This is a genomic window from Desulfovibrionales bacterium, assembly GCA_028715605.1.
GTDB lineage: Bacteria > Desulfobacterota > QYQD01 > QYQD01 > QYQD01 > QYQD01.
On the sequence record JAQURM010000005.1, the window covers coordinates 1 to 57,671 of the forward strand.

Genomic DNA, 57,671 nt, shown 5'->3' on the forward strand with positions numbered 1-57,671 from the left:
GCAAATACTCTTCACATCCGATACAAAAATAGCTCAGGCTGCCCTGTATGACAATTCAAGTTGATACTTTCCTCCACCGAAAAGATAACTTAAAATAGGGACTAAACTGTTACCACTAAACTGTTACGCTCTTCGACGGTCATCCCCGCGAAAGCTCACCAGCGCCGCCGGGGTATTGGATTAAAGCGCCGATGCTTCCCGGCGTCTGGTTGGCGTTCAACTCGTTGGTTCCTTTGGAAGCTGCGCGCCATGCCACACTGCAACAATCCAAACAGTGTCGGCTTTGATTTTATAAAAAAATCGATATGGCGAAATAATCACCTCCCGGTATGGAAGTTCTGGAAACTCCGGTATAATTCTTCCGGATTCGGGAAAATCCTCAAGCCTTCGCAAGATTCTTTCGGTCCTATCTCGAAAACTGGTCGCAGCTGAAGGTTTATCACGCCGAATATATGAGAGGGCAGAAAGAAATTGTGTCCGGGCAGAAGGGGTAAAGCGGACCTTCACGAGGGTTCCTTGGTTAAGAGTGAATCAGCTTCAGCAAGTACAGTGTCCAGATCGTATCCTTCACCTATTTCTATTTCCCTATCTCCCTTGGCTAAAAGGCGCAGAATCTCTTTTTCATTTTCAGATTTCTCATACGCATCGACACTGATTATTACCGCAGCTGCCCGCCCCCGCTGCGTAATGACTAACGGCTCTTTTTTGTTTCGTAATTGTTTCAGAATCTTGGCGGCATCTTGCCTCAAATCGCTAACTGGAATGATGTTTAATAGATTACCCATGACGTACCTCCTTTTGTATTTTTAAACGTACCACCAATTGCTGGATAAGGCAAGATTTGTTTTGAATGCCATGGGTACGCCAACAGGCCGGATGAGGAGCACCCCGTAGGGCTGTCTGCTCGAGCGGATTGTTCCCGAGCGCGAATCAGCGCGCGAGGGAACAATTTTATTCCGCGAGAGCACAGCTCGGCTGGGCCGTTCTTGCCAAAATTCTACGGTCTATCTTTCTGATAGCCTTGAATATGTTCTTTCACTTGCTCGACAATAAACTGATAAATCGTCTGCAATTGGGTCATATTGTCTTGCGTCACAAAGGTTGTCAAGGTGTAATTTCCACCTTCTTCAAAGACCTGGAACTTTCGTAATGCCTCACGAAGTGCTCCAGCTTTTTCGTCGTCTATCCAATCAGGATGAAGATAGACTTGAAATTTATTTGGAGGATATCCATACACAAAACTTGCCACTTTATTCCGTTTTGGGGAATAGGTTCGAATTGAAAATCCGATGATCCCCCAATATACCGTGAAGTCTTGTTGTTGAGCGGTATCAAGGACGTTCTGAAAAAACTCTCGTATGTCAGGAGGACAGGCTTCTAAAAATGCTTCTTGTGTGGTATGCTGTGTTCGTGAAGAAGAGATGTCTTTGGTACTTCGTGCACTTTCTGTCAGTCCAATCACTCGGGGAACCAAGGCTTTTTGACCGTGTGTATCTTCCCGCTGAAATTGTTTAATCTCCACCGCCAGGACTTCGACATGCATCATTTCCTCATTCAGAAATTCGATGAGTCGCCGGAGTTCTTTGGGCGTACTATCGGCAACAAAAATTAGGCGGACTTTATGTTCCCGGAGATTTGTTTCGACGGTTTTCCAATAGTGCTCAATATCTGTATCTGCCCGGTCATTGCCGAGTAACTCGAGAATTTTTTCGTCTAACACCACGCCTTGAGCCTGGGCGGTTTCTGTCGCGGCTTGTCGGATGCGTTCCATACTCCAATACTCAATCCCATTTGCCGCATAATCTAACATTTGCGCCACGACTTCACGACGAATCCGTGTATCCGATGACCGTTTACACTCCACAAATGTTGGGATGCCATCTTGATCAAGAAACAGATGATCAAGACTCCATCGCCCGACTTCACTCTCATCTCCAGGGATTCCCATTTCACGAGCAACCAGTATCCATCGTCGTGGATTTTCTGGAACAATCTGATCTCCCGGTAAGAGATCGGGATATTTCTCTAGTAATCCCTGAAGCATATCCTCCGTGATATATTCGGCTTCTTCAAGAGCAATCAGGCGATCTTTTTCATCGCCAACAAGAAAAATCTTCGATTTATACATTCTGCTGATCCTTACTTCTATACGAATTGATTTGCATTACCGTGATAGAGGACGGCTAACTTATATATTATATCGACTCGACTTTTTTTGTCTGAGCTGAATATGACAAGTATCGTATAGAAATCTGCTAAAAAACGCAACAGTCCCGTAGGGTGGGCATTGCCCACCGTCTTTGTCGTCCTTCATTCTCCACCGACGTCGATTGGAATCTCCACCGGTGTCGCACCCCAATCCGGCGGGTACATCCCTTTCTTAACATGCTGTTATCAAAAAAAACAGGCTGTACCCGGGGGGGGTACAGCCTGTTAAATTGGTTGCTATAACGCCTTGCTAATGCTGACTGGAGCGGTCAGCAGTCAGCTATCAGCGTTCAGCTTAAGATGCTGTTTGTCTTGATTTTTTGCTGAGAGCTGATGGCTGAAAGCGTGAAGTTCGCCTCGGCGAATCTGCCTATGGCACGACCGGAAACGGTAGTTTCCGGCCTACGGTCGGCCTAGGGCCGGATGAGCATTAATTACTATTCAGAAGTTTCGGCCTTCACTTCTTCCGCAGTCTCCTTCTTCTTTACAATCTTTTTCTTTTCAGTTTTTTCCGGTTTTACAGATTTGGTCTTGGTGGAAGCGACTCGTTTCCTGGTCGTGGTCTTTCCCTTACCCTTCTTGCCCCGGGACTTCTCTCCCTCAGCAGCGCCTGTAACCAGCTCTATAAAAGATATCGGAGCTGCGTCTCCATGTCTCATGCCTATCTTTGTTATGCGCGTATATCCGCCCGGCCGGTCAACAAAATGTTTGCGCAAGTCCTCAAAGAGTTTTTTTACAATCCCATTATCACGGATGACTGCCAGGGCCTGCCTCCTGGCATGAATATCCCCGCGCTTAGCCAGAGTAATCATCTTCTCGGCCACGCACCTTAGCACTTTAGCCTTAGCATCGGTGGTCTTTATCTTTTCATGCATAAACAAAGAGGTGACCATATTCCGTAACATGGCCTCACGATGGGCCGTAGTGCGGCTTAACCTTATTCCTGCCTTCCTGTGTCGCATTATCCCTGTTCTCCTCTTCTCTTTTCAATCTCAGATGGCGGAGGGGGCCAATTTTCTAATTTCGTTCCCAGGTACAAACCCATCTCAGTCAATATCTCTTTGATCTCGTTAAGAGACTTGCGGCCAAAATTCTTTGTCTTGAGCATTTCTGCCTCGGTCTTTTGTATCAAATCCCCTATCAGGTGGATATCCGCATTCTTTAAACAATTAGCGGAGCGAACCGATAATTCTAATTCATCTACGCTACGGTAAATATTTTCGTTGATAGCGGTCTTCTCCTCTTTAAGCTCCTCCCTCGGCTCAACTTCCGGCTCTTCCGCAAAATTGATAAACGCGGAAAACTGCTCCTTTAATATCTTTGCCGCATAAGCCACCGCATCCTCGGGGATGACACTCCCATCTGTCCAGACTTCCAGGTTCAATTTATCATAGTCGGTGATCTGTCCGACTCTGGCATGAGTTACTACGTAATTGACCTTCCTTATGGGTGTAAATATGGCATCTATAGGTATGACCCCGATGGCCTGCCCCTCTTCTTTATTCTTCTCCGCCGGCACATAACCCTTACCCCATTTAACTACCATCTCCATACGCAGAGCGCCACCGCCGGTTAGAGTGGCTATCGGTACATCAGGGGTTAAGACCTCTGCCGTGCCATCGGTGATAATATCACCTGCCGTGACTACGCCTTTCTTTTTTGCCTCGATACGAACAGTCTTAGGCGTATCAGCATGGAGTTTGAAGCGAATATTTTTCAAGTTCAGGATGATGTCCGCGACATCCTCCATTACGCCTGGAATGGTTGAGAATTCATGAGAAACACCGTCTATCTTAATGGAAACTATGGCTGCGCCCTGCAGCGAGGAGATCAAAACCCGGCGTAAGGCATTGCCCAGGGTAATGCCAAACCCGCGTTCCAACGGTTCGCAGACAAACTTACCGTAGGCATTGGTATGAGTGTCTGTCGCGATTTCCACCTTCTTGGGTTTTATCAACTCCCGCCAGTTTCGTACAGACAAGTTGGTAAATTCTTTAGGCATATCCGCCACTTCCTTTTTTACTTCGAGTATAATTCTACAATAAGCTGTTCTTGCATAGGCATGGTCAGGTCTTCACGCACCGGATAGGCCTTAACCGTGCCCCTGAAGTTATCTTTATCCAATTCCAGCCATTGAGGAACGCCCCGCCTTACTACGGCCTCAATGGCCTCATTTATGACCAAAACAGACCGGCTTTTTTCTTTAATCTCTATAACATCCCCTACCTTCACCAGATAAGAAGGAATGTTAACTTTTTTACCGTTAACCAGAAAATGATCGTGTCTTACCAGGTGTCGGGCCTGTCTGCGCGCGCTGGCAAACCCTAACCGATAAACTGCATTATCTAAACGGCGCTCCAATAAAACCAGCAGATTCGTACCGGTCACGCCTTTCTGCCAGTCGGCCTTCTCAAAACATGTACGGAACTGTCTTTCCAACAGGCCATACATCCTTTTGACTTTCTGCTTCTCACGTAATTGCAGACCATAATTGGAAACCTTTACCCTGGCCTGCCCATGTTGCCCGGGGACATAACTACGTCGTTCGAAGGCACATTTATCCGAATAGCACCGGTCACCTTTCAAAAAAAGTTTTGAACCTTCCCGCCGACACAAACGACAGGCAGGACCTGTGTATTTACCCAAGTTAAGACCTCCTCTATATTCCTTATATTTTTTTCAAACCGGGCATGCGCAGTTTTACACCCTTCTTCTCTTGGGAGGACGGCATCCATTATGAGGAATGGGGGTAACGTCACGAATAAAGCTGATGTTAAAACCTGCCACCTGCAGTGCCCGCAAAGCCGCCTCACGGCCGGCCCCCGGCCCTTTGACATAGACCTCGATGTGCCGCATCCCGTATTCCATAGCCTTTTTAGCCGCATCACTGGCCGCCGTCTGTGCAGCGAAAGGAGTCCCCTTGCGAGAGCCCTTAAACCCCTGGCACCCGGCGCTGGACCACGACACCACATTGCCGATTTTGTCCGTAATGGTGATGATAGTATTATTAAAAGTTGATTGGATATGAGCGATACCTTCAGGGATATCCTTTTTTTCCTTCTTCTTTCGTCCCGACCTCTTTACTTGAGCCATTCTCCCTCCTTATAAAATCTATCCCTTCTTGCGGCTGAGCATAGATCGCCTCGGCCCTTTTCGGGTACGGGCATTCGTACGCGTCCGTTGCCCTCTAAGCGGCAAAGACTTTCTATGCCGCAATCCACGGTAACAACCCAGATCCATCAATCTCTTTATGTCCATAGAGATATCACGGCGTAGGTCGCCTTCTACTTTATAATCCGCATCGATAATCTTTCTGATCTTGTTAATATCGTCGTCAGTTAAATTATCGCTCTTCTTGTTCCAGTCAATACCTGCTTTAGTCAGGATATCCTGGGCCGTCTTACGGCCGATGCCGTACATATAGGTTAAGGCGATCTCCAGTCGCTTCCCGCCCGGTAAATCAACTCCTGAAATCCTAGCCAATCGATGCCTCCTTTAAACAGGCTATCCCTGTTTTTGTTTATGCTTTGGATTCTCACAAATCACCCGAACTACACCCCGCCTTCGAATGATTACGCACTTACTACAGATTTTCTTAACAGATGGGTTAACCTTCATAATTATCTTACCTTCCCCTATAAATAATACGGCCCCGGGTCAAATCATACGGCGACAGCTCTACCCGCACCTTGTCTCCCGGCAATATCTTGATAAAATGCATCCTCATTTTTCCTGATATATGCGCCAGTATCCTGTGACCGTTTTCCAGCTCAACCCGGAACATAGCATTGGGCAGTGTTTCCACAACCTTCCCTTCTACTTCAATGGCCTCTTCTTTAGGCATAATAAAATATCCCCTAATTTAATCTATCAAGCCGGCTCAAAATACGGGGGCCATCTTCAGTAATAGCCACACAATGCTCAAAATGAGCAGACAAACTCCCATCTTTGGTCACTGCCGTCCACCCATCGCTCAAAATAGTCACTTCATAACTGCCCGCATTAATCATTGGTTCAATCGCCAGGACCATTCCCGTTTGAAGCCTTATCCCCTGCCCGGGCTGGCCATAATTAGGCACTTCCGGCGGCTCATGGAGAGCGGTTCCGATGCCATGCCCAACAAATTGCCTGACCACCGAGAACCCTCTGCTTTCCGCATGTTTCTGGATAGCATGGGAAATATCATACAGCCGGTTTGTGACCTTGGCTTCCTGTATCCCCAGGTAAAGGGCCTCTTCCGTAGTCCTGATCAGCGACTCGGCCTCGGCTGAGACCTTACCCACTGGAACAGTTATAGCCGCGTCGCCGTAATAACCATCGTAAACCGCGCCAAAGTCTAAGCTTACGATATCTCCTTCTTTAAGTATGCGTGTCGCAGCGGGTAGCCCGTGAACTACTTCATTATTTACCGAGACGCAGAGGCTAAAGGGATAACCTCTATATCCCAGGAAGGCAGGCTCTGCCTTCCTGGCACACACCATCTGCCTGGCCGACTCATCCAATTCTATGGTGGCGATTCCAGGTCTTATCTTCTCCCGCAAGGCCTCCAGGACTTCGGCAACGATAACGCTGCTTATCCTCATTTTTTCATTTTCCCATGGAGACTTTAAGATTATCTTTTGTCGGGATTTCCTTGAGATCAATTCAACTGCCCAATATGCTCACTATCTTATTAAAGATATCGTCGATACTGCCTATCCCTGGGATAGATTTTAATATGCCCTTTTTCTGGTAATAATTAATAAGGGGCTTTGTCTGGGCGTCATAGACCTCCAGCCTGGACATTACCGTGCTCTCGGTATCATCGTCCCGCTGATAGAGTTCGCCCCCGCACTTATCACACACGTCTTTGTTAAGCGAAGGTTTAAAAATAGCATGATACATAGCTCCGCACTTGCGACAGGTGCGTCGCCCGGTCAGTCTCTTTACAAGTTCCTTGTTATCTACCTCTATACTAACAACATTGTCAATCTTGGACCCCATCCCGGCCAGAGCCTTGTCCAGGGCCTCAGCCTGCGCCACTGTGCGGGGAAAACCATCCAGGATATATCCTTTTTTACAATCATCCCGCTTTAATCTTTCCTCTACCAATCCAATAACAATTTTATCAGGCACCAGTTGGCCTTTGTCCATATACTCTTTGGCCTTCATACCCAGTGGTGTCTTGTCTTTCAATGCCGCGCGAAACATATCGCCGGTAGATATCTGCGGAACAGCATATTTCTCAATCAGCATTTTGGCCTGCGTTCCTTTGCCGGCCCCCGGTGGTCCCAAAAATATAATATTCATGGCCTCTCTCTTTTATCAGCAACGTTATATAATTTATTGTAACAAGTTAGCGCTCTTAAAAATGCGCTAAATCTCATTGCAAAATAGAAAATGCAACATGGAAAATGTAAAATTTCGGACAAAAACCGTCAACATTTTGAATTTTGCACTTTGAATCTTGCATTTTAATTTCCTACCTGCGCCCTTTAACTCGTCCTGATTTCAAAAATCCTTCGTAATGTCTGGCTACCATATGCGTCTCCATCTGGGCTATGGTGTCCATAGCCACGCCTACCACAATCAGTAAGGCCGTCCCCCCGAAATAAAACGGCACATTAAACTGGGCTATAAGTATAGAGGGAAGGACACAGACAGTCGACACATAAAAGGCCCCGATAAGAGTTACTCTGGAAAGCACGCGGTCGATAAATTCAGACGTCTTCTTGCCTGGCCGGATACCAGGTATATATCCTCCGTGCTTTTTCATATTCTCGGCCACATCAACCGGGTTAAAGACAACAGCCGTGTAAAAATAGCAAAAGAAAATAATAAAGCCGACATAAAGGATCTCATGGGAAATACTCCCTGGCGACAGAAGTTGAGACACTTTTTGTACCCAGGGGATATTGATAAAATTAGCTATAGTAGCCGGAAACATAATTATGGATGAGGCAAAAATAGGTGGAATAACACCCGCCGTATTTATTTTTAACGGCAAATGCGTGCTCTGACCGCCGTACATTTTCCGTCCCACCACCCGCTTTGCATATTGCACCGGGATCCTGCGCTGGCCACGCTCCATAAATATGATAACTCCCACTACTGCTACCATCAAAGCAATTAAGAATAGTACAGATACAGCGCCGAGAGCGCCGGTCCCCATAAGGCGGAAGGTATTGATAATTGCCGAAGGCAGCCTGGCTACAATACCCGCAAATATGATCAGAGATATGCCATTACCGATACCCCTCTCTGTAATCTTCTCCCCCAACCACATAATGAAGGCCGTACCGGAGGTCAACGTAATAACCGCCATTAACCGAAATCCCCATCCCGGAGAAATCACCACGGCCTCACCGGCCGGCCCGGTCATACTTTCCAGACCTATGCTGATCCCAAGTCCTTGTATAATGCTTAAGACTACCGTCCCGTAGCGCGTATATTGGGTTATCTTTTTCCGGCCGGCCTCTCCCTCTTTGGAAAGCCTTTCCAGATGCGGGATAACCACTGTTAACAATTGTAAGATAATCGAAGCGCTGATATAGGGCATAATACCCAGGGCAAAGATTGAAAACTTTTCCAGCGCTCCACCGGAGAACATGTCAAAGAGGCCAAAGAGCGTCCCCTGCTTTGCCGCAAAAAAGGCAGCCAGCGCCTCGGTATTAATACCCGGAGTAGGTATCTGTGCCCCAATCCGGAAAACGGCCAGCATCATCAGCGTAAAAAATATACGCTTCCTGAGTTCTGCGATTCCCGCTATATTTTGAAAACCGCCCAGCACTTAACCTATAACCTCAATCGCTCCACCTGCCGATTCAATCTTCTGACGGGCGATCTCGCTAATCCTATGGGCGCAAACAGTGAAAGGCCTTTGCACCTCGCCCATGCCCAATACCTTTACCAGTGCATCCCGATTTTTTATCAGTCCTGCCTTTTTCATCTCTTCCAGGCCGATTACGCTGATATCCCCGCACCTGGCCAGGTCACGAAGGTTAATGATAGTAAAATCTTTTCGGAAAATATTCCTAAAGCCTCGTTTGGGCAAGCGCCGCTGAAGAGGCATCTGCCCGCCTTCAAATCCGGGAGAAACACCTCCCCCCGATCGCGCTTTCTGTCCCTTTGCGCCCCGACAGGCCGTCTTCCCGTGGCCGGAACCCTCTCCACGCCCGACACGTTTTCTCTTTCTCTTTGAGCCGGAGGAGGGCTTAAGCTCATGTAAAGTCGTCATCATCTACTCCTGTACCTCAACTAAATGGATAACCTTACGGATCATTCCTCGAATCTCCGGTGTGTCCTTGCGCACCACCGTCTTGCCGGTTCTGGTCAAACCAAGCCCGTGTAACACCAAACGCTGAGACCCGGGCCGCCCGATAGCGCTCTTCTTTAAGGTTATTTTAATAGCCTTGTCCATCTTCCCTTCCTGCACAAAAATTTATCTAGGCTGTAATTCCTTCAATCGCCTTGCCCCGGCGTTTAGCTACGCTTTCAGGATTACGCAATAAGCTCAACCCGTTTAAGGTAGCCTTAACCACATTATGCGGGTTATTCGATCCCAAACACTTTGTCAGTATATTTTGTATCCCGGCGACCTCGACTACCGCTCTTACCGCGCCGCCGGCAATGACCCCGGTCCCCTCTGACGCCGGCATCAGCACGACACGGCCTGCGCCATATTCCCCGGTAATCTCATGGGGGATGGTCTTGTTTAACAAAGGCACTAATATCATATTTTTTTTGGCCTTCTCCACGGCCTTGCTTATAGCCACCGGCACTTCCTTAGCCTTGCCGAGACCGTAGCCGACCCTGCCCTGTCCATCGCCAACCACAACAATGGCCGCAAAGCCAAACCGCCTTCCGCCCTTGACCACTTTGGCGACACGGTTTATATGGACCACTTTGTCTATTAATTTAAACTGAGATTCCAATCCCGATTCTTTGTCTAACAACGATGCCCCTCCCCTTTAAAAATCCAGCCCGCCTTCTCTGGCTCCATTCGACAGGGCCTTGACTCTACCATGATAAAGAAACCCGCAACGGTCAAACACTACCTTTTTGATACCCTTGGCTAATGCCTTGGCCGCAATCAACTTCCCTACTTCCAGGGCCACATTCACTTTCCCTTCAAGTTTATCCTTTTTTTCACGGATCTCCTTGCTGAGCGTGGAAGCAGATACCAGTGATATGCCCATCTCATCATTTATAATCTGGGCATATATATGCTTAGCGGTGCGGAACACGGTCAACCGAGGTCTTTCACTGGTACCGGCGATCTTCGCACGTATCCTCTTTTTTCTCTTTAATCTCATCTCTTGTTTTAAGTTACATACTGCCATAGAAACACCTTCCGGGGTGAACTTAATTCGCTCCGCTCACAATTGGGGGTAATGGAACGATGGGAAAACGGAAAAATGGGATTAAAAATGGCCTCTTTTACACCATTCCAACATTCCATCTTTCCTTGTCTCGGGCTTGAATCCAGGCCAGCAAAGCCCCACTATTTCCATCAGTTATACAAATTTCAAACGCTCAGTTACTTCTTGCCGGTCTTCCCGGCTTTTTTGCGGATAACCTCATCCGCATAACGGATGCCTTTGCCTTTGTAAGGCTCCGGCGGCCTTAGCCGCCTGATACGGTCGCAAATCAGACCCAGAAGCTCTTTATCTATGCCTTCCAGGGTTAATCTGGTCTGTTTCTCAACCTTGGCCGATATATTCTCGGGCAAGGCAAAATTAACCGGATGAGAATAACCCAGATTAAATACGAGATGATTTCCCTGCAACTCTACCCGGTATCCCACCCCTATAAGATCCATAACTTTACTAAATCCGGCGCTTACGCCCGTGACCATATTAGCCACCAGGGCGCGGGTCAACCCGCCCAAGGCATTTGTGGCCGGGGAGTCATCTCTTTTCTTTATTAAAATCTGTCCATCTTCAACCGCTATATTTACAACCGGATTAATAGGCCTGCTTAGACTGCCCCTGCGGCCGCGCACCGTAATTATGTCATCCGCCAGTTCTACATGGACATCTTTGGGTATAGGAATTGGCTTCTTGCCAATCCGCGACATCGACATCTCTAACCTCCACTCGTCTTGTTACGCCTCATTATAAAAATTCTCTTTACCATACCTGGCACAACAGCTCTCCGCCAACGGCATTTTTACGGGCTTCCTCGCCGGTCATAATCCCCTTGGATGTGGAAAGAATAGCAATGCCCATGCCGCGCATTACCTTGGGGATATCTTCCTGCCGGACATAAACCCGCCGGCTGGCCTTGCTTATCCTCTTTAGCGAATTAAAGATGCTCTTGTTGCTCTCATCATATTTCAGATAGATACGCAGTACGGTATGTCCCTTATCCTTAACGATCTTGTAATTTTTGATAAAGCCTTCTTCTTTTAACACCCGTGCCACATTAGCCTTCATATTAGAAAACGGGATGTCCACCTTTTCAAATCGCGCTTTTCCCCCGTTTCTTATCCGGGTAAGCAGGTCACTCAAGGAATCAGTCATGCACATATTAATGACACCTCTTATATTTTTATCCGGCGGCCAAAGTCTTACCAGCTAGACTTAATTACCCCGGGTATCTCACCCTTTCCAGCCATATTGCGGAAGCATATACGGCAGATACCAAACCGCCTTATAAAAGCCCTCGGTCGTCCACAGAGTGGACAGCGATTGTAGCTCCGCGCACTAAACTTCTGAGGGCTTTTTGCCTTTTCAATCAAAGACTTTTTGGCCAAGATATTCCTCCTTATCTAGCTTCTGAATGGCATACCCAGCAGTTTCAATAAATATCTGCCCTCGGCATCAGTCTGGGCTGAAGTAACAATGGTCACATTAAGACCTCTTATTTTTTCAACCTTATTATAGTCGATCTCCGGGAATATAATCTGCTCCTTGATGCCCAAGGTGTAATTCCCTCTACCGTCAAAAGACCCTTCAGATACCCCTCTGAAGTCTCGCACCCGGGGCAGGGCCACATGCACCAGCTTTGCGAGAAAATCATACATGCGGTCTCCGCGTAAGGTCACCATGCAACCAATGGACATTCCCTCGCGCAGCTTAAAAGAAGCTATTGACTTCCTGGCCTTGGTTATCACCGGTCGCTGTCCGGCGATTAGAGTCAACTCTTCTGTCGCCGATTCCAGTGCTTTTGCATTTTGAATAGCCTCCCCCAAGCCCATGTTAAGCATAATCTTAACCAGTTTAGGAAGCTGCATAGTATTCTTGTAACCAAACTCCTTCATCAGGAGAGGCACACATTCCTTATGATAAAACTCCTTCATCGAAGCCATGCCAAAGCCTCCAGCATCATACCGCTTTTATCCTTTATTATTTTCAATAGGTTCACCGCATTTACGGCAGATACGCACCTTCTTCCCGTCTTCAAGGGTTTTAAAGCCAACCCGTACGGGGTCTGTACATTTTGGACAAACCAACATCAGGTTCGATATGTGTACCGGGGCCTCTTTCTCTATAATGCCACCCTCTTTTGAAAGCGGCCCGGGGCGCGTATGTCTCTTCGCTACATTAACCTTCTCTACCAGTGCCCGATATTTCTTGGGGATAATCCTTAATACCTTGCCTATCTTACCCTTATCCTTGCCGACCATGACCATTACCCGGTCATCCTTCTTTATATAAGTCTTTAGGCTATCCATCCCTAAAGTACCTCCGGAGCCAAAGAAATAATCTTCATGAATTTTTTTGCCCGTAGTTCTCGGGCCACCGGCCCAAAGATACGCGTGCCGACAGGCTCCCCCTGGGCATTAATAAGCACTGCCGAATTATCATCAAAGCGGATATAACTTCCATCCGGACGTCCTAATTCTTTAGTCGTCCGTACGACTACGGCCCGCATCACATCCCCCTTTTTTACCTTAGAATTGGGCAGGGCCTCTTTAACAGAAACAATGATTAGGTCACCCACGCGGGCATATCGTCGTCGTGTGCCGCCCAACACCCGGATGCAACCCACAAGTTTTGCTCCTGAGTTGTCAGCCACATTCAATCTGGTTTCTGTCTGTATCATTGCCTTATTCCCCTTATTGTCCTCAAGTGGGCTATTATTAGTCCGGGAGATATAGCTAATTAGCCTTAAACTGCCCGCTCAATAACCTGTCTTACCCCCCACCTTTTATCACGGCTCAACGGGCGACATTCCTCAATCATTACCTTATCGCCCACTTTACAGGCATTAGCTTCATCGTGAGCCTTATACCTGGCCCGCCTGCGGACATATTTTTTATAGACAGGATGTTTAACCAGCCGTTCTACCTGCACAACTATCGTCTTGTCCATTTTATCGCTGACTACGATACCAATTTGTGTTTTACGATGTCCAGCTTCTTTCATCTTCTCGTCACCTTCAAAACCAAAAGCTAAAACTTTTTATTTTTCACGTATAACTGTCTCAACCCGGGCAATATCACACTTTAATAAACGAAACCTGGCCGTATTTTCCAATTGCTGGGTCGAATGCTGAAATTTAATCCTGAACAACTCTTCCCTGAGGTCCTTAATCTTCGTCTGTAGTTCATCCGGACTTAAGGCACGGAGGTCTTTTGCTTTCATGATAATTCACTCCTTGATACAACCTGTGTAGGCAGAGGCAATTTATACGCAGCCAGTCTTAGGGCTTCCATAGCCACTGCCTTGCTGACTCCCTCCATCTCATAGAGAATGCGTCCCGGCTTAATCACGGCCACCCATCCCTCCGGAGCCCCTTTACCTTTACCCATACGTGTCTCCGCGGGCTTTTTAGTGACCGGCTTATCAGGAAATATCCTTATCCATACCTTGCCGCCGCGCTTAACATGCCGGGTGATAGCGATTCGCGCCGCCTCGATCTGTTGAGAAGTCAGCCGGCCGCAAGTTACCGCCTGGAGCCCATAATCACCAAAAGCCAGAGCGCTCCCTCTATAGGCTGCCCCCTTCATACGCCCTTTCTGCTGCTTGCGATATTTAACTTTTTTGGGACTAAGCATATTATTCCTCTTAGGTTAAGTCTTCTTACGCAGTGCCCGCTTCCGGAAACACTTCGCCCTTAAACATCCACACTTTGACCCCGATGATCCCGTATGTGGTCTTGGCTTCAGCAAAACCATAGTCTATATCGGCGCGTAGGGTATGCAACGGCACCCGCCCTTCCCGGTACCACTCCCGCCTGGCCATCTCTGCGCCGCCGAGCCGACCGGCGCAAGCTATCCGTACGCCCTTAGCGCCCAGCCTTAGAGACGTAAAAACCGCCTTTTTCATGGCCCGGCGAAACGAAACCCGCCGCTCCAGTTGCAAAGCCACACTTTCTGCTACCAGTTGAGCATCCAGTTCCGGTTTCCGCACTTCGTGAATATCTAAAATAACCGGCCGCTTAATCTGCTTCTCTATCTCCTGTTTAAGCTTATCTATCTCAGCGCCCTTTTTACCAATGACGATGCTGGGCCGGGCGGTATGAATCTTCACCTTTAACTTATCGGCGGCCCGCTCGATCAAAAGCTTGGAAATCCCGGCATGATAAAGCTTCTTCTTTATGAAGTCCCGAATCTTTCTATCTTCATAAACAAAGGCTGCAAAATCTTTTTTAGCAAACCATCGTGAATCCCAGGTTCTTATATAACCAAGCCTAAAACTAATCGGATTTACCTTCTGCCCCAAGTTATCCTCCTGCCTTATCTCCTAATTTTCATCCAGAACTACGGTTATATGACTCGTACGTTTGATTATGCGATTAGCCTTTCCCATGGACCTAGGCCGCCAACGTTTTAGCCTGGGGCCTTCATCAACGAATATCTTCTTAATATAAAGTGTGTCCACGTCTATTTTAGGATTCTGCGCGGCATTCGCCAAGGCCGAATAGATAACCTTACTCACCAGCCGCGCAGCCTTTTTCGGTACAAACTTCAAGAGATTCAAGGCCTCATTTACCTTCTTACCGCTTACCGGCCTGGTCACCGTTCTGGCCTTTATTGCAGAAATGCGCACATGCTTTGCTATTGCTTTAGACTCCATAGCTCCTTACACTCCCCAGTCCAAAATCACCCGCTGCGTATATGATCTGTCCGTTAACTCTATAAAAACAACCCCTACAAGCTACTTCTTTCCCTTAACCTTGGTCTTACGATCGCCAGAATGGGCATGAAAAGTACGCGTGGGCGAAAATTCTCCGAGTTTATGGCCTACCATATTCTCGGAGACAAAAACCGGTATAAACTTCTTACCATTGTGCACTGCAAATGTAATACCGACCATATCCGGTATGACAGTTGACCGCCGTGACCAAGTCTTAATGACCTTTTTCCCTTGAGATTGACGGGCCTCATCCAGCTTCTTCATTAAATGTCCATCTACAAAGGGACCTTTCTTAACTGATCTTGCCACCCTGCTCCCCCCTCGAAATTACATGACCATCAAACTCGTGCCTGAACCACGTATTAATAGATTGATAATACCTAAGAACGCCTTTTAATTATAAGTTTATCACTGCTCTTTCGCCGGCGGGTCTTATAGCCCTTGGTAGGATAGCCCCATGGCGTACAGGGATGCCTGCCTCCGGAAGACTTTCCTTCACCCCCACCCATAGGATGGTCGACCGGGTTCATAGCCACACCGCGCACATGAGGTCTTTTTCCCATCCATCTCGCACGGCCAGCCTTACCCAAAGAGACGCTTTCATGTTCCAGATTACCGACTTGACCCACAGTAGCCATGCAGGCCACATGAACCTGCCGCACCTCACCCGAAGGCAACTTAATCTGACTATATTTCCCCTCTTTAGCCATGAGCTGGCCATAGGATCCGGCACTCCGTATAATCTGTCCACCCCTGCCGGGCCGTAGTTCCAGGTTATGCAGCAGTGTACCCATAGGCATCTTACCAATCGGCAGGGCATTGCCTGGCTTAATGTCCGCATTTTCACCGGACACCACCGTATCCCCTACCGCCAGGCCGACTGGAGCTAAAATGTAGCGTTTTTCTCCATCTGCGTAATGGAGGAGGGCAATGCGCGCCGAACGGTTAGGGTCGTACTCAATGCTCGCCACCCTTGCTGAAACATCACGCTTGTCACGTTTGAAATCAATCAATCTATATTTTCTCTTATGTCCCCCGCCGTTATGTCGCGCCGTCATCCGGCCCACATTATTGCGGCCGCCGCTCTTATTTATAGGAACCAGAAGGCTCTTTTCCGCCTCAACCGCCGACAGGCCCTCGCCCACAATAGCAGTTTGCGTCCTTCTACCCGGTGATGTAGGTTTATAACTCTTGATTGGCATACCCATCCCTCATTACTAAAACTCTATCTAAACGCCTTCGAAAAATTCTATGCGTTCTCCAGGCCTTAAAGTCACGACGGCCTTCTTCCAGTCGGAACTATATCCCATATTACGGCCAACCCGTCTCTGTTTGCCGGGGTTAACCTGGGTGCGTACAGCTGCCACCTTGGCCTTGAAAATACGCTCGACGGCCTCTTTTATCTCTATTTTATTGGCCTGCCGGTCCACAACAAAACAAACCTGATTGGCGTTTTCTTTCTGCCAGGTGCTCTTCTCCGTGAGGCATGGGCCTTTTATTATTTGATATATATCCTTCATGACAAGAGAAACTCCTCGATCTTTGGGATACAATCCCTGTGCAAAATCAGATTATTATGTATCAAGATATCATGCACATTAATATCCGTGTACGGCAAGACATCTACATAAGGTATATTGCGGGCTGATTTTTCCAGGTTTTCCTGTCGCTCGTTCATTACAATCAAGACATTTTTTACACCGAGATTATTCATGGTCTGGATAATTTTTTTTGTCTTGATCTCATCTAAAGTAAAATCATCCACAATCAACATCTGGCTATCTCTCAACTTGGCGCTTAAGGCCATACGTAGCGCCAGTTTTCTGACCTTGCGCGTCACCTTATAGCTATAGTCACGCGGTGTTGGGCCAAAAACCGCTCCTCCGCGTCTCCACACAGGCGAGGTATTACTACCACTCCGCGCCCGTCCCGTGCCCTTCTGACGCCAGGGCTTGCTCCCGCCACCGCTGACCTCACTCCGGCTCTTAGTTGAAGCTGTACCTGCACGGCGCTTGGCCAGTTGCATAGTCACAACCTCATGCAGCACATCTTCTCGAACCGGAACACTAAAGACATCATCGTTCAGAGTAATCTCTGAAACTTTCTCTTTTTGCATGTTATAGACATCTAGGACTGGCATTATAACATCCCTCAATAAGCCATACTTATCTTAAAGGCACTTATGTATCAACAGCAGGCCATTTTTGCTTCCTGGCACAGACCCCTTGAGCACCAGCACATTTTCATCCGGCCGCACATCTAAAATGGTCAGGTTTTTCACTGTAACCCGGCTATTACCCATGTGGCCGGGCATCTTTTTCCCCTTAATGACGCGCGACGGGAAAGAACTGGCCCCAATAGAACCCACGACACGGTGGGACATGGAGCCATGCGTATCCTTGCCCCCATGGAAGCCATGCCGCTTTATAACGCCGGCAAAACCGCACCCCTTACTAATCCCCGCCACATCTATTTTTTCGCCAACCTCAAAGTTTTCTACCGTGACCTCCTGCCCTAATTCATAGGACTCGAGTTCCTCGTCATCAATAGAAAACTCACGCAAGTAACGGTAACATCCCTTATCTGCTTTTTTAAAATGGCCGGCCTCTGGTTTAGTCACACGACTTTCCTTCTGAGGCATAAAACCCAACTGGACAGCATTGTAGCCATCCTTCTCTCTGGTTTTCTTCTGGATAATAGTACAAGGCCCTGCCTCTACCACCGTTACCGGAATGGAATGTCCCTCTTCCGAAAAAATACGGGCCGTTCCCAGCTTACGCGCTAGCATTCCCCTGATCATCTCTTCATCCTATAGCCTTCAGATTTTAAACGAAAAATCTTCTAGAGTTTTATCTCGACATCGACCCCGGCCGAAAGTTCCAGTTTCATAAGGGCGTCGATGGTTTGTTGCGTCGGCTCCAAAATATCCAGAAGCCTTTTATGTGTCCGAATTTCGAACTGCTCTCTGGACTTTTTATCCACGTGGGGAGAGCGCAAGACACAATACTTGTTAATTACCGTAGGTAGAGGAATCGGCCCCGCCACCTTCCCCCCGGCACGCCTCACTGTTTCCACAATCTCAGCCGTAGACTGATCCAACAGGTTATGATCATAACCCTTCAAACGGATACGAATTTTATGGTTTTGAATCATATTTCTTTCCCATCCTGATGCCAGGAAATTATTTTATTCCATTATTTCGCTGATGACGCCTGCCCCAACGGTGCGTCCACCCTCTCGAATAGCAAACCTGAGCTCCTTCTCCATCGCTATCGGTGTAATTAAATCCACCTCCATCGATACATTGTCCCCAGGCATCACCATCTCCACTCCATCCGGCAGCTTCACTATCCCGGTGACATCCGTCGTCCGAAAATAAAACTGCGGCCTGTACCCGTTGAAAAACGGCGTATGCCGCCCTCCCTCTTCCTTCGTCAATATGTACGACTCCGCCTTAAACTTCGTGTGCGGCGTTATGCTCCCAGGCTTCGCTACCACCTGGCCTCGCTCTACCTCATCACGCTTCGTACCCCTAAGCAGCACCCCTATATTGTCCCCGGCCTGCCCCTGATCCAATATCTTACGAAACATCTCCACACCGGTACATACCGTCTTCGTCGTCGGACGTATCCCTACTATCTCCACCTCTTCTCCTACCTTGACCATCCCTCGCTCTACCCGGCCCGTCACCACCGTGCCACGACCGGATATGCTGAAGACATCTTCCACCGGCATCAAAAATGGCTTGTCTATATCCCGCACCGGATTCGGTATATAACTGTCCACCGCATCCATTAACTTCCATATCGGCCCACAATTCACACAATCCTTCTTGCCGCAACTGCACTCCAAAGCCTTCAAGGCGCTCCCAGGCACTATCGGTATATCATCCCCAGGAAACTCATACTTCGACAACAGCTCCCTCAACTCCAGCTCCACTAACTCGATCAGCTCAGGATCGTCCACCATGTCCACCTTGTTCAAAAATACCACCATGCTCGGCACTCCCACCTGACGCGCCAACAATATATGCTCCCGTGTCTGCGGCATCGGACCGTCATCCGCACCCACTACCAATATCGCACCGTCCATCTGCGCCGCTCCCGTTATCATATTCTTTATATAGTCGGCATGTCCGGGACAGTCCACATGCGCATAATGCCGCTTATCCGTCTCATACTCCACATGCGCCGTCGCTATCGTTATTCCCCTCTCCCTCTCCTCCGGCGCCTTGTCTATCTGATCAAACGGTATATGCTCCGCAAATCCCGCCTTCGATAACACCGACGTTATCGCACTCGTTAACGTCGTCTTACCATGATCTATATGCCCTATCGTCCCTATGTTTACATGCGGCTTCTTACGCTCAAATTTCTTCTTCCCCATCTCAAAATCCTCCTTAAATTTAACGCCAGGTAAAAATTATCCCCCCGTAATCAACCCTACATCGCAGATGCCTTTCGCATAATCTCTTCGCCCAAGGAAACGGGGACCGGCGCATAGTGTGAAAATTGCATGGTAAACGTAGCCCGGCCCTGGGTTTTTGAACGCAGATCCGTGGCATAACCAAACATTTGCTCCAACGGAACCCTGGCCGAGGCGATCTGGATGCTCGGTCTGGCCTCCAGACCGACTAATTTACCCCTTCTTCCGTTAATGTCGCCGATTACTTCACCGATAAATTCCTCCGGGGTAACCACATCCAAAGACATAATAGGTTCCAGCAGTACCGGCTCCGCCTTTCTGGCGGCCTCTTTGAAACCCATGGAAGCAGCGATGCTAAAAGCCATCTCTGAAGAATCAACCTCATGATATGAACCATCTATCAGAGTTACTCTAATGTCGGTCATCGGGTAACCAGCCGATACGCCGACCTCTGCCGCTCCCCTTATTCCCTTTTCCACAGCCGATATATACTCTCTGGGCACCACGCCACCTTTAATGGCATCTACAAATTCAATGCCCTTACCCGGCTCAAGCGGCTCTATATCCAACCAGACATGGCCATATTGTCCACGCCCGCCGCTCTGTCTAACAAATTTTCCTTCGGCCCGGGCCTTTCTTTTAATCGTCTCTTTATAGGCTACGTGAGGCTGCCCCACCTTGGCATCAACCTTGAATTCTCTGACTAAGCGATCAACAATAATTTCCAGATGCAACTCGCCCATCCCGGAGATGATAGTCTGCCCGGTCTCCTCATCCGTTCGAACCTTAAATGAAGGGTCTTCCATGGCGATCTTCGCTAATGACAGGCCCAGCTTGTCCTGATCCGCTTTAGACTTGGGTTCAATGGCCACCGATATCACCGGTAGAGGGATATCCATGGCCTCCAACTGTATTGGCGACCCTTCGTCACAAAGGGTATCTCCGGTAGAAACATCCCGCAAGCCGACAACAGCCGCAATATCCCCGGCAAAAACTTCCTTAATTTCTTCCCGCTTGTTGGCATGCATCTTGACCAGCCGGCCGACTCTTTCTTTTTTCCTCTTCGTAGCGTTGTACACACTACCACCAGAGGTCAGTGAACCGGAATATACGCGCAGGAAGGTCAAGTTGCCAATAAAGGGATCGGTCATGATCTTGAAGGCCAGCGCGGCAAAAGGCGCATCATCTGTTGCTGGCCGATCTTCTTCTGCGCCTTTATCATTCAGGCCCTTGACCGGTAGTACATCCGTTGGGGCCGGCAGGTAATCAACAACGGCGTCCAAAAGCAGCTGGACGCCCTTATTCTTGAAGGCAGAACCGCATAGTATCGGCACAGCCCTCAAGGATAGGGTTGCCTTTCGCAGGCTAAGGCGAATATCTTCCGGGGAGATAGCCTCTCCGCCCAAATATTTCTCCATAAACCCATCATCTACATCCGCCAATTCCTCTAGCAACTGTTCCCTATAGGCCAAAACCTCTTCTTCCAGCCCTGGCGGGATATCTTCTACGTGATATTTCGCCCCCAGCGTCGAGTCATCCCATATTACCGCCTTCATCCCCAGAAGATCGATGACCCCCCTAAAGCCCTCCTCCGACCCAAGAGGGATCTGAACAGCCACAGGATTGGCGCCGAGTCGATTTTTCATCATGCCCAGGCAGTGTTTAAAATCCGCACCCGAACGGTCCATCTTATTGATAAAGGCAATGCGCGGCACCTTATAGCGATCCGCCTGACGCCACACCGTCTCCGATTGTGGTTCGACGCCGCCCACCGCACAAAAAACTGCTACCGCCCCATCCAATACCCGCAACGATCGTTCCACCTCTACCGTAAAGTCAACATGGCCGGGGGTATCAATAAGGTTTATGCGATGGCCTCCCCATAAGCAGGTTGTTGCTGCCGAGGTAATGGTGATGCCACGTTCCTGCTCCTGTTCCATCCAGTCCATAACCGCAGTGCCGTCATGCACCTCTCCGATCTTATAAGACACGCCTGTATAATAAAGGATGCGTTCTGTCGTAGTAGTCTTACCGGCATCAATGTGCGCCATGATGCCGATATTGCGTGTCTTTTCTAATGAAACAAGACGTGGCAATTTTTCCCCTCTTCTAAATCTATTCTCTTTGATCTATTATCAAAGAACCCGGAAATTATTCCGTCTTAACTCTGATTACCAACGATAATGGGCAAAGGCCTTATTGGCTTCAGCCATCTTGTGTGTATCTTCTTTTTTCTTTATCGATGACCCGCGATTATTATAGGCGTCGACTAATTCTGCCGCCAGTTTTTCCTCCATGGATTTCTCCGCCCGTGAATTTGCATAGCCAATTATCCAGCGGATAGCCAGGGCCACCCTTCTATTCGGCCGCACCTCTACAGGAACCTGGTACGTAGCGCCGCCCACCCGGCGAGACTTAACCTCAATTACCGGTTTTACATGCTCCAGAGCAGCATTAAACACCTCTTCCGGATTCTTACCCACCCGATCACGTATAATATCCATAGCCCGATAGAGTATATGCTGGGCAACGTTCTTTTTACCACGTAGCATAATCCGGTTAACAAATTTTGCTACCAATCCACTATTATATTTTGGATCCGGATTAATCTCCCGCTTTATAACTACTTTCCTTCTGGGCATACCTACCTCTTATCTGTTATTTCACCCGATTACTTGGGCCGCTTAGCGCCATACTTGGAGCGCCCTTTTTTCCTATCCTGCACACCTAGCGTATCTAACGCACCCCGGACGATATGATAACGCACGCCCGGCAGATCCTTAACGCGTCCGCCGCGTATCAGCACCACGGAATGTTCCTGTAAATTATGTCCTACCCCGGGAATATAAGAAGTTGCTTCTATTCCATTTGTTAAACGCACCCTGGCCACTTTGCGCAAGGCAGAATTCGGTTTTTTAGGCGTCGTAGTATAGACACGCACACATACCCCCCTCTTCTGCGGGCACTCTTTTAATGCAGGGGCAGAACTCTTCCTCTTAACCTTTTTCCGGCCACTGCGAACCAGTTGATTAACTGTAGGCATCAGATTCTCCAACCCATGATTTTTAGTATCGCTTACGAATCCAAAAAACGTTCTTTTACCCCATTTACCGGCCTTCTGTCAAGACTTTTTTACCCAAAGATAAAAACTACTAGGCTTATTTATTATCGTTTTTCCCCGCCGGTTTTAATCCCCTTTCCGGGCCTCGGCATAGTAAACTATACCTGTTCCGGCCGGGATAAGGCGACCCATGATGACATTTTCTTTTAGCCCGCGGAGGTAATCCACCTTGCCCGCTATAGCTGCGTCCGTAAGAACCTTGGTAGTCTCCTGGAAGGAGGCCGCAGATATAAAACTTTCCGTGCTCAAGGAAGCCTTTGTAATACCCAGAAGTAACGGTTCCGCCACTGCCGGCTGGCCGCCCCGGGCCAAAATCTTTTCGTTTTCTTCCTCAAACAGGTATCGTTCCACCTGCTCGCCCAGCATAAAACTGCTGTCCCCTACCTCTTTGATCTTTACACGACGCAGCATCTGTCGCACGATGGCTTCAATATGCTTGTCATTGATCTTAACGCCCTGTAACCGGTAAACCTCCTGCACCTCATTGACCAGGTAGCGAGCCAGCTCTTTAATCCCAAGGACACGAAGGATATCGTGAGGATTAGCCGAACCATCCATAAGAGCCTCCCCGGCCCGGATAAAATCCCCTTCATGGACACTGATGTGCTTGCCTTTGGCAACAAGATATTCCTTAGACTCTCCAACGTCAGGTTTTACTACAACCCTTCGCTTACCTTTTACGTCCTTGCCGAAGCTGACCACACCGTCAATCTCGCTGATCACCGCAAACTCTTTTGGTTTTCGCACCTCAAAGAGTTCCGCTACCCGAGGCAATCCGCCGGTGATATCTTTAGTTTTTGTTGTTTCCCGGGGGATACGCGCAATGACCTCTCCCGCATTGACCATGTTGCCTTCCGCCACCATAACGATGGCGCCGATAGGCATAAGATAGCGGGCCTCAGACGTAGAACCGGGGATCTTGAGGGTCTTGCCGCTCTCATCCTTTATGGAAACGCGCGGCCGAACGCTGGAATCCTTACATTCAACAACAACCCTGCTGGCCTTACCGGTGACGGGGTCCAGCTTCTCCTGCATGGTGACGCCTTCTACGATATCGCCAAATTTGACCCGGCCGGAAACATCGGTCAAAATCGGGATGGTATAAGGATCCCAATTCGCCAGGAGATCATTGGCGTTGACCGGTTGTCCGTCCTCGGCGTAGATCTGCGCCCCGTAGGTCACCGGATAACGCTCACGTTCCCGTCCATCCTCAGTTACAACAGCTATTTCACCATTACGATTCATAGCGACCAGGCCACCCGCTACATTACGAACCGTGTGCAGGTTAATAAACTTTATCCGCCCTTCGTTCCGGGCATGGATTTCGGCTTGCTCCACCCTTCTGCTGGCTGTACCGCCGATATGGAAGGTACGCATGGTAAGCTGCGTTCCTGGTTCACCAATAGACTGTGCCGCAATAATACCGATGGACTCTCCGATGTTGACCATCTTTCCACGCGCCAGATCACGGCCGTAACACTTGATACAAACCCCGTGCTTAGAACGGCAGGTAAGCACAGAGCGGATTTTCACCCGCTCAATACCGGCATCCTCTATCTTCTGAACGTGGGACTCTGTAATCTCCTCATTGGCATTTACCAGAATTTCACCGGTCAATGGGTCATTAATATCCTCAAGGACCACACGGCCGAGAATACGATCGCCAACGCGCTGAATAATCTCGCCTCCCTCGATTAACGGCTCCATAGTGATACCATCGATAGTGCCGCAATCCTCCTCCGTAATCGTACAGTCCTGGGCTACATCGACCAGCCGCCGGGTCAAGTAACCGGAATTAGCCGTCTTCAAGGCGGTATCGGCCAGACCTTTACGTGCACCGTGTGTCGATACAAAATATTGTAGCACAGTAAGACCTTCCCTGAAATTTGCCGTGATCGGGGTTTCGATTATTTCACCGGAAGGCTTGGCCATAAGACCCCTCATACCCGCCAACTGCCGGATCTGATCTTTGCTCCCCCGAGCGCCGGAATCAGCCATCATGTATATGGGATTAAAACTAGGCGTCTCTATGGCGCGACCGTCTTTGCCCTTTATGCGCTGTACGGCTATGCCCCGCATCATCTCCGCGGCTACATCATCCGTGGCCTTAGCCCAGATATCAATTACCTTATTATATTTTTCTCCGTCGGTGATTAAACCGTCAGTATATTGTTTCTCTACCGCATGCACTTCACTTTGGGCCTTATTTAAGATTCCCGCCTTCTTGGCCGGGATAACCATGTCCGCGATAGAAATGGAAATACCCGCCTTGGTGGCATATTTGTACCCCATATCTTTTAAGCGGTCAGCTAACAGGACCGTCTTTTTAATGCCCGCCCCCCGGTAGCACTTATCAATCAATTGGGCGAGTTCCTTTTTCTTCATGGGGCGATTAATAATATCAAACGGGATTTCTTCCGGTAAGATATCCCCAAGTAATATCCGCCCCGTCGTCGTATCTACTAACTTACCATTTAAGCGCACTTTAATCTGGGCTTGAAGATCGACCGCACCGGCATCATAGGCCATCTGAACTTCTTCCGGCCCTGCAAACACCTTACCCTCGCCCTTAGCCAGCGCCCGGCTACGCGTCATGTAATATATTCCCAACACCACATCCTGCGTAGGAATAATAATCGGTTCACCATGCGCCGGCGAAAGAATATTATTGGTGGACATCATCAGAACCCGGGCCTCTATTTGAGCCTCAATAGACACGGGGACATGAACAGCCATCTGATCACCGTCGAAGTCTGCATTAAAAGCCATACAGACCAGGGGATGAAGTTGAATGGCCTTACCTTCTACCAGAACCGGCTCAAAGGCCTGGATGCCCAGACGATGAAGCGTAGGCGCCCGGTTCAGGAGGACCGGATATTCCCTCACCACTTCGTCCAGTGCGTCCCATACCTCCGGAACTTCCTTCTCCACCATTTTCTTGGCGCTTTTAATCGTCGTTACATAACCTTTCTGCTCCAATCGATTGTAAATAAAGGGTTTAAAAAGTTCCAAGGCCATCTTTTTAGGCAAACCGCACTGATGCAATCGGAGATCAGGGCCGACCACGATAACCGAACGCCCGGAATAGTCCACTCGTTTGCCCAGCAGATTTTGCCGGAATCGGCCCTGTTTGCCTTTCAACATGTCACTTAACGACTTAAGTGGCCTCTTGTTCGGGCCGGTCACCACTTTGCCCCGCCGCCCGTTATCAAACAGGACATCAACTGCTTCCTGGAGCATTCTTTTCTCATTGCGGATTATGATATCGGGGGCATCCAGTTCCTTTAATCGTTTTAAACGATTATTGCGGTTAATTACCCGTCGGTAAAGATCGTTTAAATCCGAAGTGGCAAACCGGCCGCCATCCAGGGGCACCAACGGTCTTAAATCCGGCGGTAAAACCGGCACCACATCCAGGATCATCCACTCCGGACGGTTGCCTGAATCCTTGAAGGCCTCCACAACCCGTAGCCGCTTGCTGAGCTTTTTCCGCTTGGCTTCTGAACTGGTCTTCTGGAGTTCCTCACGCAAGCTCACTGACAGGGCGTTTATATCCAGATTGGAAAGCATATACTTAATGACTTCCGCCCCGATACCTGCCTTAACTTGCGTTCCAAACTCTTCTTTAACCTGTCTGTACCGGTCTTCTGAAAGCAACGTCCCTACCGGCAAGGCGTCTATGGAAGACTCGGTTACCACATAGGATTCAAAATAAAGGACTTTCTCCAGTTCTTTAAGTGTAAAATCGAGGAGGTTGCCCACCTTGCTGGGCAGGCTCTTTAAAAACCATATATGCGCTACCGGCGCAGCCAGTTCAATGTGACCCATCCGTTCCCGTCTTACTTTTGACTGTATAACTTCCACACCGCATTTCTCACATACCACTCCACGATGCTTCATCCGTTTATATTTGCCGCAGTTACACTCATAATCTTTAGCCGGGCCGAAAATCTTGGCGCAAAACAGACCGTCGCGCTCCGGTTTAAATGTACGATAATTTATTGTCTCCGGTTTTTTGATTTCACCATGCGACCACTCTCGAACCTTATCCGGCGAGGCTAAAGAAATTCGCACGAAGTCAATGTTTGAAGGATCTTTTGATCTGGCAAAATAACTATATAGATCGTCCATCTCTACTCCTTGCTTTCTTCCTCTTTTAAGTTAATCTGTTAATAAGCCGTCAGCTTTCCGGAAAAACTCTAGGCGGACTGATCGCTGAATGCTGAACGCCTACTCTTTTTCTATTAATTCTACATCTAAACTTAAACCCTGGAGTTCTTTTACCAGGACATTAAATGACTCGGGCAGACCTGCTTCCAGGGTATTGTTACCCTTAACTATCTTCTCATACATTCTCGTCCGTCCGGACACATCATCCGACTTGACCGTAAGGAACTCTTGCAAGGAATAAGCAGCGCCATAGGCCTCCATGGCCCAGACTTCCATTTCACCAAGCCGCTGGCCGCCGAATTGGGCCTTGCCGCCCAAGGGCTGTTGAGTAACCAGGGAATATGGGCCTGTACAACGGGCGTGTATCTTGTCATCAACCAGATGATGTAATTTCAGCATATACATAATGCCAACAGTCACCTTCTGGTCAAATGTCTCTCCCGTTCGACCGTCACAAAGGGTGGCCTGGCCCGATTCCGAAACACCGGCCTCGGCTAATAATCCCCTTATGTCCGATTCCTCCGCTCCGTCGAAAACCGGCGTAGCCATATGCACACCGTTCCTATAATCCTCAGCAAACTTTAATAATTCTTCATCGGTCATGTTCCCGAAAAGTTTTTTATATTGTTCGGAAGAGAATATAGCCTTTAGTTTTTTACGCAGGGCCGCTACCTGGCAATTATCAATCAAGTTTCCTATCTGCTCTCCCAGCCCTTTTGCTGCCCATCCGAGATGGGTTTCTAAAACCTGGCCTACGTTCATACGTGAGGGAACGCCAAGCGGATTTAAAACAATATCCATAGGTGTTCCATCTTCAAAATAGGGCATATTCTCTACCGGCATTATTCTTGAGACCACACCCTTATTGCCATGGCGGCCGGCCATCTTGTCGCCGACGGAAAGTTTTCGTTTAGTGGCCACATAGACCTTGACCATTTTTATCACGCCGGGAGGCAACTCATCACCCTTTTTAAAGCGGTTAATCCTGTCATCAAAAACCATCTTGATAAGGGCTGCCTGTTCCTCATGATTATCTAGAATCTTTTCTATTTCCGGCTCGATCTTGGTCTTCTCAGGGAAAGTTATGTCACGGATTTTGTGTAAGGGTATCCTGGCCAGGGCACCCGCAGTAACTTCTTCACCCTTACGAACAGCGATCTTGCCTTTTGCATCTTTTAATGAAACGGCTACCTTTTTGCCCACCATAAGCTTTTCCAGCCGGCGTCTGGTGTTCTTTTCCACAATAGCCAGTTCGTCAGCTTCATCCCTTCGAAGACGGGTAACTTCTTCGTCTTCGATAAACCTGGCCCGTTCATCTTTATCTACACCACGCCTGGAAAAGACTTTAGCATCAATAATAATGCCTTCGATACCCGGAGGTACACGTAGTGATGTATCCTTTACATCTCCCGCTTTTTCACCAAAAATAGCCCGCAAGAGTTTCTCTTCCGGCGAAAGTTGCGTCTCACCCTTAGGCGTCACCTTACCAACCAGAATATCGCCCGCTTTCACCTCGGCCCCAACCCGAACGATACCGCTTTCATCTAAATCCTTAAGGGCCTCCTCGCCTACGTTAGGGATATCACGGGTAATCTCCTCTTTCCCCAATTTTGTGTCCCGGGCTACCGTCTCAAACTGTTCGATATGAATAGACGTAAAAACATCGTCCATTACTAATCGTTCGCTGACCAGTATAGAATCCTCAAAGTTGCATCCACCCCAGGGCATAAAGGCTACCATTATGTTCTTACCCAATGCCAGTTCGCCTTTTTCCGTAGCCGGGCCATCCGCAATTATCTGACCGGGGCGTACAACATCTCCTCTGTGCACAATCGGTTTTTGATTTATGCAGGTGCTCTGATTTGACTTCTGGAACTTGATAAGTCTGTAAATCTCCACTCCCGCTGATCGCCTTGGATGCTCTTCATCTTCATAACGTACTACAATACGATTGGCATCCACTTCTTCCACGTAACCATGGCCCCTGGCCACTACCGCAGCTCCGGAATCCCGGGCCACAACACCTTCGAGACCGGTGCCAATCACCGGAGCGCCTGCCTTCAAAAGAGGCACCGCCTGCCTCTGCATGTTTGACCCCATCAAGGCCCTGTTGGCGTCGTCATTCTCCAAAAAGGGGATTAGAGAAGCGGCGACACTTACTAACTGATTAGGCGAAACGTCCATAAAGGTTATTTCTTCCGGACGTACCATAACGAACTCGCCATCGCGGCGGGCAGAGACAATATCACGCAAAAAATTACCTTTTGCATCTATAGGCGCATTAGCCTGAGCGATAGCATGATCCTGCTCATCCAGGGCGGAAAGATAACGAACTTTCTTAGTAACGACCCCATTCATTACTTCACGATAAGGCGTCTCGATAAATCCATAATGGTTTACCTTGGCATAGGTACTGAGAGAAACAATAAGGCCGATATTCGGCCCTTCCGGGGTCTCGACCGGGCATATCCGCCCATAATGGGTCGGGTGCACGTCCCTTACCTCAAAACCGGCGCGCTCACGAGAAAGACCGCCCGGGCCAAGGGCGCTTAGTCTTCTTTCATGAGTTATCTCAGAAAGCGGATTGTTTTGATCCATAAACTGTGAAAGCTGACTGGTGCCAAAAAATTCCTTGACGGCAGAAGAAACCGGCTTGGGATTAATGAGATCATGCGGCATTGCGGCCTCAATCTCTTGAAGGCTCATACGCTCCTTGATGGCCCTTTCCATACGCACTAAACCGATGCGATATTGATTTTCAATCAGCTCACCCACCGCCCGAACACGGCGATTTCCAAGATGGTCGATATCATCCACCGGGCCCTGGGTATCCTTAAGTTTAATAAGATAGCGCACGGCCTCCAGGATATCTTCCTTCCTCAGGGTTCGGTCCGTAACAGAACTATCCATCTTAAGCCGGAGATTCAATTTATAGCGTCCTACATCGGAAAGGTCATAAGTTTCCGGGCTGAAAAAGAGAGAATTGAAAAAGGTATTGGCTATCTCCGGAGTGGGTATGCTGCTGGGCCGGAGTCGGCGATAGATGTCCATTATGGCTTCTTCCGGGGTGTTAACCCTGTCCAAGAGCATGGTATCGCGCAGGGAAGGGCCGACCTTTACTCCATCTATATACAGAGTTTCAAACGCCGGGATATTTTTCTCTTTGATTAACTGGAACTTATCCTCGGTAATTTCTTCATTACATGAGATCAGAACCTCTCCGGTGGCCGGGTCAATTAGATCGCGGGCCATGATTGACCCCTTGATATCTTCAAAGTCAAGAGGGATAGTCTCTATTTTGGCATCTTCTATCTTATTGGCCGCCATCCTTGTAATCTTACGGTTCTTCTTAACGATTACCTCCTTGGTCTCTGGATCAACAATGTCTCGTACCGCCTTTTTCCCAATAAACAATTCCGGGACAAAACGTTTTTTAATACCACCTTGGTCAATAAAAATGGTCTCCGCCTGGTAAAAATACCCCAGTAATTGCTCTGTTGAATAGCCAAGCGCCTTGAGCAAGGCAGTAACCGGGAACTTCCTGCGGCGGTCGATACGCACATAGAGAACATCCTTGTGATCGAATTCGAAATCGGCCCAGGAACCACGAATCGGAATTATTCTTGCCGAATAAAGAACCTTCCCGCTCGAATGTGTCTTCCCCTGGTCGTGGTCAAAAAAGATACCCGGCGAGCGTTGTAACTGACTGACGATAACCCTTTCCGTACCATTGATTATGAAGGTCCCGCGGGCGGTCATAAGGGGAATGGTGCCGAAATAAATCTCCTGCTCCTTTATATCCCTTATGCTCTGCGTACCGATATCCTTATCTACATCATAAGAAACAAGCCTTACCGTTATCTTTAAAGGCGCTTCATAGGTCATATCCCTTTGCAGGCATTCTTCAACACTATACTTGGGTTCTCCAAATGCATAATGAACAAATTCCAGTGAAGAAGTGCCGCTAAAATCCTTTATAGGAAATACACTCTTGAAAACTCCCTGCAGTCCTACGTCTTCTCTTTTTTCGGGAGGCACATCCTTTTGCAGAAAACGCTCATACGACCTGCGTTGCATCTCCATAAGATCAGGTATATCAATAACCCTGCCTATGCGACCAAAATCCTTCCTTATTCTCTGCATAGTCGAAAAAGATTGTCCCATCTTCCCTCTCTCTTCCTGGTTCATTCGAAATTAGCCTTACAGGTTACCTTCTGCAAGGAACCGAATAAACAGGCTTAGTATATTGATCCCTAAAAACAAGCCGCTAACCAATAGATTAAGCAAGGATGCCCCTTGAGCTCAAGGGGCATCCTACTCTACCTAATAAATGACTTTATCCGAAAATTTTTCTATTAAATTGCATTTACTTGATATCTGCAGTACCTCCGGCCTCTTCTAACTGCTTTTTAATTTTTTCAGCCTCTTCCTTAGGTACGCTCTCTTTAACGGGCTTAGGCGCACCTTCTACCAAGTCCTTCGCCTCTTTAAGTCCAAGGCCGGTAATAGCACGTACTTCCTTGATTACCTGGATTTTCTTGTCTCCGGCACCAGTCAGGATAACGTCGAACTCCGTCTTTTCTTCTGCCGGCGCAGCCGCTGCTCCACCGGCTGCGGGTGCGGCTACAGCCACAGGAGCGGCTGCGGTAACCCCGAACTTATCTTCCAACTCTTTAACCAATTCGGAAAGCTCGAGTACCGTCATGTTAGATATAAACGTAATAACATCTTCTTTATTAATATTAGCCATTTCCCTTACATCCTCCCTAAACAATTATATAATATATTAATAAATACCCGGCCCATCCTTATGAAGATGAGGCCGTTTTTTGATCCTGGATAGCCTTTAGTGTGTATAAAAACTTCCGGATAATACCACTGAAAACCTGCACCAACCCGGTAGGAGGCGATACCAATACTGATAATAACTTACCCAGGAGCACCTCACGGCCCGGCAGGGTTGCTAACGATTTGACATCATCCTCGCTGATGAATTTGCCCTGCAATACCCCGCCTCTGATCTCCAGGTTTGGGTTGTTCTTGGCAAACTCAGTCAGAACCTTAGCCATGGTGACCGGATCATCATACCCGATGGCCAAGGCACATGGCCCGGTCAGATAGTCGCGCAAGGCCGCCGCATCTGTCCCTTCTGCGGCCAGCTTGGTAAGGTTATTCTTTACGACCTTATATTCAGCCCGGGAATTGCGCAATTGTAACCTGAGCGCGTTCAGCGCCTCTACCTTAAGACCGCGATAGTCTACAAGCACCGTCGCCCGAGACTGTTCCAGCTTGGCATGCAGGTCCTTTACTGCTTCTTCTTTTTCAGCGCGCTTCAATATTCACCCTCCTTTCCTTATGACAGTTAATTCTGTCAAAGCCAGAGGCACGAAACAAGTTGTCTCGGTAGGTTGAATCGCTCAATTAAACACGTACCGTAACCGTGTGCCTACTGTCTTTGACCACTTACTTTTATATTGCAATTTTTGACGGCTTCCGCAGGGATAACAGAAAGTAGCCTTTTCAGACCTTTTACAACCTCATCAATTTTTAATCATCAGCGCATTCCAGGGCCTACTTGACCAAGGCCTTAATCTGGAGCGGGTCGATATTGACCCCCGGGCCCATAGTTGTAGAAATGCCTATGCTCTGCACATAAGTCCCTTTACTGCTGGCAGGCTTTAACCGTAATATAACCTCAAAAAAAGCGGCGACGTTCTGCAATATCTTCTCTACCCCGAAAGAAACCTTGCCTACCGGAGCATGCACTATACCTGCCTTTTCTACTCTAAATTCTACCTTGCCGGCCTTTATTTCACGAATTGCCCTGGCCACATCAAATGTAACCGTACCCACCTTGGCATTTGGCATCAGACCTCTGGGACCTAAAATCTTACCAATCTTGCCTACTACCCCCATCATATCCGGCGTAGCCACTGCCTTATCAAACTCCAGCCATCCTTGTTTGATTTTCTCGATGAGGTCATCGTCTCCGATATAATCTGCGCCGGCTTCTTTGGCCTCCAGCGCCTTGTCTCCCTTGGCAAAAACCAGCACGCGCGCAGTCTTGCCTGTCCCATGAGGCAAAACCACGGCTCCTCTGACCATTTGTTCCGCATGTCTGGGATCAACTCCGAGGCGAATGGCAATATCCACAGACTCGTCGAACTTGGCGCAACTGTTCTTTACAGCTAATTCAACAGCCTCTTCAAAGGCGTACCTCTTACTCACGTCCAACTCTTCTTTTATCTTTCTGAGCTTTTTCCCGGCCATTCTCTTTCTCCAAATTAATTTAATATAATTAACCAATTAGGTTCCATCCGGAATCCTTGGGTTTTCAGATGAACATTAACTATACAATTTCAATACCCATACTCCTAGCTGTACCCTCGATGGTCTTTACGGCGCCCGCCAGATCAACCGCATTGAGATCCGGCATCTTAAGTTTGGCAATCTCCTCAATCTGACTACGGGATACCTTGCCTACCTTTTCTTTATTCGGTTGGCTTGAACCCTTGGCTATCTGCGCCGCTTTCTTTAGAAGAACCGCTGCAGGCGGAGTCTTGGTGATAAAACTAAAGGACCGGTCAGCATAGACCGTTATAACTACAGGGATAATCATCCCTTCCTGTCCCTGGGTTTTTGCATTAAACGCCTTGCAAAATTCCATGATATTAACACCATGCTGTCCTAAGGCCGGGCCGATAGGGGGCGAAGGGTTAGCCTGCCCGGCCGGCACCTGAAGCTTTATATTTGCAATAACTTTTTTGGCCATCTGCCTTACTCCTTAATTCTCAAATTTTAGAGACCTGGACAAAGTCCAGCTCAACCGGGGTCGCCCGTCCAAATATACTGACCAGGACTCGAATCTTACCTTTTTCCGGTTTAACCTCATCCACTACACCATTAAAGTTGGTAAAAGGACCATCAATGACCCGAACCTCATCACCTTTTTCAAAAAGGTACTTGGGCTTCGGTTTTAAAGCCCCCTCCTTCATCTGGTTAACAATTTTTCCTGCCTCTTCATCTGAAAGCGGTATTGGTCTCTCTGTTCCACCGACAAACCCTGTAATCTTTGGAGTATTTTTAACGGTATGCCACGTCTCATCGGTCAGTTCCATACACACCAGTATGTATCCCGGGAAAAATTTGCGCAAGGAGGTCTTTCGTTCTCCCTTAACCATTTCTACAACCTTTTCTGTTGGGAGAAGAACCTCAGAAAAGAGATCTTCCTGGTGTAAAGACTTAATGCGCTCCTCTAAAGCCGCCTTAGCTTTTTGTTCATATCCCGAATAAGTATGTACTATATACCACTTATGTACCATATCCTCCCCAATTACCACACCATTAAAAACTTCCTTATTTTTACTTAATAAAAATCTTGATCAATTTAGCCAGGGCCATATCAATAAGGCCGAGAAAGAGGGCAATTATAAGCACGAGTACGATAACCACAAATGTCGTACCCATAGCCTCCTTCCGTGACGGCCAGGCCACTTTTTTAAATTCAACCCTTACTTCGCGTAAAAACTGTCCGGCCTTCTCTATAAACCCTACCTTATCTTTTACGGTATCTAGGATACTGACCTTGGTCTCCTGATTTACTTTTTCACTCTGGCTTTCACCCTTAACAAGAGCTTTCCGGGTCACTTTATTTTTTTTCTTTTCCTCGGCCGTTATCTTCATTCTATCCCCAAAATATAGCGCAGTAAAATGGCAGGCCAGGAGGGATTCGAACCCCCATCACCCGGATTTGGAGTCCGGTGCTCTAGCCGTTAGAGCTACTGGCCTGCAGGGATTTCACTACTTGGTTTCTTTATGAATAGTATGCAACCGGCAAAAACGGCAATATTTTTTAAACTCCAGTTTTTCTGTCGTCTTGCGTTTGTTTTTAGTGGTCGTATAATTTCTCTGTTTACAAGTAGTGCATGCCAAAGTCACAATATCTCGCATAGGACCTATCCCTTATTTTTATCTCGTTTATTCCATTATTTCGCTGATGACGCCTGCCCCAACGGTGCGTCCACCCTCTCGAATAGCAAACCTGAGCTCCTTCTCCATCGCTATCGGTGTAATTAAATCCACCTCCATCGATACATTGTCCCCAGGCATCACCATCTCCACTCCATCCGGCAGCTTCACTATCCCGGTGACATCCGTCGTCCGAAAATAAAACTGCGGCCTGTACCCGTTGAAAAACGGCGTATGCCGCCCTCCCTCTTCCTTCGTCAATATGTACGACTCCGCCTTAAACTTCGTGTGCGGCGTTATGCTCCCAGGCTTCGCTACCACCTGGCCTCGCTCTACCTCATCACGCTTCGTACCCCTAAGCAGCACCCCTATATTGTCCCCGGCCTGCCCCTGATCCAATATCTTACGAAACATCTCCACACCGGTACATACCGTCTTCGTCGTCGGACGTATCCCTACTATCTCCACCTCTTCTCCTACCTTGACCATCCCTCGCTCTACCCGGCCCGTCACCACCGTGCCACGACCGGATATGCTGAAGACATCTTCCACCGGCATCAAAAATGGCTTGTCTATATCCCGCACCGGATTCGGTATATAACTGTCCACCGCATCCATTAACTTCCATATCGGCCCACAATTCACACAATCCTTCTTGCCGCAACTGCACTCCAAAGCCTTCAAGGCGCTCCCAGGCACTATCGGTATATCATCCCCAGGAAACTCATACTTCGACAACAGCTCCCTCAACTCCAGCTCCACTAACTCGATCAGCTCAGGATCGTCCACCATGTCCACCTTGTTCAAAAATACCACCATGCTCGGCACTCCCACCTGACGCGCCAACAATATATGCTCCCGTGTCTGCGGCATCGGACCGTCATCCGCACCCACTACCAATATCGCACCGTCCATCTGCGCCGCTCCCGTTATCATATTCTTTATATAGTCGGCATGTCCGGGACAGTCCACATGCGCATAATGCCGCTTATCCGTCTCATACTCCACATGCGCCGTCGCTATCGTTATTCCCCTCTCCCTCTCCTCCGGCGCCTTGTCTATCTGATCAAACGGTATATGCTCCGCAAATCCCGCCTTCGATAACACCGACGTTATCGCACTCGTTAACGTCGTCTTACCATGATCTATATGCCCTATCGTCCCTATGTTTACATGCGGCTTCTTACGCTCAAATTTCTTCTTCCCCATCTCAAAATCCTCCTTAAATTTAAGCAGAATTATAAACTGAACATAATCTTACATACGCCCTAACGTGGAGCCCACGACCGGGATTGAACCGGTGACCTCTTCCTTACCAAGGAAGTGCTCTGCCAACTGAGCTACGTGGGCGCTATAACACAGAATTCAGAATACAGAACTCAGGAGTCAGAATTTAGCCTTTATAATTCTGTCTCCCGTATCCTGAATCCTATATTCTGTTTTTTTCTTATTGGAGCGGGAAACGGGTCTCGAACCCGCAACCCTCAGCTTGGAAGGCTGATGCTCTAGCCAATTGAGCTATTCCCGCTTACGCATTCAGATAAACACGCCTAATTAAACAACGCCTTAAAAAATAATAACGTGGGCGCACTCTCTACAAGACCAGAAAAACCTGACCCTGCCTACTCCTGTATTCAACCTAAAAATGGTGGAGAGGGGAGGATTCGAACCTCCGAAGGCGTCGCCGGCAGATTTACAGTCTGCTCCCTTTGGCCGCTCGGGAACCTCTCCAATCTAAATAAACATGGCTGGAGCTGGCGATGGGACTCGAACCCGCAACCTGCTGATTACAAATCAGCTGCTCTGCCAATTGAGCTACGCCAGCAAATCAATCCATAAAACTTTATGTGTTAAATCAAATAAATATTACAAACGGCTATTTTGAGATAATATTCTCTAGTTAATAAAATCTTTAGGGAATTTTAGCCGAAGTTTAAAAAAATTTATATACAATGAATAAATTATCTAGTCAAGAGAAATCCCTCTAAGGATTTCCAGGAAGAAAAGGTTCGGTCTGCCTCTTTAAATGGAGCAATCAGCATTCGGCTCTCAGCTTTCAGAAAGTGGAATAGTGCCTCAAACTGACCGCTGACGGCTGATCGCTATTTCGCAGCAAATGGACTTTTTACAAAGCCGTCAACATTGTTGTCTATCTCTTCAGCCTGATAGATACCGCCCGGGCGTGGGCAGTAAGCCCTTCTCTCTCTGCCATTCGAATAACATCTCCGGCATCCTGGACGAAACTTTTCTCGGTATAATAAATAAGGCTGGTCCTCTTTAAGAAATGCTGAACTCCCAAGGCAGTAGCAAAGCGGGCCGTACCCATCGTGGGGAGGACATGATTGGGACCGGCGATATAGTCCCCCATGGGTTCCGGAGAAAATTCTCCTATAAATAATGCGCCGGCATGCCTTATCTCACCCAACCAGGCAAAAGGTTCCCGCACTATAAGCTCCAAGTGCTCCGGAGCAATTTCATTAGCTATCCGTATGGCATCCGCCACATCATCTACCACAAATATAACCCCATTCTGCTCCAGTGAGGCCCGGGCGATTTCATGCCGCACTAATTGTTTGATCTGTTTTTTGAGAAAAGCTATGACTGCATGCGCCAGTTTTACCGACGGGGTAAGCAACAACGCTGTGGCCAGGGCGTCGTGTTCAGCCTGAGATAAGAGGTCGGCAGCAACGATCTCGGGACGAGCTGTAGCGTCGGCAATAACCAATACCTCGCTTGGGCCGGCGATCATATCTATGCCTACCATACCGGATAATAGTTTCTTCGCCAATGTCACGTAAACATTGCCCGGACCAACGATTATATCTACTTTTGGCACTGTCCGGGTGCCAAAGGCCAGCGCTGCGATACCCCAGACGCTGCCCGCCTTATAGACCTCTTCTATACCCACTTCCTGTGCTGCCACCAACAAGTACGGATTTACTCCGCCCCCGGGAGAGGGCGGGGTGGTAAGGACAATTCGCGGGACACCGGCTATCCGGGCCGGAATGGCATTCATTAATACAGACGAGATAAGCGGCGTCTCTCCCCCCTTGCCGCCGGGTACATACAGGCCGGCAATATCTACCGGACGAACCAACTGGCCGACCATGGACCCGTTTTCTCTGGTTACTATCCAGGATTGTTCTCGCTGCCTGGAGTGAAAATCCTCAATCTGACGAATGGCCTTATTCAAAGTAGCATAGAAATTTTTATCCACCCGCCTATAGGCATTTTTGAACTCCGCCGCCTTAACTCTCAAAAAAGATTTTTTTAGATCAGGTGCATCAAATTGGCGTATATATTTAATAAGGGCCTTATCACCGCCGACGCGCACCTCTTCCAGAATCCCGGCTACAGCCAACTCATGATCTTTAGCAAAGTTGATTTGTCTGGTCCCAAGGGCGCGTAATCTTTGACGGCCCTCTTCACTATCAGCACGAACCAAGGAGATCATCCTTCTCCCCCTCTCGCCCTTAGTCAAATTTTGCCTTTATATAACATGATCTATCAAAAAATTAAACTATTCCAGTTTTTCCTTGCATCTTTACCTGCAATCTCAGATAATTTATAACAATTTTCCCCCACGCCAGGCAACATAAAGATAAAAAGTGCACGGGAAAGATTTATCATCTTCTAAGGAGCTGAACTTGCTAAAGCCGGAAGACCTATTTGACCTGGAAGGGTTCCATCACCGGGACTTATTCGCGGGGGTTAATCTGGTTTGGGAGGTGTTACCGAAATTAAAAGCCTACCTATTGCAGGCTATAGCGGTAAACCCTGTAACCGGCCTGCCTCTTTCTGTGCCACTTAGGGCCACCCTGGTGGTACATGAAGGAAAACTACTGCAAAAAGGTATAGAGATAATACCCGGAGATGCCACCAAGGGAAAGATGAAGGTCGTCAAAAACGGAAAGGTTCTGGAGGGGGCCTCTGTTTTGTATGCCGGCTGTGTCCTGGCGGATGAAGGAATAGCTATTGGCCGCGGCATAGTCGTTGAGCCCGGGGCCCTGATCAAAGGCCCGACCATAATAGGCGATCGGACGGAGGTCCGTCAGGGCGCTTATATCCGGGGGACTTGCCTGCTTGGCGCGCATTGTATAGTAGGGCATACCACCGAGATAAAAAACTCTATCATGCTGGATGGCGCCAAGGCCGGACATTTTGCCTACATGGGAGACAGCATCCTGGGGAGCAACTGCAACCTCGGGGCTGGAACCAAATTGGCCAACCTGAAACTCCTTAATGCACCTATCACTATCAGGACTCAAGGGAAAGAATATCCCACCCTGCTCCGTAAACTCGGCGCAATCTTAGGTGACGGCGTACAAACGGGCTGCAACTCGGTCACCAATCCAGGGACTATCCTTGGACAAAGATCATTGGTCTATCCAAATACCACAGTCAAAAGCGGTTACTATCCCCCCGGATCCGTCATCCGCTAATAATAAACAAAATAGAAAGGAAATGTTTATGAAAAGATTGAGGCTGGTTGTTCTATCTATCTGTCTGGGAGTTGTCTGTCTTTTACTTTTAGTATCATCCCTGACCTGGGCAGATAAGTCTGCAAAAAATGATAAGATCGTCGCTAAGGCAGGCAAACAGGTCTTGACGGTTGAGGCCCTCGACCAAAGGGTGAATTCTTTACCGCCGGAATATCAGAAGATGATCAGGCAAAACCCTCAATTCAAACAAAATCTCATTGATCGCTGGGTCCAAATCTCTTTGCTCTCTCAGGAAGCGCGCGCCCGTAAGCTGGATCGCAACAAGGCCCTGGCCGAAAAAATCAATGAGCTGGTCGATACCGTCCTGGCCCAGGAATTTGTAACCAAATATGTCTTTGCTAAGATCAAGGTAACAGACAAAGAGATAGCCAACTATTATTCTGAGCATAAAGCTGAATTTGAAGAGCCGGAGATGGTCAAGGCACGGCATATCCTGGTCAGGGTCTCCTCTGAAGCCAAACCCGATGACTGGGGGGCAGCAGAAACCCGGATACGCGAAATCAAGAAGCGTCTTGATGGAGGAGAGGATTTCGCTGTGGTGGCCCAGGCTTCCTCGGAAGATCCGGGCAGCAAAGATAAGGGGGGCGAACTCGGATTCTTTCCGCGTGGACAGATGGTTCCGGAATTTGAAAAAGCAGCATTCGCGCTCAGGACAGGAGAGGTGAGCGAACCCGTGAAGACCGCATTTGGATATCATATCATCAAAGCAGAAGATAGAAAGGAAGCAAAGACCAAGGCCTTTGATGAAGTTAAGGAAGAGGTCAAAAACAGGTTGATAGAAACAAAGCAGGAAGAAGCTATGGGGAAACTTTTTCTGGAATTAAAAAACAAATACGGCGCAACTATAACTCCATAGTAACCGTTCACCGTTGTCCGTTCACCGTTCACCGAAAAAGACGTTTTCGTGTTTTTCACGGACAACGGTGGCCGAATAACGGAAAATACCTTCAGCGTTTAGCATTCGGGGTTTTTCACGTTTTTTGAGGGGCGACGGTTGCCGGAAAATACGACTACCATTGACTGTTCACCGAAAAAAAGCTTTTCAGGTTCTTACGGACAACGGTGAACTGATAACAGTGAACGGATACAATCCATAGCCCTGGTTACAGGCGACGCCACTGGTCACCGGGCATCAGTTAGTGGTTAAGTGTGGAAAACTTTTAACCAGTGACAAATGAGTGTTGACCAATGACTAAGTGATAAGGAGGGAAAGACGATGGATTTATTAACAGAACGGTTGGACGTCCCGGCAAACAGTAATATTATCTTAGGCCAGACCCACTTCATCAAATCCGTGGAAGATATTTATGAGATATTGGTAAGTTCAGTCCCGGGCATAAAGTTTGGATTGGCTTTTTGTGAGGCCTCCGGTGACTGTCTTGTCCGGGTAGCCGCTAATGATGAAGAACTCAAAAAAGCTGCCATTGCCAACGTCGGGAAGATAGCGGCCGGCCACTCGTTTATAGTTATCATGCGCAACGCCTTTCCTATTAATGTCTTAAATGCCATAAAACTGTGCCAGGAAGTATGCGCCATTTACTGCGCAACGGCCAATCCTGTAGAGGTGATCATCGCGCAAACAGAACAGGGGCGAGGGATACTCGGAGTCATTGACGGCTATTCACCAAAGGGGGTAGAAGAAGAAGGTAATATAACCTGGCGATTGAATTTGCTGAGAAAACTAGGGTACAAGGCCTCTTGAGGACTGACGCCTATTCCTAAAACTAAAAATATAAAAGGGAGACCGGATGGTCTCCCTTTTATTATCCACTTCGTGCCACGGTTTGATTAATGGCCAGCCGGAGGTGCCTCAGGGGCTGGAGCCGGAGCTGCCTCAGGAGCCGGAGCTGCCTCAGGGGCCGGAGCTGCCTCAGGGGCCGGAGCTGCCTCAGGGGCCGGAGCCTCTGGAACTGCCTCCTCCTTCTTCTGGCAACCAACCGCTACGGCCAGAGACAATGCCATTACTAGCACAAGAAGAAAAGATAGAAACTTACGCATACCTTAATCACCTCTTTTCTTTTACAGATTTTGCTTTTCTCAACGATTACCGCCAACTTTTGACGATCTACTATTTCTTCCATCAGAATTTATTTTCGAAATTCTAGATAAGTCTGAATGAAATGTCAATAAAAAATCACCGCAAGCCACAAGAAATGATTTATGAGGGCTTGCAGCAAGGTTTAATCGGGAGATTCGCCACGACGAATTCGCTGGTATAAAATTTTTAATTATCAATAAAAATAAAGAAATCAATATGTTATGAGCACAATTAGCTATCTGTCCCGCACTTAGTTAAATTTTTTGAACCCGGATCATTTCTCACCCAAGGGATCAATATATATTTATGCAATAAAATCCAACTGTTACATTTATGGCCCTTTTGGGCATGAACGTTGCATGGTTACTAATATCGAGTAAAAAACCTTTCTCCCTATCCGTAGAACAGCCGGGATTATCAGCCACCCGGCTGTTCTTTTTTATACACAGTAGAAAACCACTAGGCCCCAATTAAAAAACTCAATATCGGTTAAATAGATTGACGAATAAAAAAAATCCCTTATATAATTGTTAAAAAGGTGTAAAATAAGAAATTTGTCACGGCGGAAAACCGGACCTGTTACAACGCCTTCAACTTACTCTAAAAAAGCGACCGACGATATGGAAAAACAGAAAATACTGGCCGTAGATGATGATCCGTTTATTCGGGCCCTCCTGGCAGAGATTATGGACAAGCTGGGACATGAATGTGATGTGGCTGAAGATGGCTTGGCTGCCCTGGATAAACTAGCCGCCGGTTCTTACACCATCGTGATCACAGACATAAAAATGCCCCGTTTGGACGGGGTTGAATTAACCAAAAAAGTAAAAGAAAAGTACAACAACACGGATATAATAGTTATTACTGCCTACAATGCGGACTACAAATACACCGATGTAATAAGGGCCGGGGCCAGTGATTTCATATCCAAGCCTTTTAATATAGATGAACTGGAAGCCAAATTTAACCGCATCATTCGTGAAAGAACCTTGCGCCATGAATTGGAAACCCTTTCTATAAGGGATGCGCTAACAAACATCTATAACCGGCGGCATTTTAACGTCAAACTGGAAGAGGAATCTTACCGGGCGTACCGCCAGGGTTACAATCTATTTCTTATCCTCATGGACATAGATGACTTTAAAGACTTTAACGATCAAAAGGGACACCAAGAAGGAGATATTCTACTTCACAAACTGGGAGAGGTAATCCTGTCTTCCGTGCGCGAAAACGTAGACTGGGGGTTTAGATACGGTGGGGATGAATTTGCTGTTATTGTCACTCAAGCCACCGAAGACCAGGCCAAGAAGATAGCCGAACGTATCCGGACAAAATACAATGCTGAACACCTGGAGCCAACTTCCTTGAGCATTGGCCTGGCTAAGCTCATCTACAGCCCCAGCCTGACCCCACAAGAAAATATGGATATCCTCATCCGAGCCGCAGACAAAGCCCTTTACAGCGCAAAAAGCGCGGGTGGCGATCGAATTACTTTAGCCGAGGCTTAAAAAGGCGGTTTGCCGTGAACCCTGACTATTTACTATAGGTAATGTCGCAAATCTGGGCTTTCCCCATTTTTTATGGAATCCGATGTTCCTGAGCGAAATTTGCTGGAGCAGGGGGGACCCATCGAGGTTAAATTGGGGAGGGGGGAAACAACATGCCCACGTATGAATATCAATGTATGAAATGCAATGAAGTCTTCACGTTGGTGTTAAGCCTTGCGGAACATGAAAAGAAAAAAGCCTCCTGCCCAAAATGCAAAAGTAAAAAGGTCAAACAGCAGATCAGTCACTTTATGACCAAGACTTCCAGGAAAACCTAGATAGTGTTCATCCGGAAACTACTGTTTCCGGCTTCACGCTTTCAGCAGTCAGCGCTTAGCTGTCAGCAAAAAACCAAGACAAATAACACAGTAAGCTGAACGCTGATAGCTGTGTGCTGATTGCTATCGTGCGGCGGCCGGGCTTCGTGTAAACAATACAGCCTCCCGGAAATTTAACGTCCCGCTATAAATTGCCCTACCCGTAATGACTCCTTCTACACCGTAATCTTCTATGGCCGTGATTTTCTTAATATCATCCAGCGTCGAAACCCCGCCGGCGACGTAGATAGGCACGCCTACCGAACGGGCCAGATATTTCGTAGCTTCGATATTGGGGCCGGTCTGCATACCATCGCGTTTGATATCGGTAAAAATGATGGCCCGCACTCCAAAATCTTCGTATTTTTGGGCCAGCGTCAGGACATCGGTATCCGTTGTTTCTGTCCACCCCTCGACAGCCACTTTTCCATTTCTGGCATCGATTCCAACCACAATCCTTCCCGGAAAGATACGGCACATCTCCTTCACCAGATCTGGATTTCTGTGGGCTACCGTGCCCAGAATCACCCTATCTACACCCCAGGAAAGATATGTCTTAATGGTCTCACTATCACGGATACCACCACCAACCTGCACCGGTATTTTTAACGCCGAGAGGATATTTTTGATACTTTCGTGGTTTGCCGGTCTTTTACTTACCGCGCCGTCTAAATCCACAATATGCAGCAATTCTGCCCCATCCGATTCCCATCTAAGCGCCATCTCCACCGGGTTGTTGGAAAACACCGTTTCCTGAGCCATATCGCCCTGTCTCAGCCGAACACATCGGCCTTGTTTCAAGTCTATAGCCGGCACAACAATCATAACGTTATAGATAGTGCTCCTTCATGCTCAATAAATTACCCCGCAAAAAGCTACGGGGTACTGCCAAAAGATTAACCACAGAGGGCACAGAGAGAATAAAAATATCACTAAGTTAGAACAGATTTTGGCTCTTCCCCTCTGTGTTCTCCTGTATTCTCGTTTTTGCCCAAAAACGCCCGAGGAATTGCCCCGCTAATAACAGTTCAAGCAGCTTAACCCGTTCAAACGGTTGAAACCGTCTCTTCTCGGTGTGCTCTGTGGTTTATTTTTCATCGCTATCGAGGGAAATCCGCCATCACTTTATCCACGCCTTCTTCCGCCAGTTCATCGGCCGTAAGCCATTTACCCCCTCTCTTAAGGTAAGAAGGAAACCTGAGTATATTTTCCATTAAAGAGGTCTGTGTCTCATCAAAGCGCCCCTTCCACATAATAACGCCGTCAGAAGTCCGCACCAGATGCAGATCAAAAGCCACAGAGGCAGGACGCTGGACACTATAGGTACGGCCTTCCCGTTCTTCATACCGGAATATCCGTCCATACAATACAGCGTCAGCCCCTGACTTCTCGCCAATCCCTTGCAAAATCTTCGTATATGGCATACCTCCCGACCTGGCCAGGGCATCCGCCCACAACCCCTTGCTCTGCCCGGGCGTCAGTAGGATAATATCCGGTTTGTCCTTCAACTTCTCAAAGAGCAGGTCAGACAGAACAGTTTCCGCCCTGGGCTCAATATGTCCCCCTTTATAGGCGCTACCGCAGACACTGCAGGTCACATATTGCTGGCCTGCCTCTCCCGCCGTTTCCATCTCAAAAGGGAGAACCGCTATGGCCTTTGCCGTCAGTCCGGCTTTTTTTTCTAACTCAGCATGCTTACCGCCGCAGCCTATGGATACACAACATAAAATCCAAAGCGCAGTCGCCAAAAAACAGACTTTCACCATGCTATTCATTGTACTCCCTCACATGGAGCCGCTAACAATTAAATAAGACCCTTGGTTGAAATTACACCACTAACCCGGCCATCCAAGCTGACAGCCATGTCCAAAGCCCTTCCCATGGCCTTGAAAACAGCTTCAATTATATGGTGGGCATTTCGGCCATACATAACATTAACATGGAGAGTGATACCCCCGCGCGTGGCAAGGGCTTGCAGGAACTCAGGGACCAATTGTGTGTCAAACATCCCTACCTTGCCCTGTCTCATTTTAACATTATAGACCAGCAATGGCCTGTTGGAGATATCTATTGCCACCTGGCACAATGCCTCATCCATCGGAATGATGGCCTGCCCATAGCGCCTTATACCCTGTTTTTCACCCAGGGCCTCCCGCAAGGCGTCTCCCAGGCATATACCAATATCCTCAACGGTATGATGGAAATCCACTTCTATATCTCCCCTGGCCCTTAAGACCAGGTCAAAAAATCCATGGGCGGCAAAAAGGGTGAGCATGTGATCGAGGAAGGCAATACCGCTATTGATATCGCTTTTACCCTCTCCATCCAGGCTGAATTTCAGAGAAATATCCGTTTCTTTCGTCTTTCTTTCTACTTTGGCCTTACGCCCCGGTTTCTTGTTCATGAATCTACCCTGTGAGTATCCTTGTGACAAAAACCATTTGACTTTATTAGGCTTTTAGCTATAGTCTTTAAACCAATCGCCTGTAAAAGTAAATTAAAAAGTGTCTCCTGAACTATTTTATGGATTATAAGAAAAACCTCATTTTTAACATTATAACGATAATTGTCAGCATATCGGCTGTTACTTTTTCGGCTTATGCCCTCTGGCGGCTGGATCAATCCCAGAAAAAATGGGGAGAGATGGATAATGCCATAGCCACTGCTCAACTGCGTATAGACAAACTCGAAACCCACCTTCTTAACATGGAACTTACCAACTTTATTAACATTACCAGCGCCCGCCTATCCTTAAATCTCAACAGGCAGTTTGTATTCTATGGCTTGGTCAACCAACCCCCATTGACCCATGATGTAATCATCGCCCTCTACACGCGGGATGATTTTTTCAAGACAGAAGATCCGGAATTAAAAAAATTTATCATTAATCTTGTCAAACAACATACAGAAACCGTCTTACAAACAGTAAAGGTCACCAGCGGGATAACCGGGACCGAAGTAGATCATCTCACCATAAATTTTCTCGACAACACGGACTCTAAAAACATACTGGCACAATACAAAAACAAAAAACTCAGGGTAAAAATAAACAATACCTTCACCCCGGTATCCATCCAGAAATAACCACCTGTAACTTTTCCTGCATTTTATCAGCCAGTTAAAAATATTCGTCTTTATTTGTTTAAGTTGGTGCAGCTCATTGCCGATATGACAATAGAAAGTTGCAACTACCAATAAAGATTATGAACTCGTAAAAGGTCAAAAATAACAGTGGAAGATTCCTTGGCGGAAAGTCCTTTAAAATCTTACCGGAGAAAAATACGTCAGGTCCCGTGCATGACAAAACTTGACAAAATTATAGAAACTTTACGTCGCAAATTCCATTTCAAAATCAAAATATTCCCCCTGGAAAAAATTCCCGACGCTATAACCTGGGCGGAGCGAGGTTTCATATCCATACACGAAAACTACCTTTCGCGGCGAAAAAAGTCTTATCATATTATATCTACAGATAAAGAAAGGCTCCTTCGCCTCTGCCGGGAACTTTCCATACCGGAAGGCTCCATCCGGTCTTCGGACTTTTATAAATTTTGGCACACAAACTGGATTCCGGAAAATGAGGGGTGCAAGGCAAGAAAGTAGATATCCGCTACCTCTTTTACAACCTAACCAAGATACCTGTAAAATCAAAATTACCGCAGAGAACGCCGAGATAACATATTGAATAATTTACAGTTTTTCTCTGCGGACTCTGCGTGCTCAGCGGTGAAAAGTCTTTTTTACGAATTGATCAAACAAAGATACGCAACCTAGCCGGCCTTCCTAACCCCATCCTGTATCGTCTTGAACTCATCACACATTCTCTTCCGGGTCAGGGTTATTTTCTCCAGGGAAGAAATAAACATGCGTTGTTTCCGGGGCGGCCACCTTTCTATAAATTCCAGCAAGGGTTCACAATACCACCAGTTACAGCGATGCGGCCGCATGGCGCGAGGCAGGACGCAGCCCCTTTCTGCCAGGAACTGGCACGGTTCCTCATCTCTCAAACCATCCCGGAAAGGGGGCAACTCCAGCCCCAGCGCCGCCAAATAAATCAGGTCACACCAGTCAAACCGGCCGTTTAGATTCGTACAGTTTGGACTTTTGCAGTGAGGGCAGACTTCCGAGGTCATTTCCTGGATCAGCGGGTCTATAGCCTCAATACCGGTCTTTACCTCCAGAGCCAGGCGACGGATATTCTCCGCCTCGCGCGGATAACATTCAAAAATGAACCGGATCTCTCTATATACTTCTCTTAGTTCTTCTGACGTAGTTAGAGTTGCCATACGCCACAAACCATTCCTTCCTATCGCCTATATAGCCTCAAGTAGGATAACGGCCCTGTTAATATAACCTACCTAATAAACCTAAAAGTACGAAGCATCTGGTTATAAGTCAGTTGATGCCCCTCTGCTTCGGCATCATTGGGATTACTGCCGGTGAAACTGAGGTAATAGATATATCCATTATAAGGCAACACGATGTCAATGCCCTCGTGGTCAAACCCGAATATGGAAAGCCTTTGAGCTGGTATTCCATCCAGAGTCGTATCAAACACTTCCTGAATCAAACTACCTCCAGTTACGTCCTGGGGTTCATGTTTGCTAATCCATTCTTCCAGACTCAGCTGATCCGGGTTTGACAGGACCCGTATCTGAAATTCTCCTGGCCAATCTATGTATTCCTTCTCTAGAAAAGTTACCTTCTGTAACTCTCCCTCGAAGAGGGCATTCCCCGTCCATGTGGCCTTGGCGCCTACCCTTGGTTGAGCCTCTATTACTTCCCAGCCTTCCGGACACTTAATTTCATAGCCGTATTTTTCATTTCTATAGGTTTTCCAGCCGGTCATTTGGTTGAGCGGCATAGCCGCTCTCTCCCCTTGTAATTGGGGAGTCTGCCCTAGGATACTTTTGGCGTTTTCAATCGCAGCCGCAGTTTTTACCCACCATAAGGGTTCTAGAAACAGCAGAAAGCTAATAACCCAAAGCCAAGGGGAATACAGGACATGTTCGCTTTCGTGGAGAACCTTCATAGCAGTTTTGTAACCTTATACCTCATACTGGATGCCAAAGGGTTTCAACCTCGCCAATCTTGGCATAACCTCCGATATTTCGTAAACGCACCCGCACGTCAAGCACGTTCCGCACGAACGTTAGCTTCCCTCTGGGGCTCACGTTATATTACCCCGTTCTGTCAATTGCTTAAATAGCTTGACCATACCAGGAAGTTTGATGCGGTCGGTATAACGTAGAGCATCATCTATTCTGCCATTCTTTGCCAATTTGATCAGCAGTTTCTCCAGCCGATCTTCATAATCGAAGTCCGGCTCATATCCATCGAGAACCTTTCCCAACACAAGGCTAATTCTTGCAGGATCTTGCTCGACCAAGCGATCGAGTTCTTCAATAAAAGTGTCGGCGTTATATTCAACGTTTACATACGGCGCCACAGCTAACAACAGTTTGATTTCTTTATCTGAAAGTGTCGTTACATAACAGATCAATAGGCTCAACCTCGATAGAAGTGATTTTGGAGGCTCGGTCAAAGCTTCTGCCCAGGTCACACATTTTTCCCAAAAAAGGAGGATCCGGTCGATTTGTTCTTTCGTCAATTTCTGTCGTCTTGCGCTGGAGAAGAACCCAATTGCATCCTGAAGATCCTCATTCTGGCCGGGCTCGAACAGATAAGATAAGCGAGGAGAATCCAACGATTCATCCCTCCAGAGATACGCAAGTGCAACCCTTTCAATGAGTTTTTCGCGAGCTTGCCGCCGAGTTGGTTCTAAACGCAACGCCCTGTCCAGGACTCCATGCTCAAGTAACAGCTTATAGATCAAGTGAGACGCTGAGGCATACGCCAGCCCCTCTATGGCACATACAAAATTGGTTCGAAAGTCTTTTGGGAACATTCTGTCAATACTTGCCTTTAGCCATTGAGGGTTAATGTAATCGATATTTGCGAGATAGGCCGCAGCCAAAGTGGAAAATTCGTAATTGGCGTTCTCACATTTTGCCAGTTCTGAATCAAAGACTGGCTTGATAACCTCCCAAACCCCAGTATGGTATCCCCGCTCTTTGTCGCTGATACGGCATACCCTGAGCGTATGACTGAAAAGTGCTTCAATCGCCTTACCCTTGGGTGAGTTGATGGCTTGGAACATGGCATCTTCCTTCGCATCATCAACTGCTTTCAATTTTTCTAGTAGTATTTTTACTAACGAAAATGCACTGGAGAGAAGGTCTGGTGAATAGGCATTATTATCATCCCTCGTACCAGCACGAAGAAATTCAGCAATTACTGGCGGAATCCAGTTGCGGGTAGGAGTCAAATCATGATCATCGACGACTTCTTCCGCCCAGAAATCAGTATCATCGAGTAGCTGCTCGAAGAAATGGATCAATCGCTCCCATGCTACGTTCCAGTCAAGATCCTGCCGTGTATCCTTAGGCATATCCCAGAGACGTTTAAAACCATTAATAATACCATACTGATATGGCCGTTTGGCCTCGAGGAATGCTGGTAGGAGGTCAAGAAATATACGGGGATTGATCCCCACAATCTCCTCAAGCGTATCGACAAGAGCTTTCGTAGATGGAGTAGATGGGCCTGACCAATCACTGGATTGCTGAAAATCATTCAATCTTTTGATCAAACTGCCCTCTTCTGCAAACGCAAGCAATTCTTGTATGGTATATGGTGAAGGGCCAGGACCCCACCATGTCTCCATATAGGAGTGAAAATCAGGATGCTTTGACAACTTGCCTATGCTCTGGTCAGCTTCGAGTTCCTTGAACCAGCTATCAGCCGGTTCATATCCCTTGCCTGCAATTGCTGATAACCAGTTTCGCTGAGTGCGCCTCAGGAATCTGTCCCGATCTTCATGATTCGGTAGTGGTGACAACTGGCGAATCGCTTCAAGAGTGGCGGTTTTGTCTGGCTCACTGAACTCGGAAAATCTCTCTTTGAGTAACTGGTAGAGTTCATGGATATTTCTTGAATCAAAGAGTTGAGAACTAACTATCCTATTATAGAGGTTTTTCAACACCGACCATCGTTGGCCGAGGACATAGATGGCGATCCGACGCACCATCTCGTTTTCATCTCTAAGGATCTCTTCAATGAAGGGCGCGGCACCCTCTGGCTCCTCTTCAACCCAAGACAATAATACATCCCGAAGACCTTCAACCATAGCATTGACAACTTTGTCCCATGAATGGTTCTGCGGATGATCCTCAACGGCGGGCCAGCTCAAATATGTCGGAAGGTCACCAAATTCTTCGCCAAAGACTTTGCGAATCCTGTCGCAGAATATCTGAGCTGCTTCCCTCCCTGCTCTAACGCCGAAGGTACTTGCATGGTGCCTGATCAGTTCCTTCAGCCAGTAATCCTTAACAACTGACACCGGCTTCTTGCGCCCTTTACCAAGGCCTTTTTCCTCGGCCCAAAGAATAGCCGTACAATAATCAAGTATTGTAATAGCTTTCTTCCAATCGCCAGGCGTATCGCTCGCGAGCCACCGCCTTAGTGCTCCCAGATCAAGCGCATGTCCAACCACGCCTCGGTCGTATTTGCTGCTCAGCCAGACCGGGATGAGACGGAGATCCTCTGTAGTAATTGCAGCAGTTGGTACAAGACCGAGAATTTCGGCAAATTTACGATAGGTGTGATAGTTGTCACGACTTCTACCATCGGGGTCACGATAGCTACTTACGGAACGAATGACGTCCATCACCTTCTGTGCTAACTGGATCTCATTGTTGTCCCCAGCCTGCTTTGCAACTGCCTCCAAGTAGTCCAGCGCACTCCAATAGGGGATTCGCACATGCCCAGGATCTTCGGCTGGAACCGGGCCAGAATTATACTCTGGAGAGAAAAGGTTAGCATCTCTTAGATGATCAAAGAAGTCAGCGAAATCCTGACGCTTGAGTAGAATCTCAAAGCCCCACTTCGCTTGTTCTTGATTCTCAGTCATGCGATTGATAAACAACTTTTGCTTTGTCGATAATACTGGACTCACGATAGTAGCTCCTCCATTTCGAGGCGCTTTGGCAAACTCAACGGCGGACCAGGAGGAATTTTCCGGGCAAGGTAGTCAATGACTTCAACCAGTTGATCCCAATCGCGCTCGTCGCGCGAGAATGGAAGCAACCCGATCCCGAATTGATGAAAATAGCTTTCCAAACTCCGTGCAAGCTCTAACTCGTGAGTGAAAAAACCTTGCAAGACGTAGTGTCTTGGCTCCTCATTGTTTTCTGGCAGCCTCTCGAGACCTTTCTCAACTATGTACTCGAGAACTTCCAACTCGTTGAGGCCGTAACCGATGAATAAAACATTCTTCAACCGGAAAAGTGTCTGAAGAAATGTCAGGAAAGGATTCTCATGATTCTCTCTTCCGTCAATTCGATGACTTGAATAGCGATCGAGGTAGTCGACCGTCGTCAGCACCATGCTCTCACGATCACGGATAGAACCATGGATGTGGAACACGGCATTCGGGACATCCAAGTTCTCGACAGAGATATCGTTGCGCTTGTAGAAAGGATAGCGAGATGTGTTTTGTGGATTTAATTGAGAAGGAGACTCATCAGCACGAAAAGGCGTCGGCGTATTTTGGTCCAGCCACTCATCGTAATTAGTAGTAACAAACGTGGTCGCAAGTTTAGAGAGATTCGCATAGACCTCGTCCCCAATTTTTTTCTTAGCCATAGACGACGGTTCGAGCAATTTCTTGAATTCGATGGGAAGTTGCTTTTCTAATTCAAGGGCAACAGACAACTTCACACGAGAGGAAAGGGAAGAGATCTGGTCCAGTTGGGCATGACTCAACTTCCCTTTATCAACGAAGAACTTGAGGGCGGCATCTGCAAACTCGTTCCAATTTGGGCAGCCTCCGAGTTGCGAAACCCCTGCGCCAATAAACGGAATGAGCTTCCTCTGGAGCGCTGCGAGGCGGAGTGCCTCTGGAATCTTTGGGAGGGGTTCGATCTTCTCTATCACGCTTGTGCCTCAATCAAAAAGATCCCTCTGAACGCGTGGAAACGTGGAAACGGGACGTTCATGCAGAACGTGCATAACATATTTAATATGTATGGATTTTATTTTAAGTTGTTATCATCTATTATAACATATACCCCTTTGAAGCATACAAAAAATTAAAGGAATCTCAGCACGTTCCGCACGAGCGTCCGGTGGTCTTTGCCTATTTACAGAATAATTTTGGGATACCGGGGTGCGTTCCATGGCAACCACAACAATTTATTGTGCCATCAGGATTTAGATATTTTGCCGGCACGTTAACCTCAGGTGGAACAGGAGTCAGATACCTCCTTCTATTTGCCTGTTCCGCTCAAACCGACCACTAATCGGAGTAGGCAGAGTTGGTTATAATGTATTTATAAATCATACGGACTGGTTGGAGTCAAGGAGAAATGCAGTCCTTTCATCGTGCGCCATTTGTTGCCCGTATATGTTGTTCACTAACCTGACCTCTCTTGCTTTTACCCCTGTGATATTGTACCTTTCATCCTGAGAAGAGCTGAAAGCTGAACGGTAAATGCTGATGCAAACGGGCTACTTAACCGCTCGTACCACCCAAGAACTACAGGCTAAAATCATAGAAAAGGCCGACGAGGAGACTCTAATCCTCACCCCGGGTCGCCGTCTGGCACGTCGGCTCCGCCATGCCTTCCGTATGGCCCAAATTGAACAGGGTCGGCGGGCCTGGTTACCACCAAAGATAGTAACCCTGAATTCCTGGTTAAACGAGACATGGCTTGAATCCTGGCCGGAGGAATGTATTGTTTCGGATATAGCACGCCTTTGTCTCTGGAAAGAAGCGGTTGAGGAAACAGCCCTGCCCGAAGACCTGGAATCTGACATTGGACTATATCGGCTTCTTGATGAGACCTACTCTGCAATCATCCGCCATAAGATACCGCCACTATCCAGGGATTATCTCTCTCCCCTTATTGAATGGCGGCAGAAGGTCATGGAAATTTTCGAAGGCCGCCTGAGGACAAAAGGCTGCGTCCACCCGGCCTTTTTGCCTGCTCTTATAAAAGATAAATTAAAGGACGGTAGCCGTGCCCTGCCTGAGCAAATTCTATGCGCCGGCTTTGCATCTCCGGCGCCGGTCGAAAACGACCTCCTGACCAGCCTGGCTAAAGACCATGGGGCTGTAATCTGCTCCACAGAATCAAACGAACCACCCTGCATAAAGGCCGTGAGCCTCTCGGACGTGGAGCAAGAGGTCATGTGGCTGGCCCAGGATGTACTGAAAAAGGCACAGGACACGCCGTTGCACCGGATCGGGGTAGTCGTACCCAACATGAGCGCCTACGCGCCTCTTCTATCCCGGGTATTCCAGGAGTTGGTCGGCAGCCCCACTGCCGAAAAAGGTGAAATATTCATGCCCCAAGAAGGCACAAAGAACAACGGAGATAATCCCCCCTTCCCCCCCTTTAGTAAAGGGGGGGAAGGGGGGAATTACAATATCTCCCTCGGAGAATCACTCTTCAGCCAACCCCTGACCCAGGCTGCCCTCTTACCCTTACGCCTTATGCTCGATGGTGAAAAACGAGTTTCATTTCTTTCCCTGCTGCTTTCACCCTACTATGGCCTCTGGGACCGCCACCGGAATATCCTTGCCCAAGCGGACCGTGTCTGGCGCGAATACTCTATCGATCAGGGTCTCGGTGATCTACTGTATATCCTGCAAAAAAAGAGGCCGGAAATCTTATCAGTTATCCACCCCCCCGGCCATGACCTGGCCCGCCTTATTCAAAGTCTCACGGGGAAACGAACAGGAGCCGGGTGGATTGAAACGCTTTACCGCCTGTGGGATATAACGCAATTCCCGGCTATAAATAACGAAGATGAAGAAAGGGTATTCCGGCACCTCCAGGAAAATCTGGCCGCACTGGCCTGCGACCTGGGAGAGGAGAAAATAGACGCCTATACCTTTTATGCGTGGCTTAAATATGCCCTCGAGGAGACTAAAGTCAATGTCCCCGGATACGAAGAAGCAGGTATCCAGGTCATTGGTCTCATCGAGTCCCGCGGCCTGTCTTTTGATCATCTCTATGTAGTTGGCCTTTCAGCCGGAAGCCTCCCCCAACCGGTACGCCACTTTCCTTTGCTCACCAGAGAAGAGAAAGGTCTGGTACAGGGGGCTACAATTGAGAGTCAGCATCTGTTTGCTGAGCAGGCCTTCGCCCATTTGATGACGGCGGCCCCGGCCATCACCCTCACCCGCCCTTTGGAAGAAAAAAGCGATCCCCTGCCTGCATCTCCTTTCTGGCCGGAAGGTGAAGAAAATGCCGCGGTTAACTACTGGCTGGAGCCGGGGCAGGCCTCTCTGCGGGCCGGATGGTTACGCCAGGCCCACGAAGGCTGGCGGGACCACCCGATCCCCTACCCGACTGAAGATACGCCGTTTGTACCGGCGCCCCTTCCGGATGAACTGTCAGTGACTGCTATAGAAAAAGCCATATCCTGCCCCTTTAAGTTTTTTGCCGATACCGTATTGCGGCTAAGTGAGCTTCCGGAACCAGCTATCGGTATCTCACCACAGGAAAAAGGGAACAGACTGCACCGGCTCTTTGCCCTGTTCACAGGCCGGATGCGGAAGCAGGCTGTCTCCCCTACCGACGCAGGACAAAGTGAATCCATACTGAAAGAGTGTATAACTGAGGTGCTGGCCGGCGTCACAGATAATCCATACTGGCAGATTGAAAGGGAACGCTGGTCAGGACTACTGGCCACCTGGCTCTGCCTGGAAAGAAAGCGGAAAGAGGAAGGCTGGCGCTGGCTCCTCGAAGAGGCCAATTTTTCGAGCCTGCAAAACGCCCCCTGGCCATTTACTGTCCATGGCCGCATCGACCGGATAGATATAAACGATGGGGAGCACAAGATATGTTGCTGGGACTATAAGACCGGCAGCGCCCCTCCGCCCGCAGATATACATACCCACTTTCTCTCCCCTCAGCTCCCCTTGTATCTTCTGGCCCTCCGAAGTGGAAAGATTTCCCTGCCGGTTTCATTTCAAAACTTGACGGCCGGGTATATCAGCCTGAAATCTGAGGGAGAAGTCCAGTTCGGTGAACCGGTCAAAGACGAAGCGGGTTGGGAGACCTGCCTTTCCGCCTGGGAAAAAGAGATCACCCGTCTCGGCCAACGGCTTAGCGCCGGTAACTTCCCGGCTGATCCCAAACCAATACCTAAAGGCAACAGGAACGGGGCCTGCCAGTACTGCCTTTACCTGACGCTTTGCACTTATTGGAAAAAAGAGGAAGAAAACGGTGAGGTAACCGATTGCCATGTCTAGAGAGCCAGTGGACATAGCGGCCCGCACCCGCGCCTTATCTCCGGCCGAAAGCTTTCACGTCGAATCCCCGGCCGGCGCAGGTAAAACCTCGCTTTTAACCGCGCGGTTTATCCGTCTTCTTTCCGTAGTCGATCATCCGCATGAGATACTGGCCCTTACCTTTACCAATAAGGCGGCAAATGAGATGCGGGAACGGATTAATGCCCTTTTGCGCCAGGCGGAAAAGGGTGCATCGCCCGATGCCCCCTGGATCAACAGCCTTTTGCCCCATGCGCAGGAGGCATTAAAAAGACACAAGATTCACATCAACCTGCTTAAGTCCCCGGACGGCCTCCGTATCATGACCTTTCACAGCTTCTGTCTCCTCCTGATCAGACAATCCCCCTGGGAGGCGCAGGTACCCTTTGATGCGGTTGTTGCCGGGGACGAAGATCAGGGGGATTTGCTCACCGAGGCCGTTCGAAATACTCAGCAACAAATCTTCGCCATGGACCCGGACGACCCGCTGCGTCAGGCGCTGAAACAGCGTCTCCTCCACATGAACACCAACTGGCCTGCCCTGGAGGCCGAACTAAGGCAGCTCATTGCCAGGAGAGACCTCTTGGCCGATCTTATCACCGAGGTAAAAGCAGTGCCGGATAAAGATCGCCTTGCCCGGGCCTTGGCCGGACGTCTGAGCGCCTTTATTTCCTACAGACTGGCAGAATTGCGAAGCTCTTTTCCGGCTACGGAACTGGGCGCTAACTGGTCCTTTCTTCAAGCCCACCTGCATGAAAATAATCCCTCCTCACCCCCCCCGGCCTCCATCCCCGGTTCAGCCTGGGATGATCTGCCGGACTGGCTGGTCATAGCCAACTTATGTCTCACCAAAGACGGTAAGCCCCGGAAGCAGTTCAGGATCACAGACGGTTTTTGCAAAAACTTTGGAGGAACGCATTGGGCAGAATGTATCAGGAACTTGCCGGAAAGGGTGGCTTCACAACTCCGTTCACTTAGGGAACTGCCATTGCCTGATACGCCGCTTACCGACCCGGAGGCGCTCTTTGACCTTATCCTTATGGTCGGCAAAACCATGCGGGCTTATGACGCAATATGTCGAAGGCGCGGGGTTATGGACTATGTAGAATTGGAACTGGCAGCCCTGCGTGCCCTTGGCGGTGAAGATACCCCCGCTGATCTCCAGTTGCTTCTCGACCGGAAGATACAGCATATCCTTGTTGATGAATTCCAGGATACAAGTCGCAACCAGTGGCATCTCCTGCAGCACCTTTGCGCCGGCTGGCAACCGGGCGACGGCCGCACTGTTTTTATCGTCGGCGATCCCAAACAGTCTATCTATGGGTTTCGCAAGGCCGAGGTCTCCATTTTTATGGAGGCCAGGGAAGGCATCCCCATCCCCGGCCAGGGCTATCTAAAACTCACCCCTGTCAATTTGACCACAAACTTTCGTTCCTGTGCCAAATTGATCGATTTCACGAATGAAGTCTTCGGCCAGACGGTCATGGCCCGTCCGGACGAAGAAGTGGATGAAGTGCCTTACCAGGCATTTCTACCCGCACCGGGCAAAGAAGGCAGGGGTAGAATTGTCCTGGCGACCTTCACCAAAAATGATGGCTCGCCGAATGAAGCCAGATTCCGGGAAGCAGGTTGGCTGGCTGGAGAAGTAAAAAGATTTTCGGCAAATTGTGACGGTAAAACCATAGGCATCCTGCTTCCAGCCCGCACCTATCTGGCTGCTTATCTGAAGGCCCTGACCGGAGAGGGCCTTCAGGTGCAGGTTCAAGAGGGAATTTTACTAAAAGAACGCCCTGAAGTAGTGGATATGCATTCCCTGGCCCTGGCCATGGTAAGGCCCCACGATGACCTGGTCTGGGCCTCGCTTCTCCGTTCCGCCTGGTGCTGGGTAGGTTTAGATATCCTCTATGAGGTATCCAGACAGAACGGAATAAGTTGGTCACAAAAGATCGAAAGGTTTAAACACAGCGC

63 protein-coding genes and 5 tRNA genes (1 of these 68 running past the window's edge) are annotated in these 57,671 nt (G+C 48.3%); 8 read left to right on the forward strand and 60 right to left on the reverse strand.

From position 1 onward, the window contains the following. Positions 1 to 503: 503 nt before the first annotated feature. The 53 genes from PHT49_06680 to hisD form a co-directional block, all read right to left on the reverse strand. The gene (locus PHT49_06680; GenBank protein ID MDD5451567.1) at positions 504 to 785 is read right to left on the reverse strand and encodes a type II toxin-antitoxin system Phd/YefM family antitoxin; all 282 of its coding nucleotides are present in this window, start codon (positions 783 to 785) and stop codon (positions 504 to 506) included. Positions 786 to 997: 212 nt separating this feature from the next. Then, complete coding sequence (locus tag PHT49_06685) at positions 998 to 2,128, reverse strand: hypothetical protein (protein MDD5451568.1); 1,131 nt, start codon at positions 2,126 to 2,128, stop codon at positions 998 to 1,000. A gap of 517 nt (positions 2,129 to 2,645) precedes the next feature. Continuing rightward, a complete protein-coding gene (gene rplQ / locus PHT49_06690; GenBank protein MDD5451569.1) occupies positions 2,646 to 3,170 on the reverse strand; it encodes a 50S ribosomal protein L17 in 525 nt (174 codons plus the stop codon). Beyond that, positions 3,170 to 4,210 carry a DNA-directed RNA polymerase subunit alpha gene (locus tag PHT49_06695; protein ID MDD5451570.1) on the reverse strand — a complete coding sequence of 347 codons (1,041 nt, stop codon included), beginning with the start codon at positions 4,208 to 4,210 and terminating at the stop codon, positions 3,170 to 3,172. The genes rplQ and PHT49_06695 overlap by 1 nt, the downstream gene beginning before the upstream one ends. 17 nt (positions 4,211 to 4,227) lie before the next feature. After that, the gene (gene rpsD, locus PHT49_06700; protein ID MDD5451571.1) at positions 4,228 to 4,854 is read right to left on the reverse strand and encodes a 30S ribosomal protein S4; all 627 of its coding nucleotides are present in this window, start codon (positions 4,852 to 4,854) and stop codon (positions 4,228 to 4,230) included. Positions 4,855 to 4,908: 54 nt separating this feature from the next. Next, positions 4,909 to 5,301, reverse strand: coding sequence for a 30S ribosomal protein S11 (rpsK, locus tag PHT49_06705; protein ID MDD5451572.1), 393 nt, complete (start codon positions 5,299 to 5,301; stop codon positions 4,909 to 4,911). An 18-nt stretch (positions 5,302 to 5,319) separates the two neighbouring features. Beyond that, positions 5,320 to 5,691: a 30S ribosomal protein S13 gene (gene rpsM / locus PHT49_06710; protein ID MDD5451573.1), complete on the reverse strand. Its 372-nt coding sequence runs from the start codon at positions 5,689 to 5,691 to the stop codon at positions 5,320 to 5,322. Positions 5,692 to 5,712: 21 nt separating this feature from the next. Further along, positions 5,713 to 5,826, reverse strand: coding sequence for a 50S ribosomal protein L36 (gene rpmJ / locus PHT49_06715; GenBank protein ID MDD5451574.1), 114 nt, complete (start codon positions 5,824 to 5,826; stop codon positions 5,713 to 5,715). A gap of 7 nt (positions 5,827 to 5,833) precedes the next feature. Continuing rightward, positions 5,834 to 6,052: a translation initiation factor IF-1 gene (gene infA, locus PHT49_06720; protein ID MDD5451575.1), complete on the reverse strand. Its 219-nt coding sequence runs from the start codon at positions 6,050 to 6,052 to the stop codon at positions 5,834 to 5,836. 13 nt (positions 6,053 to 6,065) lie between these two features. Further along, positions 6,066 to 6,824: a type I methionyl aminopeptidase gene (gene map, locus PHT49_06725; GenBank protein ID MDD5451576.1), complete on the reverse strand. Its 759-nt coding sequence runs from the start codon at positions 6,822 to 6,824 to the stop codon at positions 6,066 to 6,068. A gap of 28 nt (positions 6,825 to 6,852) precedes the next feature. After that, a complete protein-coding gene (locus PHT49_06730) occupies positions 6,853 to 7,497 on the reverse strand; it encodes an adenylate kinase (protein ID MDD5451577.1) in 645 nt (214 codons plus the stop codon). 172 nt (positions 7,498 to 7,669) lie between these two features. Then, positions 7,670 to 8,974: a preprotein translocase subunit SecY gene (gene secY / locus PHT49_06735; protein ID MDD5451578.1), complete on the reverse strand. Its 1,305-nt coding sequence runs from the start codon at positions 8,972 to 8,974 to the stop codon at positions 7,670 to 7,672. Positions 8,975 to 8,977: 3 nt separating this feature from the next. Further along, positions 8,978 to 9,424: a 50S ribosomal protein L15 gene (gene rplO / locus PHT49_06740; protein MDD5451579.1), complete on the reverse strand. Its 447-nt coding sequence runs from the start codon at positions 9,422 to 9,424 to the stop codon at positions 8,978 to 8,980. Between the two features lie 3 nt (positions 9,425 to 9,427). Further along, positions 9,428 to 9,607 (reverse strand): 50S ribosomal protein L30, encoded by a 180-nt coding sequence (gene rpmD / locus PHT49_06745; protein ID MDD5451580.1) that lies wholly within the window; start codon positions 9,605 to 9,607, stop codon positions 9,428 to 9,430. Positions 9,608 to 9,632: 25 nt separating this feature from the next. After that, the gene (gene rpsE / locus PHT49_06750; GenBank protein ID MDD5451581.1) at positions 9,633 to 10,121 is read right to left on the reverse strand and encodes a 30S ribosomal protein S5; all 489 of its coding nucleotides are present in this window, start codon (positions 10,119 to 10,121) and stop codon (positions 9,633 to 9,635) included. A gap of 36 nt (positions 10,122 to 10,157) precedes the next feature. Further along, complete coding sequence (gene rplR, locus PHT49_06755) at positions 10,158 to 10,529, reverse strand: 50S ribosomal protein L18 (protein MDD5451582.1); 372 nt, start codon at positions 10,527 to 10,529, stop codon at positions 10,158 to 10,160. A 197-nt stretch (positions 10,530 to 10,726) separates the two neighbouring features. Further along, complete coding sequence (rplF, locus tag PHT49_06760; GenBank protein MDD5451583.1) at positions 10,727 to 11,266, reverse strand: 50S ribosomal protein L6; 540 nt, start codon at positions 11,264 to 11,266, stop codon at positions 10,727 to 10,729. 52 nt (positions 11,267 to 11,318) lie between these two features. Continuing rightward, positions 11,319 to 11,711, reverse strand: coding sequence for a 30S ribosomal protein S8 (gene rpsH, locus PHT49_06765; GenBank protein ID MDD5451584.1), 393 nt, complete (start codon positions 11,709 to 11,711; stop codon positions 11,319 to 11,321). Positions 11,712 to 11,758: 47 nt separating this feature from the next. Next, on the reverse strand, positions 11,759 to 11,944 hold the full coding sequence (locus tag PHT49_06770; protein ID MDD5451585.1) for a type Z 30S ribosomal protein S14: 186 nt from the start codon (positions 11,942 to 11,944) through the stop codon (positions 11,759 to 11,761). 15 nt (positions 11,945 to 11,959) lie between these two features. Beyond that, the gene (gene rplE, locus PHT49_06775; protein MDD5451586.1) at positions 11,960 to 12,499 is read right to left on the reverse strand and encodes a 50S ribosomal protein L5; all 540 of its coding nucleotides are present in this window, start codon (positions 12,497 to 12,499) and stop codon (positions 11,960 to 11,962) included. A gap of 27 nt (positions 12,500 to 12,526) precedes the next feature. Continuing rightward, positions 12,527 to 12,865 (reverse strand): 50S ribosomal protein L24, encoded by a 339-nt coding sequence (rplX, locus tag PHT49_06780; GenBank protein MDD5451587.1) that lies wholly within the window; start codon positions 12,863 to 12,865, stop codon positions 12,527 to 12,529. Positions 12,866 to 12,867: 2 nt separating this feature from the next. Then, the gene (gene rplN / locus PHT49_06785) at positions 12,868 to 13,236 is read right to left on the reverse strand and encodes a 50S ribosomal protein L14 (protein MDD5451588.1); all 369 of its coding nucleotides are present in this window, start codon (positions 13,234 to 13,236) and stop codon (positions 12,868 to 12,870) included. Between the two features lie 65 nt (positions 13,237 to 13,301). Next, the gene (gene rpsQ / locus PHT49_06790; protein MDD5451589.1) at positions 13,302 to 13,559 is read right to left on the reverse strand and encodes a 30S ribosomal protein S17; all 258 of its coding nucleotides are present in this window, start codon (positions 13,557 to 13,559) and stop codon (positions 13,302 to 13,304) included. A gap of 36 nt (positions 13,560 to 13,595) precedes the next feature. Next, the gene (gene rpmC, locus PHT49_06795; protein MDD5451590.1) at positions 13,596 to 13,778 is read right to left on the reverse strand and encodes a 50S ribosomal protein L29; all 183 of its coding nucleotides are present in this window, start codon (positions 13,776 to 13,778) and stop codon (positions 13,596 to 13,598) included. After that, a complete protein-coding gene (gene rplP / locus PHT49_06800) occupies positions 13,775 to 14,191 on the reverse strand; it encodes a 50S ribosomal protein L16 (GenBank protein MDD5451591.1) in 417 nt (138 codons plus the stop codon). Before rplP ends, rpmC begins: the two co-directional genes overlap by 4 nt. Positions 14,192 to 14,216: 25 nt before the next feature. Continuing rightward, entirely contained in the window at positions 14,217 to 14,858 is a 642-nt protein-coding gene (gene rpsC / locus PHT49_06805; GenBank protein MDD5451592.1) for a 30S ribosomal protein S3, read from the reverse strand. A gap of 21 nt (positions 14,859 to 14,879) precedes the next feature. Then, positions 14,880 to 15,212 (reverse strand): 50S ribosomal protein L22, encoded by a 333-nt coding sequence (gene rplV / locus PHT49_06810; protein ID MDD5451593.1) that lies wholly within the window; start codon positions 15,210 to 15,212, stop codon positions 14,880 to 14,882. An 81-nt stretch (positions 15,213 to 15,293) separates the two neighbouring features. Continuing rightward, the gene (gene rpsS / locus PHT49_06815; protein ID MDD5451594.1) at positions 15,294 to 15,581 is read right to left on the reverse strand and encodes a 30S ribosomal protein S19; all 288 of its coding nucleotides are present in this window, start codon (positions 15,579 to 15,581) and stop codon (positions 15,294 to 15,296) included. 71 nt (positions 15,582 to 15,652) lie between these two features. Further along, positions 15,653 to 16,474: a 50S ribosomal protein L2 gene (gene rplB, locus PHT49_06820; protein ID MDD5451595.1), complete on the reverse strand. Its 822-nt coding sequence runs from the start codon at positions 16,472 to 16,474 to the stop codon at positions 15,653 to 15,655. 27 nt (positions 16,475 to 16,501) lie between these two features. Continuing rightward, positions 16,502 to 16,792, reverse strand: a complete 291-nt coding sequence (locus tag PHT49_06825) for a 50S ribosomal protein L23 (protein ID MDD5451596.1) — start codon at positions 16,790 to 16,792, stop codon at positions 16,502 to 16,504. Next, on the reverse strand, positions 16,789 to 17,412 hold the full coding sequence (gene rplD / locus PHT49_06830; GenBank protein ID MDD5451597.1) for a 50S ribosomal protein L4: 624 nt from the start codon (positions 17,410 to 17,412) through the stop codon (positions 16,789 to 16,791). Before rplD ends, PHT49_06825 begins: the two co-directional genes overlap by 4 nt. A gap of 30 nt (positions 17,413 to 17,442) precedes the next feature. Continuing rightward, positions 17,443 to 18,072, reverse strand: a complete 630-nt coding sequence (gene rplC / locus PHT49_06835; protein MDD5451598.1) for a 50S ribosomal protein L3 — start codon at positions 18,070 to 18,072, stop codon at positions 17,443 to 17,445. A gap of 41 nt (positions 18,073 to 18,113) precedes the next feature. Continuing rightward, positions 18,114 to 18,425, reverse strand: a complete 312-nt coding sequence (rpsJ, locus tag PHT49_06840) for a 30S ribosomal protein S10 (GenBank protein ID MDD5451599.1) — start codon at positions 18,423 to 18,425, stop codon at positions 18,114 to 18,116. A 33-nt stretch (positions 18,426 to 18,458) separates the two neighbouring features. Next, entirely contained in the window at positions 18,459 to 19,658 is a 1,200-nt protein-coding gene (tuf, locus tag PHT49_06845; GenBank protein MDD5451600.1) for an elongation factor Tu, read from the reverse strand. Positions 19,659 to 19,714: 56 nt separating this feature from the next. After that, positions 19,715 to 21,793: an elongation factor G gene (gene fusA, locus PHT49_06850; GenBank protein ID MDD5451601.1), complete on the reverse strand. Its 2,079-nt coding sequence runs from the start codon at positions 21,791 to 21,793 to the stop codon at positions 19,715 to 19,717. A 75-nt stretch (positions 21,794 to 21,868) separates the two neighbouring features. Further along, complete coding sequence (gene rpsG / locus PHT49_06855; protein MDD5451602.1) at positions 21,869 to 22,339, reverse strand: 30S ribosomal protein S7; 471 nt, start codon at positions 22,337 to 22,339, stop codon at positions 21,869 to 21,871. A gap of 29 nt (positions 22,340 to 22,368) precedes the next feature. After that, positions 22,369 to 22,740, reverse strand: a complete 372-nt coding sequence (gene rpsL, locus PHT49_06860; GenBank protein ID MDD5451603.1) for a 30S ribosomal protein S12 — start codon at positions 22,738 to 22,740, stop codon at positions 22,369 to 22,371. Positions 22,741 to 22,884: 144 nt separating this feature from the next. Beyond that, positions 22,885 to 26,949, reverse strand: a complete 4,065-nt coding sequence (gene rpoC / locus PHT49_06865; GenBank protein ID MDD5451604.1) for a DNA-directed RNA polymerase subunit beta' — start codon at positions 26,947 to 26,949, stop codon at positions 22,885 to 22,887. 99 nt (positions 26,950 to 27,048) lie between these two features. Continuing rightward, complete coding sequence (gene rpoB / locus PHT49_06870; GenBank protein ID MDD5451605.1) at positions 27,049 to 31,131, reverse strand: DNA-directed RNA polymerase subunit beta; 4,083 nt, start codon at positions 31,129 to 31,131, stop codon at positions 27,049 to 27,051. A gap of 223 nt (positions 31,132 to 31,354) precedes the next feature. Next, complete coding sequence (gene rplL, locus PHT49_06875) at positions 31,355 to 31,738, reverse strand: 50S ribosomal protein L7/L12 (protein ID MDD5451606.1); 384 nt, start codon at positions 31,736 to 31,738, stop codon at positions 31,355 to 31,357. Between the two features lie 58 nt (positions 31,739 to 31,796). Continuing rightward, positions 31,797 to 32,324, reverse strand: coding sequence for a 50S ribosomal protein L10 (rplJ, locus tag PHT49_06880; GenBank protein MDD5451607.1), 528 nt, complete (start codon positions 32,322 to 32,324; stop codon positions 31,797 to 31,799). Positions 32,325 to 32,559: 235 nt separating this feature from the next. Further along, positions 32,560 to 33,258 carry a 50S ribosomal protein L1 gene (rplA, locus tag PHT49_06885; protein ID MDD5451608.1) on the reverse strand — a complete coding sequence of 233 codons (699 nt, stop codon included), beginning with the start codon at positions 33,256 to 33,258 and terminating at the stop codon, positions 32,560 to 32,562. Positions 33,259 to 33,337: 79 nt separating this feature from the next. Then, entirely contained in the window at positions 33,338 to 33,760 is a 423-nt protein-coding gene (rplK, locus tag PHT49_06890; protein ID MDD5451609.1) for a 50S ribosomal protein L11, read from the reverse strand. Positions 33,761 to 33,779: 19 nt separating this feature from the next. Beyond that, on the reverse strand, positions 33,780 to 34,310 hold the full coding sequence (gene nusG, locus PHT49_06895) for a transcription termination/antitermination protein NusG (GenBank protein MDD5451610.1): 531 nt from the start codon (positions 34,308 to 34,310) through the stop codon (positions 33,780 to 33,782). Positions 34,311 to 34,350: 40 nt separating this feature from the next. After that, the gene (gene secE, locus PHT49_06900; protein ID MDD5451611.1) at positions 34,351 to 34,671 is read right to left on the reverse strand and encodes a preprotein translocase subunit SecE; all 321 of its coding nucleotides are present in this window, start codon (positions 34,669 to 34,671) and stop codon (positions 34,351 to 34,353) included. A gap of 28 nt (positions 34,672 to 34,699) precedes the next feature. Next, positions 34,700 to 34,776 (reverse strand) — tRNA-Trp (locus PHT49_06905). A 12-nt stretch (positions 34,777 to 34,788) separates the two neighbouring features. Next, positions 34,789 to 34,938 carry a 50S ribosomal protein L33 gene (gene rpmG, locus PHT49_06910; GenBank protein ID MDD5451612.1) on the reverse strand — a complete coding sequence of 50 codons (150 nt, stop codon included), beginning with the start codon at positions 34,936 to 34,938 and terminating at the stop codon, positions 34,789 to 34,791. Positions 34,939 to 34,965: 27 nt separating this feature from the next. Then, positions 34,966 to 36,165: an elongation factor Tu gene (gene tuf / locus PHT49_06915; GenBank protein MDD5451613.1), complete on the reverse strand. Its 1,200-nt coding sequence runs from the start codon at positions 36,163 to 36,165 to the stop codon at positions 34,966 to 34,968. Positions 36,166 to 36,230: 65 nt separating this feature from the next. Then, positions 36,231 to 36,306, reverse strand: a tRNA-Thr gene (locus PHT49_06920). 101 nt (positions 36,307 to 36,407) lie between these two features. Continuing rightward, positions 36,408 to 36,484, reverse strand: a tRNA-Gly gene (locus PHT49_06925). A gap of 118 nt (positions 36,485 to 36,602) precedes the next feature. Continuing rightward, positions 36,603 to 36,687: transfer RNA gene (locus tag PHT49_06930), tRNA-Tyr, on the reverse strand. An 18-nt stretch (positions 36,688 to 36,705) separates the two neighbouring features. After that, positions 36,706 to 36,781 (reverse strand) — tRNA-Thr (locus PHT49_06935). Between the two features lie 324 nt (positions 36,782 to 37,105). Then, positions 37,106 to 38,410, reverse strand: a complete 1,305-nt coding sequence (gene hisD / locus PHT49_06940; GenBank protein ID MDD5451614.1) for a histidinol dehydrogenase — start codon at positions 38,408 to 38,410, stop codon at positions 37,106 to 37,108. A 193-nt stretch (positions 38,411 to 38,603) separates the two neighbouring features. Here hisD and PHT49_06945 point away from each other — a divergent pair, with 193 nt between their 5' ends. The 5 genes from PHT49_06945 to PHT49_06965 all read left to right on the forward strand — a co-directional run bounded on the left by PHT49_06945 (position 38,604) and on the right by PHT49_06965 (position 43,004). After that, entirely contained in the window at positions 38,604 to 39,398 is a 795-nt protein-coding gene (locus PHT49_06945) for a hypothetical protein (GenBank protein MDD5451615.1), read from the forward strand. Between the two features lie 28 nt (positions 39,399 to 39,426). Then, positions 39,427 to 40,314: a peptidylprolyl isomerase gene (locus tag PHT49_06950; protein ID MDD5451616.1), complete on the forward strand. Its 888-nt coding sequence runs from the start codon at positions 39,427 to 39,429 to the stop codon at positions 40,312 to 40,314. 360 nt (positions 40,315 to 40,674) lie between these two features. Further along, positions 40,675 to 41,160 carry an adenosine-specific kinase gene (locus PHT49_06955; GenBank protein ID MDD5451617.1) on the forward strand — a complete coding sequence of 162 codons (486 nt, stop codon included), beginning with the start codon at positions 40,675 to 40,677 and terminating at the stop codon, positions 41,158 to 41,160. A gap of 46 nt (positions 41,161 to 41,206) precedes the next feature. Continuing rightward, positions 41,207 to 41,563, forward strand: coding sequence for a hypothetical protein (locus PHT49_06960; GenBank protein MDD5451618.1), 357 nt, complete (start codon positions 41,207 to 41,209; stop codon positions 41,561 to 41,563). Positions 41,564 to 42,116: 553 nt separating this feature from the next. Then, on the forward strand, positions 42,117 to 43,004 hold the full coding sequence (locus PHT49_06965) for a diguanylate cyclase (protein MDD5451619.1): 888 nt from the start codon (positions 42,117 to 42,119) through the stop codon (positions 43,002 to 43,004). Between the two features lie 440 nt (positions 43,005 to 43,444). Here the strand turns inward: PHT49_06965 and hisA are convergent, their stop codons facing one another. The 3 genes from hisA to hisB form a co-directional block, all read right to left on the reverse strand. Next, entirely contained in the window at positions 43,445 to 44,185 is a 741-nt protein-coding gene (gene hisA, locus PHT49_06970) for a 1-(5-phosphoribosyl)-5-[(5-phosphoribosylamino)methylideneamino]imidazole-4-carboxamide isomerase (protein ID MDD5451620.1), read from the reverse strand. 275 nt (positions 44,186 to 44,460) lie between these two features. Continuing rightward, positions 44,461 to 45,135, reverse strand: coding sequence for a hypothetical protein (locus PHT49_06975; protein ID MDD5451621.1), 675 nt, complete (start codon positions 45,133 to 45,135; stop codon positions 44,461 to 44,463). Positions 45,136 to 45,164: 29 nt separating this feature from the next. Beyond that, a complete protein-coding gene (gene hisB, locus PHT49_06980; protein MDD5451622.1) occupies positions 45,165 to 45,764 on the reverse strand; it encodes an imidazoleglycerol-phosphate dehydratase HisB in 600 nt (199 codons plus the stop codon). Between the two features lie 119 nt (positions 45,765 to 45,883). Here hisB and PHT49_06985 point away from each other — a divergent pair, with 119 nt between their 5' ends. After that, a complete protein-coding gene (locus PHT49_06985) occupies positions 45,884 to 46,444 on the forward strand; it encodes a hypothetical protein (GenBank protein MDD5451623.1) in 561 nt (186 codons plus the stop codon). Positions 46,445 to 47,130: 686 nt separating this feature from the next. On the opposite strand, the gene PHT49_06990 is transcribed toward PHT49_06985, so the two are convergent. The 4 genes from PHT49_06990 to PHT49_07005 form a co-directional block, all read right to left on the reverse strand. Further along, positions 47,131 to 47,646, reverse strand: coding sequence for a hypothetical protein (locus PHT49_06990; GenBank protein MDD5451624.1), 516 nt, complete (start codon positions 47,644 to 47,646; stop codon positions 47,131 to 47,133). A gap of 68 nt (positions 47,647 to 47,714) precedes the next feature. Beyond that, positions 47,715 to 48,224, reverse strand: a complete 510-nt coding sequence (locus PHT49_06995) for a hypothetical protein (protein ID MDD5451625.1) — start codon at positions 48,222 to 48,224, stop codon at positions 47,715 to 47,717. A gap of 306 nt (positions 48,225 to 48,530) precedes the next feature. Next, positions 48,531 to 51,377: a hypothetical protein gene (locus PHT49_07000; GenBank protein ID MDD5451626.1), complete on the reverse strand. Its 2,847-nt coding sequence runs from the start codon at positions 51,375 to 51,377 to the stop codon at positions 48,531 to 48,533. Next, positions 51,374 to 52,357, reverse strand: a complete 984-nt coding sequence (locus PHT49_07005; protein MDD5451627.1) for an SIR2 family protein — start codon at positions 52,355 to 52,357, stop codon at positions 51,374 to 51,376. The genes PHT49_07000 and PHT49_07005 overlap by 4 nt, the downstream gene beginning before the upstream one ends. A 562-nt stretch (positions 52,358 to 52,919) precedes the next feature. On the opposite strand from PHT49_07005, the gene PHT49_07010 reads away from it, so the two are divergent. Further along, positions 52,920 to 55,685, forward strand: coding sequence for a PD-(D/E)XK nuclease family protein (locus PHT49_07010; GenBank protein MDD5451628.1), 2,766 nt, complete (start codon positions 52,920 to 52,922; stop codon positions 55,683 to 55,685). Beyond that, positions 55,678 to 57,671: the 5' portion of a UvrD-helicase domain-containing protein gene (locus PHT49_07015; protein ID MDD5451629.1), read on the forward strand. The gene runs 1,402 nt beyond the window's last position; only the first 1,994 of its 3,396 coding nucleotides appear in the window; the start codon lies at positions 55,678 to 55,680; the stop codon falls past the right edge of the window. The genes PHT49_07010 and PHT49_07015 overlap by 8 nt, the downstream gene beginning before the upstream one ends.

Bases quoted from the DNA above. Each gene is read 5' to 3' on its own strand.
- PHT49_06680 (MDD5451567.1), bottom strand. From the start codon at position 785: ATGGGTAATCTATTAAACATCATTCCAGTTAGCGATTTGAGGCAAGAT.
- PHT49_06685 (MDD5451568.1), bottom strand. From the start codon at position 2,128: ATGTATAAATCGAAGATTTTTCTTGTTGGCGATGAAAAAGATCGCCTG.
- rplQ (MDD5451569.1), bottom strand. From the start codon at position 3,170: ATGCGACACAGGAAGGCAGGAATAAGGTTAAGCCGCACTACGGCCCAT.
- PHT49_06695 (MDD5451570.1), bottom strand. From the start codon at position 4,210: ATGCCTAAAGAATTTACCAACTTGTCTGTACGAAACTGGCGGGAGTTG.
- rpsK (MDD5451572.1), bottom strand. From the start codon at position 5,301: ATGGCTCAAGTAAAGAGGTCGGGACGAAAGAAGAAGGAAAAAAAGGAT.
- rpmJ (MDD5451574.1), bottom strand. From the start codon at position 5,826: ATGAAGGTTAACCCATCTGTTAAGAAAATCTGTAGTAAGTGCGTAATC.
- infA (MDD5451575.1), bottom strand. From the start codon at position 6,052: ATGCCTAAAGAAGAGGCCATTGAAGTAGAAGGGAAGGTTGTGGAAACA.
- PHT49_06730 (MDD5451577.1), bottom strand. From the start codon at position 7,497: ATGAATATTATATTTTTGGGACCACCGGGGGCCGGCAAAGGAACGCAG.
- rplO (MDD5451579.1), bottom strand. From the start codon at position 9,424: ATGACGACTTTACATGAGCTTAAGCCCTCCTCCGGCTCAAAGAGAAAG.
- rpmD (MDD5451580.1), bottom strand. From the start codon at position 9,607: ATGGACAAGGCTATTAAAATAACCTTAAAGAAGAGCGCTATCGGGCGG.
- rplR (MDD5451582.1), bottom strand. From the start codon at position 10,529: ATGGCAGTATGTAACTTAAAACAAGAGATGAGATTAAAGAGAAAAAAG.
- rplF (MDD5451583.1), bottom strand. From the start codon at position 11,266: ATGTCGCGGATTGGCAAGAAGCCAATTCCTATACCCAAAGATGTCCAT.
- rpsH (MDD5451584.1), bottom strand. From the start codon at position 11,711: ATGACTGATTCCTTGAGTGACCTGCTTACCCGGATAAGAAACGGGGGA.
- rplE (MDD5451586.1), bottom strand. From the start codon at position 12,499: ATGGCTTCGATGAAGGAGTTTTATCATAAGGAATGTGTGCCTCTCCTG.
- rplX (MDD5451587.1), bottom strand. From the start codon at position 12,865: ATGGATAGCCTAAAGACTTATATAAAGAAGGATGACCGGGTAATGGTC.
- rplN (MDD5451588.1), bottom strand. From the start codon at position 13,236: ATGATACAGACAGAAACCAGATTGAATGTGGCTGACAACTCAGGAGCA.
- rpsQ (MDD5451589.1), bottom strand. From the start codon at position 13,559: ATGAAAGAAGCTGGACATCGTAAAACACAAATTGGTATCGTAGTCAGC.
- rpmC (MDD5451590.1), bottom strand. From the start codon at position 13,778: ATGAAAGCAAAAGACCTCCGTGCCTTAAGTCCGGATGAACTACAGACG.
- rplP (MDD5451591.1), bottom strand. From the start codon at position 14,191: ATGCTTAGTCCCAAAAAAGTTAAATATCGCAAGCAGCAGAAAGGGCGT.
- rplV (MDD5451593.1), bottom strand. From the start codon at position 15,212: ATGGAGTCTAAAGCAATAGCAAAGCATGTGCGCATTTCTGCAATAAAG.
- rplB (MDD5451595.1), bottom strand. From the start codon at position 16,474: ATGCCAATCAAGAGTTATAAACCTACATCACCGGGTAGAAGGACGCAA.
- PHT49_06825 (MDD5451596.1), bottom strand. From the start codon at position 16,792: ATGAAGGATATATATCAAATAATAAAAGGCCCATGCCTCACGGAGAAG.
- rplD (MDD5451597.1), bottom strand. From the start codon at position 17,412: ATGCCAGTCCTAGATGTCTATAACATGCAAAAAGAGAAAGTTTCAGAG.
- rplC (MDD5451598.1), bottom strand. From the start codon at position 18,072: ATGATCAGGGGAATGCTAGCGCGTAAGCTGGGAACGGCCCGTATTTTT.
- rpsJ (MDD5451599.1), bottom strand. From the start codon at position 18,425: ATGATTCAAAACCATAAAATTCGTATCCGTTTGAAGGGTTATGATCAT.
- tuf (MDD5451600.1), bottom strand. From the start codon at position 19,658: ATGGGGAAGAAGAAATTTGAGCGTAAGAAGCCGCATGTAAACATAGGG.
- rpsG (MDD5451602.1), bottom strand. From the start codon at position 22,339: ATGCCCAGAAGGAAAGTAGTTATAAAGCGGGAGATTAATCCGGATCCA.
- rpsL (MDD5451603.1), bottom strand. From the start codon at position 22,740: ATGCCTACAGTTAATCAACTGGTTCGCAGTGGCCGGAAAAAGGTTAAG.
- rpoC (MDD5451604.1), bottom strand. From the start codon at position 26,949: ATGGACGATCTATATAGTTATTTTGCCAGATCAAAAGATCCTTCAAAC.
- rpoB (MDD5451605.1), bottom strand. From the start codon at position 31,131: ATGCAGAGAATAAGGAAGGATTTTGGTCGCATAGGCAGGGTTATTGAT.
- rplL (MDD5451606.1), bottom strand. From the start codon at position 31,738: ATGGCTAATATTAATAAAGAAGATGTTATTACGTTTATATCTAACATG.
- rplA (MDD5451608.1), bottom strand. From the start codon at position 33,258: ATGGCCGGGAAAAAGCTCAGAAAGATAAAAGAAGAGTTGGACGTGAGT.
- rplK (MDD5451609.1), bottom strand. From the start codon at position 33,760: ATGGCCAAAAAAGTTATTGCAAATATAAAGCTTCAGGTGCCGGCCGGG.
- nusG (MDD5451610.1), bottom strand. From the start codon at position 34,310: ATGGTACATAAGTGGTATATAGTACATACTTATTCGGGATATGAACAA.
- secE (MDD5451611.1), bottom strand. From the start codon at position 34,671: ATGAAGATAACGGCCGAGGAAAAGAAAAAAAATAAAGTGACCCGGAAA.
- rpmG (MDD5451612.1), bottom strand. From the start codon at position 34,938: ATGCGAGATATTGTGACTTTGGCATGCACTACTTGTAAACAGAGAAAT.
- tuf (MDD5451613.1), bottom strand. From the start codon at position 36,165: ATGGGGAAGAAGAAATTTGAGCGTAAGAAGCCGCATGTAAACATAGGG.
- hisD (MDD5451614.1), bottom strand. From the start codon at position 38,410: ATGATCTCCTTGGTTCGTGCTGATAGTGAAGAGGGCCGTCAAAGATTA.
- PHT49_06950 (MDD5451616.1), top strand. From the start codon at position 39,427: ATGAAAAGATTGAGGCTGGTTGTTCTATCTATCTGTCTGGGAGTTGTC.
- PHT49_06955 (MDD5451617.1), top strand. From the start codon at position 40,675: ATGGATTTATTAACAGAACGGTTGGACGTCCCGGCAAACAGTAATATT.
- PHT49_06960 (MDD5451618.1), top strand. From the start codon at position 41,207: ATGGTCTCCCTTTTATTATCCACTTCGTGCCACGGTTTGATTAATGGC.
- PHT49_06965 (MDD5451619.1), top strand. From the start codon at position 42,117: ATGGAAAAACAGAAAATACTGGCCGTAGATGATGATCCGTTTATTCGG.
- hisA (MDD5451620.1), bottom strand. From the start codon at position 44,185: ATGATTGTTGTGCCGGCTATAGACTTGAAACAAGGCCGATGTGTTCGG.
- PHT49_06975 (MDD5451621.1), bottom strand. From the start codon at position 45,135: ATGAATAGCATGGTGAAAGTCTGTTTTTTGGCGACTGCGCTTTGGATT.
- hisB (MDD5451622.1), bottom strand. From the start codon at position 45,764: ATGAACAAGAAACCGGGGCGTAAGGCCAAAGTAGAAAGAAAGACGAAA.
- PHT49_06985 (MDD5451623.1), top strand. From the start codon at position 45,884: ATGGATTATAAGAAAAACCTCATTTTTAACATTATAACGATAATTGTC.
- PHT49_06990 (MDD5451624.1), bottom strand. From the start codon at position 47,646: ATGGCAACTCTAACTACGTCAGAAGAACTAAGAGAAGTATATAGAGAG.
- PHT49_06995 (MDD5451625.1), bottom strand. From the start codon at position 48,224: ATGCCGCTCAACCAAATGACCGGCTGGAAAACCTATAGAAATGAAAAA.
- PHT49_07010 (MDD5451628.1), top strand. From the start codon at position 52,920: ATGCAAACGGGCTACTTAACCGCTCGTACCACCCAAGAACTACAGGCT.